This window comes from Nocardia seriolae NBRC 15557 (assembly GCF_007990715.1).
GTDB classification, from domain to species: domain Bacteria; phylum Actinomycetota; class Actinomycetes; order Mycobacteriales; family Mycobacteriaceae; genus Nocardia; species Nocardia seriolae.
Genome location: NZ_BJWY01000039.1, coordinates 1 through 52,268 on the forward strand (window position 1 = coordinate 1; position 52,268 = coordinate 52,268).

Genomic DNA, 52,268 nt, shown 5'->3' on the forward strand with positions numbered 1-52,268 from the left:
GTATTAGGCTGGATTCGTGGGCGTCATAGGTGAACTGTTCCCCGGCAAGAAGCTGGAAGACGACGGTAGCGAGGCGGGCGACGGCCAGCAGCACCGGCCGCGGCTGGCCGTCGATCTGGACGCCGGAGTGATCAAACTCTCCCCGCCCGCCGCCGACGCGGACCCGGAATCACCCGCCGCGCAGGGCTAGTGCGCACCCGCTAGGGTGGGCCGCGACAGGCCGAGGGCACTCGGCGCGGGCGGAAACAGGGGCGGAATCGCGTGACCGACAACCATGATCACTGGTCGAACCCCCACGGACCCGCGAATCCCGGTGCGGCGGGCGGCTATCCGCCCCAGGAGCCGACCCAGCACCAACCGGCCCAGCCGGATCCGGGACAACCGGCATGGGGTAGCCCGGATCCCGGACAGCAGGGGTGGGGTAACCCGAATGCCGGACAGCAGACGTGGGGACAGCCGGATCCGGGACAGCAGGGCTGGGGCAATCCGGTCACCGGTGCCGAGCCGACCGTGCACGCCTACAACCCGCAGGGGTGGGGCAATCCGGACGCGGCACAACAGGGTTGGGGCACTCCGGTCACCGGTGCGGAACCGACGGTGCACGCCTACAACCCGCAGGCGTACCAGCCCAATCCGCAGGGTTACGAGCCGACGCAGCAGTTCTATCCCGGGGCGCAGTCCGATCCGAATTTCCCCGGGCAGCAACCAGTTCCGGGCTACGGCCAGCCGGGCTACGGTCAGCCGACGCCGCCGGGCGGACCCAATCGCACCTGGCTGATCCTGGCGGCCGTGCTGGGGGTGATCGTGCTGGTCGGCGGCGGTATCGCGGCCTATGCGCTGACCCGCGGCGATTCCGGCGGCAGCAGCGCCGCGCCGAGCACCACCGCGGGCGCGGCCCCGACCAGCAAGGCGGGCAGCCCGTCGTCGGGACCGTCCACCTCGGGCGCACCGAAGTCGGGTTCGCGGACCGTGGTCGCCCCGTCCCTGGGCATCAGCTACGACGTGCCCGCCGGGTGGACCATTGCCGCGCCGACCCAGACCACCCTCCAGTCCGGGGCCGACGGCAATCTCACCGGCTACGCCAAATCCAGTGAGGGCGCGGACTATTGCGCCGGTTCGGCCTACCGGTCACTGGTGTTCGTCGCCCAGGTCGACGGCACCGATCTCGCGGCGGCGGCCACCAAGGTCGCAAAGGTCTCGGTGGAGAGCGGTTACGACGATCCGACCGGTGGCAAGCCCGGCGCGCCCGCGCCGGTGACCACCAAGAGCGGCCTCGCGGGCCGGCAGGTCGAGGCGTCGGGCCCGTGGAAGCCGACCCTGCCCGGCTGCACCACCAACGCGTACGCCGTCTACGCCTTCGCCTTCCCCGGCCCGCGCAACTCGACCCTGGTGCTGGCCGTCCTCGCCGACCGCGGCACCACCGGCGAAATGACCCCCGACCAGGCCAAACAGCTGATCGCCAGCGTCCGGACCAGCTGAGGGACCGGCGATCGCCCCGCCCGGCCAATAGACTGGTCCGATGCCGCTCGTCGAGGTGACATACAACCCGGAACTGCCCGACACCGTGCTGCGCGAGCTGGGCGAATGGCTGCCGCACTTGGTGTCCACGGCGGTCGAGTGTCCCGAGGAACCCTACGACGGGGACCTGCAACCCGGCGATGTCGAGATCCGGTTCCGGCCGCTCGGGAAGTTCGATCGCAGCGGGATGGATCTGGTGATCGAGGTGCGGTCGAAGTACTTCGAGAGCCGGGCCGCGAATCGGCAGCAGCGCTGTGATCGGCTGCTCGCCGATATCGAGAAGTTCGTGGACGCGAATATCGGTGTGTACCTGACGCTTCCGGTCGCGGGCTGGGCGCAGAGCGAATAGCGGATCAGTCCTGCCCGGCATTGCGGTGCCGGTGCCACTTCCAATAGATCAGGGCGAGCACGGCGATGATCGGGACGACGATCAGCAGGTCGGTGTTCACGCGCTTCAGGATGACCGTGAAGGACTGCCCGAGCAGGTAACCCGCCAGCACCAGCACCGAGCCCCAGATGATCGCGCCCGCCGCGCTCGCCACCACGAACCGGCGAAACGACATGGGAGACATGCCGACCAGCTCGGGCAGCATGGTGCGGAAGAAGGTGCTGAACCGTCCGAGCAGGATGGCCCACGCGCCGTGGCGTTGCAGGAATTCCCCGGCGCGCGCGAGGTTGTCGCGGTGACGGTTGAAGATCGACCACTCCAGCAGGCGGGTGCCGTAGCGGCGGCCGATCCAGTAGCCGATGCTGGCCCCGACGATCGCGGACACGATGACCAGGGCCAGCGTGGTGACGATGCCCAGGTGGCCGCGGCTGGCGGCGACGCCCGCGAGGATGGCGGCGGTATCGCCGGGGACCAGCAGGCCGAACACCATCGCCTCCTCGGCGATGACCAGCAGCGCCACCACGACGTAGGTCCAGATCGTGGGGATGCTCAGTATTCGCTGCACGACCGAGTCCATGGCGCTGACGCTAGCCCACCGTCGCATCCCATTGATTCAATCATTGATTGAAATGTCGATTGAAACGTGTTTCACTGCTTGGCATGGTCGAGAAGGTGTCGGCGGGAACCCGCGAACGACTGCTGGCCGCCGCGGAGCAACTGCTGCTCATGGAGTCCTACGACGAGGTGTCGGTGCGGGCGGTGTGTTCGGCGGCCGGGGCCAATCCCGCCGCGGTGCACTACCACTTCGGCTCCAAGGAGGCGCTGGTCGGCGCGCTCATCGAGGCCCGGCTCGGGCCGCTGTGGGCCGAGGGGCTCGCCCGCGCGAGCGCCGGGCGGGATTCGGTGCCCGCGGTGGTGGACACCATCCTCGCCCCGTTCCTGGAGCTGGCGGCGGATCCATTGGGGCGCTTGCATCTTCGGCTGCTGGCCCGCTTCGTGCTGGGGCGGCATCTCATGTCGTGGCAGGGCGCGTGGTTCCGGATGGACTCGTGGGCGGCACTGCTGCCCGAGCTGCCGCCCAGCGTCGCCAAGCGGCGCTGGATGCTGACCTTCGACCTGATCATCATGCGATTCGGCAGCCCCGAGGTCCGGGAGCACGGGATGTCCGAATCGGCGCTGTCGGCACTGCGGGACTTCGTGGTGGCCGGACTCACCGCACCGGGAGAACACTGATGAACGAAATCTTCGCACCGGCTCAGCTCGGCCCGACCACCTTGCGCAACAGGGTGATCAAGGCCGCCACCTTCGAGGGACGCACGCCCGAAGCGCTGGTCACCCCCGAACTGATCGACTTCCACCGGGAGGTCGCCGCGGGCGGGGTGGGCATGACCACCGTCGCCTACTGCGCGGTCGCGCCGGGCGGGCGCACCGACCGGCGCCAGATCTGGATGCGGCCGGAAGCCGTTGCGGGACTGCGGGAATTGACCGATGCCGTGCACGCCGAGGGCGCGGCGGCCAGCGCGCAGATCGGGCACGCCGGGCCGGTGGCAAACGCGGCCTCCAATCGCGCGCCCGCGCTCGCGCCCAGCGCCATGTTCAGCCCGTTGAGCATGCGGGCCATGCGGGTTCCCGAGGAGACCGAGATCCGCGAGCTCATCGCCTCGCACGTGAACGCGGTCCGGCTGGCCGAGCAGGCCGGATTCGACGCGGTCGAACTCCATTTCGGGCACAACTATCTGGTGAGCTCGTTCCTGAGCCCGCTGCTCAACCGCCGCCACGATCATTGGGGTGGGTCGCTGCCCAACCGGGCCCGGCTGGCCCGCGAAATCGCCTGTGCGGTACGGGAAGCCGTGGGCGACCGGATCGCGGTGACGGCCAAGCTGAATATGGAGGACGGCCGCCGCGGCGGGCTCACGGTGCCCGAGAGCGTGCAGGTGGCCGCCTGGCTGGAGGCCGACGGGGCGCTCGACGCGCTCGAATTGACCGCGGGCAGTTCGCTGCTCAACCCCATGCTGCTCTTCCACGGGGACGCGCCGCGCAGCGAGTTCGCCAAGGTGCTGCCCGGCCCGGCGCGGCTGGGCTTCCGCGCGGTCGGGCGCGCCTTCTTGAAGGAGTACCCGTATCAGGAGGCGTACCTGCTCGAACGCGCCCGCCAGTTCCGCCGCGAGCTGTCCATGCCGCTGATCCTGCTGGGCGGCATCACCAATCTCGACACCATGAATCTCGCCATGACCGAGGGCTTCGACTTCGTCGCCATGGGCCGCGCCCTGCTGCGCGAGCCGAACCTGTTGCGGCGCATCGAATCCGATGCGAGCACCCGCTCGGCCTGCGTGCACTGCAACAAGTGCATGCCCACCATCTACACCCGGACCCGCTGCGTGTTCCGGCCCGATCCGACAATCATCGACCTGGACGGAAAGCAACGAGCATGAGCGGATTACTCGCCGGGCGGGTAGACCTGATCAGCGGTGCGGCATCGGGCATGGGCGCCTCGCACGCCAGAACCTTTGTCGCCGAAGGGGCTTCGGTACTCGTCGGCGATATCGCCGACGAGGCGGGTGCGAAACTGGCTGCCGAGCTGGGTGATTCGGCGGCGTTCGCGCACCTGGATGTCACCAGCGCCGCGGACTGGCGGGCCGCCGTGGACACCGCGGTCGCGCGGTTCGGCAAGCTCGATGTGCTGGTCAACAATGCGGGCGTTCTCGACTTCGGGCCGCTGGGAACCTATTCCGAGGAGCAGTGGCAGCGCACCCTCGCAATCAACCTCACCGGGCCGTTCCTGGGGTTGACCGCGGCCCGCGACGCCCTGGTGGCGGCTCGTCCGGCGACCGTGGTGAACATCTCCTCCGCCGCCGGCATCCAGGGCGTGCCGGGTGCGCACGCCTACACCGCGTCGAAGTTCGGGGTGCGCGGGCTCACCAAGTCCGCCGCGCTCGAGCTCGCCCCGCACGGGGTGCGCGTGAATTCCGTTCACCCGGGCGGGATTCTGACGCCCATGATCGGCGTGCCCGAGGGTTCGACCGCGAATCGCGAAGCGAACACCCTCGCCAGGCTCGGCGGGCCCGAGGAGGTGACGGCGCTGGTCGTGTTCCTCGCCAGCCACGAATCCAGCTACTGCAATGGCGCGGAATTCGTGGTCGACGGGGGCATGACGGCGGGCCGTCCGGTCTGAGGACCTACTGCTTGTAGGTCGCCAGGAACCGGCCGATGCGTTCGATGATGGCCTCGAGCTCATCGGCGTGCGGCAGCGTCACGATGCGGAAGTGGTCGGGATGGGGCCAGTTGAAGCCGGTGCCCTGGACGATGTGGATCTTCTCGCGCAGCAGCAGATCCAGGACGAACTGCTCGTCACTGTGGATCTTGTACATGCCGAGGTCGATGCGAGGGAAGGCGTACAGCGCGCCCTTGGGCTTCACACACGAGATGCCCGGGACGGCGTTGAGCGCTTCGAACGCCCGGTCACGCTGCTCGCGCAGGCGGCCGCCGGGCAGGGTCAGGTCGTAGATGCTCTGGTGGCCGCCGAGGGCGGCTTGAATCGCCTGCTGCGCGGGGACATTCGCGCACAGGCGCAGCCCGGCCAGCATGGTCAGGCCCTCGAGGTAGTTCTCGGCGTGCTCGACGGGGCCGGAGACCACCAGCCAGCCGCCGCGGAAGCCGGCGGCGCGGTAGGACTTGGACAGGCCGGAGAAGGTGAGGCACAACAGATCCGGGGCCAGCGACGCGGTGGCGGTGTGGGTCAGGCCGTCGTAGAGGATCTTGTCGTAGATCTCGTCGGAGAACACCACCAGGTTGTGGCGGCGGGCCAGCTCGAGCATCTGGCGCACCACCTCGGGCGAATACACCGCGCCGGTCGGGTTGTTCGGGTTGATGATGACCAGCGCGCGGGTGCGGTCGGTGATCTTGGACTCGATATCGGCCAGGTCCGGCATCCAGTCCGAGCCCTCGTCGCAGATGTAGTGCACCGGGCGGCCGCCGTTGAGCGCGGTGGCGGCGGTCCAGAGCGGGAAATCCGGTGCGGGGACCAGGACTTCGTCGCCGTTCTCCAGCAGCGCGGTCATGGCCATCATGATGAGCTCGGAGACGCCGTTGCCCAGGAAGACCTGTTCGACATCGAGTTCGGCGAGGCCGAGGGTCTCGTAGTACTGCACCACCGCGCGCCGCGCCGAGAGCAGGCCCTTGGAGGAGGAGTAGCCGCTGGACTGCGGCAGGTTGCGGACCATGTCCTGGAGCAGCTCGGGGGGCGCTTCGAAGCCGAAGGTGAGCGGGTTGCCGGTGTTGAGCTTCACGATGTGATGCCCCTCCACCTCCAGCCGGGCGGCGTGCTCGGCGACCGGCCCGCGGATCTCATAGGACACGCCCGCCAGCTTGCTCGACTGCTTCACCTGCATGAACGACCCCTTCTCGGTGTGGTTGCCGCACACTCTACTTGGAAATTCCAAGTTTGCACTTTGTTTTTCCAAGTTCTTGGTTACAGTGGGATCGTGCCACGCCGAAGCTATGACCACTACTGCACCGTGAGCCGCGCCCTCGACCTCGTCGGCGACCGGTGGAACCTGCTGGTGGTCCGCGAATTGTGTCCGGGCCCGCGCCGATACAGCGACCTGTTCGCCGACCTGCCCGGCATCAGCACCGATGTGCTGGCCGCCCGGCTCAAGGACCTCGAGCGTGACGGGATTCTCACCAAGCGCCGCACCGGGCCGCGGGCCGGGACCGCGCTCTACGAGCTCACCGAGGCCGGGGCCGCGCTGCGGCCGGTGCTGGACTCGCTGTCCGCGTGGGGCGCTGCGCAACTCGGGGAGCAGCGCGCCACCGATGCCGTGCGCGCGCACTGGTTCGCGCTGCCGCTGGGCCGGGCGGTGGCCGAACTCGTCCCCTCCGGCACGGTGACGGTCCACGTCGGCGACACCGCCTTCCACTATCTGATCACCGAGTCCGGGCTGACCCACCACGACGGCCCGGCCCCGGCAGCGGACCTCGACATCCGGCTGGACCTGTCCACGGCGAGCGAGATCGCCACCGGCGCACGCGCACTCGCGACCGTCCTCGACGAGGCCACCGGCAGCGGGCGCGGGGAGGCCACCGGCAGCGGGCGAACGGTCGCCTGAAGCGGTCACCCCGCCGGGCCGCACGCCCCGGCCTGTGTGGTACCGGCGGGTGGTCACCGCGCGTCGGTAGCATCGGCTGGGTTCGGCCCATGCGATCGAGGAGGAAACCCGTGACCAGCGAGAACGCCATCGGCACGATCACGATGGTCGGATCCGGAAGTGCCAGTGCCACACCCGACATCATGCGGGTGAACATCTCGGTCGAGACGCGCGCGCAGACCGTGGCGGACGCCTATACGCGGGCGGGAGATCGGGCCGCGGCGGTGATCGGGTCGCTGCGGGCGGACGGGGTGGCCGGGCGCGACATCAATACCAGCGGGCTGACCGTGCGCGCGGAAACCGTGTGGACGGAAGGTAATCGGGAGCAGCTGGTCGGGTATATCGCGGGGACCTCGCTGACGGTCACCCTGCGCGAGATCGCCGGGGCCGACGGCGCGGCCAAGCCGTCCGCGGACGGCGGGCCCGCGGCGATCATCGCGCACGCGGTCGAGGCCGGGGGCGACGATGTGCGCCTCGGCGGGCTCACCCTGACCGTGGCCGACGAGGAAGCGCTGATGGTGCGCGCCCGGGACGCGGCGTGGGATCACGCGGTAGGTAAGGCCGAACAGTATGTGTTCCGGGCGGGCCGCGCGCTGGGGCCGGTGGTGGAGATCACCGAGGACGTCTCCGGTCCGGTGCCGCAGCCGCGCATCGCGTTCGCCGCCGCCAAGATGGGCGGCGGAGCCGAGGCGATGCCGGTGGAACTCGGCGAGGAGCGAGCTGTCCACGAGCATCCGCGTCACCTGGCGGCTGAGCTGAGCCCAGGGCTCGACCGGGCCAGCCACTCCAGGGCTCGACCGCGCAACCGGGACGAAGGCTCAGAGCTCGACGCGGGCGAGTAGCCAGGTGGCGCGGACCTCGGTGAGCTGGATGCGGAAGCGGGTGGCGCCGGGGTGGGTTCGATGCGGGAACGGGTCGGAGACCAGCATGGCGCGCAGGTCGTGGAGCAGCCGGGTGCCGGCGGTGACGGTGACGCGGCCGGTGTCCACCAGGTGGCGCACATTGGCGGCGGGGTCGGGGTCGCCGGTGCCCGCCGCGTAGGCGGTGACCTGTTGCAGGGCCGAGCGCAGCCGCTTCTCGCACGCCGGGAACCGGCCGCGCTCATAGTGTTTGACCGCCTGCTTCAGGTGATCGAGCGCGGTCTGCTGCCCGCGCACCTCCAGCTCGGTGGCCAGCAGCGACACCTTCTCCTCGAGCCGGATCGGCAGCCACGCTGTGGGTTTCAACCGGCAGCGCACCGCGCCGTCACCCATCCGGTCGAGCTTCATCCGGTATCCGTCGGTCAGCAGCGCCTCCCGCAATCCCGGCAGCCAGGCCGGAAGATGCTTGCGCTCCAACGATTCCCCCTGCAGGAATCGCGCCACCGTCACCTCCACCAGGTCCAGCAGCGCCCGATCGGCCTCCGCATTACCCTCCAGTGCCGCCATCCGCGCCCCGTACACCGGCGTCACCAGCCGACCCCAATAGCTGTCCGCATTCACCCACAGCTCGCCCCGATACTCCGGTCGCTTGAGAGCGACTCCCAGCAGCAGCGCCTCGAGCGAGTGAAACCGCGACTGATCCCCACAGATCAGCTCGACCACCGACGCCACCGTCGGATCCGACAACGTAGTCACAAGCCACCATCTTGACCCACCCCCCAATCCCCCCCATCCCACAACCCATCCCCCTGTCACCATCGCGCCAAGGTCCTCGACAAGATCAGGGAGCTCACACCGTGGGGAATCGGGCAAAATTCCACGGTGCGAACTCCCTGATCTTGAAAGCTCGGTCAGCGCTCCAGCAGGGCTATGCATTCGACGTGGTAAGTCCCGGGGAAGGCGTCGAAGACGCGCAGGCCCGCGGGCTCGTAGCCCGCACCGCGATAGAGTCCGATATCGCGGGCGAAAGCGGCGGGGTCGCAACCGATGTGGATGATGCGGCGCGGTGAACGCTCGGTCAGCGCGTTGATCACCTCCTTGCCCGCACCCGCGCGCGGTGGATCCAGCACCACCACATCCGGTGCGGCACCGGGCTGCTCGTGAATCCAGCGCTCCACCCGCGCGACGGTCAGGTCCACCCACGGCATATCCCGCAGTGCCGCAAGCCCTTCGGTGACCGCGCCGCGCGCGAACTCGACGCCGTGCACGACTCCCCGCTCGCCCACCTGCTCCGCGAGCCGCGCCGCGAACACGCCGACACCGCAATACAGATCCCACACCAGCGCACCCGGCGCGGCATCGGCCCACTCGGCCACCACATCCGAATAGCACTGCGCCGCACCGTAATGCGGCTGCCAGAACCCGGTCGCCGACAGCTCCCACCGCCGCTCGGCCACATACTGCACGGCCGTCCCGGTCCCGTCGATCACCCGCTCCTCGCGAGCACCGTGCGCCGCCGCCCGCCGCGCGGCGGTGCTGCTGCGGTCTCCCCCGCCCCGCCGCCCGGCAGCCCCCACGCCCCGGCCACGCCGATCGCCGCCCCGCCCACGGTGATCGTCCCGATCCCCCGCCGCGGGAGCCACCTCCACCACGTGCCGCATCCCCTCGCCGTCCACGGCCACCACCAGATCGGCCCCCGGCGTCCACTTGCGCTCGCCGATCCCGTCCATGGCCCCCGCCATCGGCTGCGGGCACCGCAGATCCGCGATCACCTCGGTACTCCGATACCGATGCACCCCCGCCCGCCCGGCCGCGTCCACGGTCAGCCGCACCCGACTGCGCCACCCGCCGGAATACGCATCCACCGACAGCACACCGAAACTCGGGTCATCGGCCCCCACCTCCCGGAGGACGACCCGCGCCCCACCGGACGGCCGCACCGCAGCACCGGAGGACGAATCCACCGATGACGAATCCGCCACGGGCGCAACGCTTGTGCCGGTCCGATCGGCCGGTGCCGGACGCGCGCCCGCCGCGATGCCGGGAGCCGAGTCCGCCCCCTCGGACGCCCCACCCTCCTCGGAATGCGCGACCAGGGTGCGCGCGAAATGGGTTGCCACACCGCCGATCCGGCCCGGGGCGGGGGCAGCGCCGGGAAACTCCTCCGCCGTGGAGGCGGCGGCGGTCTCGACATCGGGCGGCGGTCCACCGCGCTCCGCACCCGCCGAAGCGGATCCGGCCAGCAGCGCGGACGCCAAACCCGTCGGTACCCCGCCGATGCGACCCAGACCGGTGAGCCGCGGGCTCGGCATCGAGTAGTGGCCGCGGGCATCGGCCGGATCGGTGATCCGGCCCGCGCCGCCGCCACGGCTGTCACTGTGCGGGCCCGGGGCGGATGCGGTGTCCAGTTGGGCGACAACGCCGCTCGGCAGACCGGACGGGGCCGGGATGGTTTCGACGGTGAAGTCGGGTTCCCAGTCGGCCAGGCGGCGGAGTTGTTCGGCGACGACCTGATGCTTCAGGTCGCGCTGGGCGGCGGGGGTGGCGAAGGTGAAGTCGCAGCAGCCCGCGCCGCCGGGACCGGAAACCGGGCAGGTGGCCGGGACGCGGTCGGGGGACGGGTCGAGGATTTCGACGGCTTCGGCGCGGCAGAAGGAGCCGCCGCGGTCCTCGGTGATCTGGGCGCGGACGAGTTCGCCCGGCAGGCCGTGGCGGACGAACAGGACGCGGCCCTCGTGGCGGGCGACGCAGAAGCCGCCGTGGCCGGGCGGGCCGAGACGGACCTCGAGGATGCGGCCGTACCAGTCGGCGCTCATGCCTCGTCCCCGAAACCGCGGCGGACCGAGCCGGGCGCGTTGACCACGCGGCCGGGAGCGCGCCCGGTCGAGGAGGACAGCTGCCAGGGGACGCTGGTCACCATGACGCCGGGCTCGAACAGCAGGCGGCCCTTCAACCGCAGGGCACTCTGGTTGTGCAGCAACTGTTCCCACCAGTGGCCGACCACGTATTCGGGGATGAACACGGTGACCACGTCGCGCGGGGCGTCGCGGCGCACCCGCTTCACGTAATCCACCACGGGCTTGGTGATCTCGCGATACGGCGACTCGATCACCTTGAGCGGCACCGCGATATCGCTGGACTCCCACTGCCGCACCAGCGCGCGGGTATCGGGTTCGTCGACGTTCACCGTGATCGCCTCCAGGGTGTCGGGGCGGGTGGCGCGGGCGTAGGCCAGGGCGCGCTTGGTGGGCATGTGCAGCTTCGACACCAGCACGATGGAGGGGGTGCGGCTGGGCAGCACGCCGTCCCAATCGGTCTCGTCCAGCTCGCGCGACACCGTGTCGTAGTGGCGGCGAATGAGTTTCATCAACCCGAAGATGGCCGCCATGGTGACGATCGCGATCCACGCGCCGGCCAGGAACTTGGTGACCAGCACGATGCACAGCACGGTCGCGGTCATGGTCAGGCCGATGGCGTTGATCACCCGCGAGCGCTTCATGCGCGCCCGCTGCGCCGGATCGGTCTCGGTGCGCAGCAGCCGCGTCCAGTGCCGCAGCATGCCGGTCTGGCTCAGCACGAACGACACGAACACGCCGACGATGTAGAGCTGGATCAGCCGCGTCACCTCCGCGCCGAACAGCACCACGAACGCGATGGCCGCGCCCGCCAGGAACAGGATGCCGTTGCTGAACGCCAGCCGATCGCCGCGGGTGTGCAGCTGCCGCGGCAGGAAACGGTCCTGCGCCAGAATCGAACCCAGCACCGGGAAGCCGTTGAACGCGGTATTGGCCGCCAGCACCAGGATCAGCGCGGTGACGATGGTGATGAAGTAGAAGCCCGCCGGGAACCCGTCGAACACCGCCCCGGCCAGCTGCGCGACGAGGGTCTTCTGCTCGTATCCGGCGGGCGCGCCGATCAGGTCGGAGGTGTTGTGCGCGTAGACGATGCCGACCTTCTGGGTGAGCACGATCATGCCCATGAACAGGGTGATGGCGATGCCGCCGAGCAGCAGCAGGGTGGTCGCGGCATTGCGGGACTTGGGTTTGCGGAACGCGGGCACGCCATTGCTGATGGCCTCCACGCCGGTGAGCGCGGCACAGCCGGAGGAGAAGGCGCGCGCGAGCAGGAACACGAACGCGAGCCCGAACAGATGCTCGTCCTCGGCCTCGAGCCCGAAACCGTAGGACTCGGCGTGCACGCTCTGGCCGAGCACCCCGATCCGGGTGAAGCCCCAGATCAGCATGATGAACATGCCGATCATGAAGGCGTAGGTGGGAATCGCGAAGGCCGTGCCGGATTCGCGCACGCCGCGCAGATTGATCGCGGTGAGGATCACAATCGCGCACACCGCGAACAACACCTTGTGTGTTGCGACGAACGGCACGGCCGAGCCGATGTTCGACGCCGCCGAGGAGATCGAGACCGCGACCGTGAGCACGTAATCGACCAGTAGCGCACTGCCGACGGTCAATCCCGCGGTGGGCCCGAGGTTCTTGGTGGCTACCTCGTAGTCACCGCCGCCGGAGGGATAGGCGTGCACGTTCTGCCGATAGCTGGCCACCACCACCGCCATCACGAGCGCGACCACCAGGCCGATCCACGGCGCGTAGGCGTACGCCGACAGCCCCGACACCGACAGCACCAGGAAGATCTCCTCCGGCGCGTACGCCACCGAGGACAGGGCGTCAGAGGCGAAGACCGGGAGCGCGATCCGCTTGGGTAGCAACGTATGCCCGAGAGAGTCACTGCGGAATGGGCGGCCGACCAGCATGCGCTTGGCGGCCGTCGTCAACTTCGACACTCCAGGCAGCATAAGGCAGTGCGCCGCAGGCAGAGGCATGGCATTGCCGACCGCGGCGAAGCATCGCCCGCCGAAGCGGGCACTGTCGGCGGAGCGAGAGCGTGCCCACACCGAGGGGGCGGTGGTCTCCGCCGGGGCGATGCGCCGTGGAGAGGCGATGGGTTCGTCGGGCAGCGATGCGTTGCCGGACGCGGTATTGCGTGGCGTGCCGCCCGTGTTCGGCGCGCGACCGGTAGCCCGCGTGGTCGTAGGGTGGCGGGACGAGGGTTGTGAGGTTTTCCCGGTTCCGGTTTGAACACCTTCCGGAGGGGGAAAGTGCCCGCAGTGAAACTCGAGCGGTACGGTTGCGACCCGACCAAGGCAACCAGACCGCACACCACGGTTTTCGGGAATGGGGTTTGTACCGTGTACGTCGTGATCATGGGTTGTGGGCGGGTCGGTTCCTCGCTCGCCCGCGCCCTCGTCCGCATCGGCCACGAGGTCGCGGTGATCGATCAGAACTCGAGTGCCGTCCTGCGCCTGGGCCGCGACTTCCCGGGCCTGTGCATCACCGGCGTCGGCTTCGATCGAGATGTCTTGACCCGCGCCGGAATCGAGCGTGCCGGGGCCTTCGCCGCGGTGTCCTCCGGCGACAACTCCAACATCATCTCCGCGCGGGTGGCCCGCGAGACCTTCGGCATCGAGCGCGTGGTCGCGCGCATCTACGACGCCAAGCGCGCCGCGGTCTACGAGCGCCTGGGCATCCCCACCATCGCCACCGTGCCGTGGACCACCGACCGCTTCCTGCGCACCCTGGTCTCCGATCAGTCCACCACCACCTGGCGCGACCCCACCGGCACCGTCGCGGTCACCGAGGTCCCGCTGCACGAGGAGTGGTACGGGCGCTCGGTGCACGCGCTCGAGGACGCCATCGGCGCACGGGTGGCGTTCATCATCCGGTTCGGGCAGGGCGTGCTGCCCAATGGCAAGTCCATGCTGCAAGCCGACGACCAGGTGTACATCGCCGCCACCTCGGGCACCGTCGGCGAGGCCGTCGCCCTGGCCGCCAATCCCCCCGCGAGCGAGGTCTGATCGTGAAAGTAGCCATCGCCGGAGCCGGAGCGGTCGGCCGCTCCATCGCCCAGGAACTATTGCGCGGCGGCCACCAGGTCATGCTGCTGGAACGCCGCCTCGACCACATCGACCCCACCAGCGCGCCCACCGCGGTCTGGACCCACGCCGACGCCTGCGAGCTGGAGACGCTCGAAGAGGCCGGGCTCGAGACCTACGACGTGGTCATCGCCGCCACCGGCGACGACAAGGTGAACCTGGTGTTCAGCCTGCTGGCCAAGACGGAATTCGGGGTGCGCAGGGTGGTGGCCCGGGTCAACGATCCCCGCAACGAGTGGCTGTTCGACTCGTCCTGGGGTGTGGACGTGGCGGTCTCGACGCCGCGGCTGCTGGCCTCGCTGGTGGAGGAGGCCGTCTCGGTGGGCGATCTGGTGCGGCTCATGACGCTGCGGCAGGGGCAGGCCAACCTGGTCGAGATCACCCTGCCGACGAATACCCCGCTGGCGGGCAAGGCCGTTCGCACCCTCGCCCTGCCCCGCGACGCCGCCCTGGTGACCATCCTGCGCGGCGGGCGGGTCATCGTCCCGCAGGCCGACGATCCCCTCGAAGGCGAGGACGAGCTGCTGTTCGTCGCCTCGGTCGAGGCCGAGGACGATCTGCGGAAGGCGCTCGGCGTCAACGGCTTCGGCAAGCACGAGGACGCGCCCGCCTGATCCGGAGACTGCCGCGAGGTCCGGGCACGGCCCCGAGGTCAGAACAGTGAGGTCCGGACACGACTGTGGGCCGGGCGCACTCCCCAGTGCCCGGCCCACGTTGTGTCGTGCTCACCGTTGAGCTACCCCCGAATCAGGACGCCGCCCGCAATTCGGCCCGCAGCCGGTTGAGCGCGCGGTGCTGCATGACCCGCACCACGCCCGGGCTGGTGCCGATGGCCTCGGCGGTCTGCGCCGCGGTCCAGCCCAGCACGATCCGCATGACCAGCACCTCGCGGTGCGTCGAGGACAGCACCTGCATGAGATCGCGTGCCGCCCGGCGGGTCTCCATCGCCAGCGCCCGCTCCTCCGGCCCGGGCTCGTTCATGGGCGCGTCCGGGAACTCCGCCACCGGGTAGGCCGGGTGCAGCTGCGCCCGCCGGAAGGCATCGGCGACCTTGTTGGCCGAGATGCCGTAGACGAAGGCCAGGAACGACTTGCCCTGGTCCCGGTAGCGCGGAATCGCCTGCACCGTCGCCAGGCAGATCTCCTGCGCCACGTCGTCCGCGGTCACGTGCAGGTGCCCGGCCCCGCTCATGCGGGCCGCGCAGTAGCGGCGCACCAGCGGGTAGACGATCTTGAGGATCTCCGAGACCGCCGCCTTGTCGCCGCTCGCGGCCGGGCCGATCAATTTCTCCAATTCCGCCGCGGCGCGCCGGGATTCCGACGTCGCCACGCTGCTCGTGCTCTTGCTCCCACGCCCCGCCGGGTGCCGGCGCGAGGCGACTGTCTGCACCGCTGTGGTCCCGGGCCCCTCGCCCCGGTCCTGCGCTGCCACTGCCTTGCCGTCGGTAACCAACTCCACGATCCTTTCTCCGTAGCTTCTGAGAAAGATCGTGCTCGCTGGGGGGACTCCGAAATAGGTACCCCAGGGGTGGGTTGGTCACCCCCTTTCACCCCCGAATCGCCCCGAAGGTGTTGCGCCCTGGCGTTTTACCGCGATAAAGGGCCGAACGGGCGGATGTCCAGCCCGCAGAAGTCGGGGGTCAGGCCGCGGAGTCGCGTGCCTTCGCCGACTGCGAAGGCAGATGACCTGCCTTACGGACCGCCCAAAAGGTCACCAAGGCCGCCACCGCGGTCAGCGGCCAGCCCATGGCGATGCGCGCCACCGCCAGCAGACCGGTGCTGTTGGAGTCGTAGAGGTGGTTCTGCACCAGGTAGCGCGCCACGAACACCACCGCCCACACCGCGGTCGCGATGTCGTAGAGCCGCATGGCGCGCTTGTCCGAACGCCAGCCGGTGCCGTGCCCGTTGAGCGCGCCCCAGATGACACCCGCCAGCGGCCACCGCACCACCAGCGACATCAGGAACGCGCCGCCGTAGATCAGGCTGGCGTAGATGCCGAACAGGAAGAAGCCCTTGGCCTCACCCATCCGGTAGGCGATGAACGCGCACACGCCCACCCCCAGGAAGCCGGAGATGGCGGGCTGGATCGGATCGCGACGCACCAAGCGCCACACCAGGATCGCCGCCGCCACACCCAGCGACGCCCAGATGGCGGCGGTCAGCCCGCGCAGCGAATTCACGGGCACGAACACCAGCACCGGCAGCGAGGAGTAGATCAGGCCGCTGATGCCGCCCATCTGCTCGAGCAGGGTGGGCTCGGGTCCGGCGTCCGCCTCGGGGTCGCCGTCGCCGGTCGCCTCGCGTTCGAGGGCGGCCAGCTCGGCGCCCATCAGGGCCTGCATGTCCTCGTCCAGCAGCGCATTGTCCATCCGCAGGGGCGGTTCGTCGCCGGTCACGGCATTGAGCTGGAACGTGGGCGGATCGAACGCGGGCTGCGCGCCTGACGCCTCGGTCCGGTTGCCTCTGTCGTCACTGCTGCTGGAGTTCGGCATGAGTGTCAGGGATTCCCTCGGAGTTCGTAGTAGGGGTTGTAGATGACCTTGCCGCCGTCGCGTTCACCGATGCGACCGCGGACCAAGATACGGCGTCCCGGTTCGATTCCCGGAATGCGACGCCTGCCGATGAACACCAGTTCCACGCTGTCGGTGCCGTCGAAGAACTCGGCCGCCACCTCCGCGCCCCCGGCCTTCGGACAGGCCTCCACGCTGCGGAGTCTGCCGATCATCGTGACCTCTTCACCGCGTCGGCACTCCGATGCCCGGCACGCGCCCGACGCCTCGGACGTCTCGGCGAGTTCCTCGGCATCCAAACGATCCAGGTCCTCGGTCAGGCGACGGCTGAGCCGCCGGAAATAGCCTGACGGGGTGTCCTTCCCACCCGCGGATGGCATCTCGCACGCTCTCCTGTAGAGCTCGACGGCGTGGGTCTCACGTCGTTCGTTTCCTTCCACGACGCCCGGTGGTTTGCCACCCGGCCGCCTGTGGCCGTACATCGCCACTGTAGATGCACCGGCCTGCACCCGCCACGCGTGCCCGCCAGCACCGGACGCGGCACTTTCACACCCCCAGCCATACCCGCTACTCCCCGGTATCCAAACCCCGAGCGCCTCCGAGGCCGGTCGGCTCATCGCCGCCGCGCCCGCCCCGGCTAGGCTCGGCCGGTGCTCGATCTACCACGTCCGGCGGTCGCCGTCGCCCTGCCCGGAACCGGCTCCGACGCCCACTTCGCCCGCCGCGCCTTCGGATCCGCCTGCGCCGCCAGGGATCTGCCGTTCCTCGCGGTCGAACCCGACCCGCGCCGGGTGATCGACAGCTACCGCGCCGCCCTCGACGCCGCCGCCCGCTCCGGACCGGTCCTGATCGCGGGCATCTCCCTCGGCGCGGCCGTGGCCCTGGACTGGGCCGCCCGCCACCCGGATTCGGTCTACGGCGTGGTCGCCGCCCTCCCCGCCTGGACCGGCGCGGACACCACCGGCTGCCCCGCCGCCGCGAGCGCCGCCGCCACCGCCGCCCAACTCCGTGCCGACGGCCTGGACGCGGTCCTGTCCCGCATGCGGTCCTCGAGTCCCGCCTGGCTGGCCGAGGCACTCACCCACTCCTGGACCGCCCAATGGCCCGACCTCCCCGCCGCCCTGGAGGAAGCCGCCGCCTACGCCTGGCCCGAACCGGAACTCCTGGCCGAGGTCATCGCCCCGGTCGAAATCATCGGCGCGACAGACGATCCCGTCCACCCCTTCGCCGTGGCCGAACACTGGACCGGCCTCATCCCCCACGCCACCCTGCACGCCATCACCCTCGACGAGCTCGGTGCGGACCCGTCCATCCTCGGCACCCGGGGTATCAACGCTCTGCTCCCCCGCCCCGTTTCCGCCCCGTAGTCGAGTCCCCACGCGTCCGCGCATATCGCCCGAGCGCCGCTCGCGGCCGTCGGATCGCGCCTTCCGTGGCCGACGGTGGCGGCGAGCCGCACCCGCGATCAATTCCGCCGACAGCGAAACGGGGCACCGCCGGTCCGGCGGTGCCCCGTTTCGAGTTGTTCCGCAATCGAATCCGGGGCTGATGTGGACCCGGACCGGTCGGTCAGTTCAGGCCGAGCTGCTGCATGGCCGAGCCTTCCGCGCCGCGGCGGGGTTCGGTGGGGGGCTGCTCCGGTTGGAAGGCGGGGCCGCCCTGCATGGCTGCCATCTGGGCTTGCATGGCCTGTTGCTGGGCGGCGAGTTGTTGCTGGTGGGCGGCGGCGAGCTGGTCGGCCAGCTCCTGGGGTAGGACCACCGGGAGGGGTTCGCGGACCGGGAGGGGCTCGTCGCCGCGGCGGACGACGGTCTCGCCCAGGACCGCCCGGGCGGCGGCGACCAGCGGGGAGTTGTCGTCGGCCGCGCCGGTCGGCCCGGCGGCGACCAGGCGGACCATCCAGCGGTAGCCGTCCACGCCGATGAAGCGCAGGTCCGCGCCCTGGGTGACGGCGTGCAGCTCGCGGCCCCAGGGGCCCTGCACGACCGAGACCGTGGCGCCGTCCTTGCGCAGGGTCTCGGCGAGATCGGCTGCCACCGAACGCCATTGGCCCGAGGTCTTGGGGGCGGCATAGGCCGCCACCGTGATCCGGCCGTGCTGGGTGGCCAGGTGGACCGCCTGCGGGGTGCCGTCGGGAGTCATCTCGACCTGGAGCTGGCCGCCCGGCGGGACGGGGACGATGACCGAGCCGAGGTCCAGGCGCTGCTCGGCGATGGCCTCGAGGCGGTCGGCGACGTCCTCGTAGTCGAAGGGGCCGGTCTGCTCGCCGCGGGCGGGCACCGGCTCGTCGTCGAACTCCGGCTCGTCGTATTCGTCCGCCTCGTACGCGGATTCGTCGTACTCCTCGTACTCGTCGTACTCGCCCTCGTACTGCGGCGCGTCGGCTCTGTCGTCCTTGTTCTTCTTGCGTCCGAATGCCATCGTCATGCCTCCTTGCCGGTCGCCTGACCCGCCCCACCGGACTGCGCGGCGAGACTGGCGTGCCCACCGCTGGATCCGTATCCTCCTGCGCCACGCGCCGTCTCGTCGAGCGTCTCCACCTCGACGAAGTCCACCAATTCGACCTTCTGCACCAGCAACTGGGCGATCCGGTCACCCCGCCGGAGCTCGATGGCCGCGCGCGGATCGTGATTGATCAGGCACACCTTGATCTCACCGCGATAGCCCGCGTCGACCGTGCCGGGGGTATTGACGACCGAGAGACCCGCCTTGGCCGCCAGGCCCGAACGGGGATGGATCAGCCCGACCGTGCCGATCGGGAGCGCCACCGCGATGCCGGTGCCGACGAGCACCCGCTCCCCCGGTTCGATGATGACGTCCTCGGTGGTGCACAGGTCCACGCCCGCGTCGCCTTCGTGGGCGCGCACGGGTACGGGGATGCCGGGATCGAGCCGCAGCAGGGGAATAGGTGGAATACCGGTCACGTAGGCCGAGCCTACGCGTTCGACCCCGCAGTCATTGACCTAGTCTGATGTCGTGTCCGACCAGCCCCCTCAGGTGACCATGGAACCTCAGCAGCAGACCCGTCCCCTCTACACCGAGCGCCTCTGGGTGCCGCTGTGGTGGTGGCCCGCCGCGCTCGTCGTGACCGGGCTGCTGGCAGCCGAGATCCACATGGGCGCACCGGGAGTCCGCGCGTGGCTGCCCTACGCGCTGCTGTTCCCGGTGGCGGTGTGGGTGCTGCTGTGGTTCTCGCGCCATCGCGTGGAAGTGGCCCCGGACGCCGCGGGCGTGCCGGAACTGCGCACCGATCGCGCCCACCTGCCCGCGACCTTCGTCAAGCGCGCGGCGCCGGTGCCGGCCAGTGCCAAGAGTGCGGCGCTGGGCCGCCAGCTCGACCCCGCCGCCTTCGTTCAGCATCGGGCCTGGATCGGTCCGATGGTCCTGCTCGTGCTCGACGATCCGGATGATCCGACGCCGTACTGGCTGGTCAGCGCGCGCCATCCGGAAAAGCTCATCACGGCCCTGGGCCTGGAGAACGCGGCCGAACAGTCCTGAGGTCCCCGAGGACGCCGGTCGCACACACTCGACCGGTTCCTGACCGCGCTCGGCGAACCGAGCGCGGGCTGACGGAATCCTCTTCGATCCTCTACCCGGACAGCGCCTTTACGCTGCGCAGTCCATGCAGATCAGCTGACCGCCGGCTTCGCTGGCCAGTCGGCTGCGGTGGTGCACCAGGAAGCAGCTCGAACACGTGAACTCGTCGGCCTGCTTCGGGATCACCCGGACCGAGAGCACCTCCTCGGAAAGGTCCGCGCCGGGAAGCTCGAACGACTCCGCGGTATCGGATTCGTCGATATCCACGACGGCGGACGCGGCCTCGTTGCGGCGAGCCTTCAGCTCCTCCAGCGAGTCCTCCGAAACCTCGTCGGATTCACTGCGCCGCGGTGCGTCATAGTCGGTTGCCATGTCGTCTTCCCCTCGTCCTTACTCCGTATATCCCGGACCGGCACCCACCTGACCGGCGCCTTTCGGCACCGGACCGGGAGGGAATGCCGCCCCGCCCGTGGTGTACGTCACGCGTACACCGGTCACAGATCCGAGCCGGATAGTCGTTCATCCGCAGCGGATCGCGCTCGGTCAACGCAGGACATGCCCTTGTTGTTCCCGAAATCGATCCCCAGTTTCACCTGGGTTGTACGATCTGGGCCGCCAGACAATAGCGGACCCCGGGACAAAAGTCGCAATCAAAACCCTTGCGAGTTGAAACTGAGGGGTAATCGTCATCGATGAGGGAACGCATCGAGATCTTCGTCGCATGGTCCGAGACCTGACGGGGACCTGACGCGACCCGCCGGTCCCGTCCGACTTGCCCGCGCCGTCCGACTTGCCGATGCCCTGCACGCGTTACCCCCCGCGTTTTCGTAGAGTGTGGGCGTGGTTTCACTGATCACCCAAGGTAACTCGTCCGATCCGCAGGGACGGCCGTTCATCCGGCGTCGCTGGGAGCCGTGGGCGGCCATGGTGGGAGTCATCGCTCTGATCTGCGTCGGCGTGTGGTTCAAGGCGCTGACGACGACCGAGAGTGACCAGGGCGCCATGGCCTGCAACTCCCCCAGCCCCGCCTCGAGCACGTCGGCGGCCAAGCCCGCCCCACTCGGGGAGCGGGTGTCGAACTCGCGCTTACGCGATGTGGAGCCGGCCGCCCTGGCGTCGTCGAAGGTGCGCGTCTTCAATGCCAACAACCAGCGCGGTCAGGCCGCGCACGTGGCCTCGGAGCTGGGCGATCTCGGATTCGCCAGTGCGCCGGACGTGCAGATCGGCAACGACCCGGTCTATGTGAACGGTGATCTGGAGTGCACCGGGCAGATTCGCTTCGGCGTGAAGGGGCGACCCGCGGCGGCGTCGGTGCAGCTGGTCATGCCGTGCGCCGAGCTGATCGAGGATCAGCGCCAGGACGACACCGTGGATCTGGTGCTGGGCACGCTGTTCCGCGATATCCGGCCCGGAACGGATGCCGAGGAGGTGCTGAAGTCGCTGAAGAACCCGACGCCGGGCACCGCGCCCGCGATCGCCCCGAAGCTGCTGGAAGCCGCGCGACACGCGAAGTGTTGAGAATCTCTTTCGTGCGGGCCCGGCTCTGAGTCGGCGGGGCATCGCGAAACTCGTACCGGCACAACGGTATATACGACTCGGAATAACGGAATCGCCGCGAACCTTCGGTCGCGGCGATTCGTTTTGCTTGGTTTGTTCGGTTGGTCTCCTATGTCCGGAGCTGTTCAGTCCCCTGTCACGGAACCGGGATAGGGGCGGTGACATCCAGGCGCTTGAACAGACCGAACAGTTCGTCAGCGATGCCGGGCGCGGCGGCCGACACCAAATCGCCTGCCGCGCCCGGCGAGTCGGGCGCGGGCGGCAGAATCAGGCGCGCGCCCGCCTCGGCCGCGATGAGCGCGCCCGCGGCCCAGTCCCACAGATTCAGGCCGTGTTCGTAGTAGGCGTCGGTGCGGCCCTCGGCTACCGCGCACAGATCCAGGGCGGCCGAACCGAAGCGCCGGATGTCGCGAATGTGCGGAAGCACCTGCGCCACCAGTGCGCCCTGGCGGGTGCGGCGCTCGGTCGCGTAGGCGAAGCCGGTCGCCACCAGCGCCATCGACACCTCCTCGACCGGGTTGGCCCGCAAGGCGATCGGGGTGCCGCCGGGGGCCGCGCCGCCGGGGCTGGAGTCGGCGCGGTGCGCCCCCTGGCCCAGCCCGGCGCTGAAGGTGACCGCGTGCGCCACATCGGCGACCGCGCCCGCGACCGGACGGCCGCCGCGCAGCGCGGCCACCGACACCGAGTAGGACGGGATGCCGTAGAGGAAGTTGACGGTGCCGTCGATGGGATCGACGATCCAGTGCACCAGGTTCGGATCGTCGGCCAGGCTGCCGCCGTCCTCCTCGCCCACCACGGGCTCGCCGGGGCGCAGGTCGGCGACCAGTTTGCGGACCAGTTGCTCGGTCTCGGTGTCGACGATGGTGACCGGGTCGGTGGGTGTGCTCTTGGATTGCACGACGTCCGCGGCGCGCGCGTGCGGGCCGAAGACCTCGGGGCGGCGGGCGCGCACGTGGGCGGCGGCGGTCTCGGCGAGATAGACGGCGACTCTGCGCAGTTCCGCTATGTCGGAGCGGAGTTCGGCTATGTCGGAGTTGTCGGGGTTCGCGGTGGCGGGGACGGTGGGGGTGAAATTCGATTCCGGCACGAGCTCCATCGCAGCACAGATCCGGCATCGCTCGCATTAGGCTTGTCGTGCACGACACAGCTCATCGGCCGGGGAGCTGCGACTTTCCGGCAAATCATTCTGAGGAACGAGGAGTGGTCCATGTCCGATCCTGGGCACGCGTTCGGCATCGATATCGGTGGCAGCGGCGTGAAGGGGGCCGAAGTCGATCTCGCCACCGGTGAGCTGTGCTACGAGCGCATCAAGATCGAGACACCGCATCCGTCCACCCCGAACGCGGTCGCCGAGTCGGTGGCCAAGGTGGTCGCGCAGTCCGGCTGGTCGGGTCCGGTCGGCATCACCATGCCGAGCGTGGTGCTGCACGGGCAGATCCGCACGGCCGCCAATATCGACAAGACATGGATCGGGATCGACGCCCGGCATCTGTTCTCGGTGGCGCTGGGCGGGCGCGAGGTGACCGTCCTCAACGACGCCGACGCCGCGGGCATGGCCGAGGACCGCTACGGCGCGGCAAAGGATCTCGACGGCTTGGTAATGCTGCTCACCTTCGGCACCGGGATCGGATCGGCCGTGATGTACAACGGCGTGCTCATGCCCAACAGCGAGCTCGGGCACATCGAGGTCGACGGGCGCGAGGCCGAGCACCGGGCCGCGGCCTCGGTCAAGGATCGGGTCGGCATGACCTATCCGGAATGGGCGCGCGAGGTGTCCAAAGTGCTGGTCACCTTGGAGAATCTGTTCTGGCCGAACGTCTTCGTGGCCGGTGGCGGCATCAGCCGCGACTACCAGGAGTGGATTCCGTTGCTCAGCAACAGAACCCCCGTGGTGCCCGCCGTGCTCCGCAATACCGCGGGCATCGTCGGAGCGGCGATGGCGGTGTCGGGCGGTATCGCGCCATAAGTAAGCTGGTTCGATCGTTACAATGGAACACATGCCCGGCGGTAGGCCGGAAACCGACACCGGCACGAGAGCCGGTTTACCCCCCGACAGAACCGCTCCGCCGGAATTTCACTCTGGCGTGACGCCGCACGAGACCGTCACGAAAGGGCGTACGTGGTAGCCACGAATACCCGAGAGACCGCCGCTTCGGCCGAAGCCGCCGACTCAGCAGACACCACCGCAGCACGGCCGGTCAAGAAGGCTGCCGCCAAGAAGGCTCCGGCCAAGAAGGTCGCTGCCAAGAAGACCGCGGCGAAGAAGACCGCGGCCAAGAAGGCCACCAAGGCCACCGCCAAGAAGACGGCGGCCAAGAAGGCCTCGCCGAAGAAGGCCGCCGAGCCCGGCGCCGAGGGCGCAGAGGGCGACGAAGTCCTCGACGACGAGTCGTTGGAACTCGACGATCTCGATGATCTCGAAATCGACGAGGACGACCTCGGCGAGGACGAGGAGATCGTCGACGAGGACGAAGAGGAGGAGGCCGGGGAGGGCGCGGCCGTCGCCGCCGCCCCCGCCGCCGAGGGCGAGGAGGCCGAAGAGGCCGAAGAGCCGTCGGAGAAGGACAAGGCCTCCGGCGACTTCGTCTGGGACGAAGAGGAATCCGAGGCGCTGCGCCAGGCGCGCAAGGACGCCGAGCTCACCGCCTCCGCCGACTCGGTCCGCGCCTACCTCAAGCAGATCGGCAAGGTCGCGCTGCTCAACGCCGAGGAGGAGGTCGAACTCGCCAAACGCATCGAGGCCGGCCTCTACGCCACGGAGAAGCTGCGCGAATTCGCCGACAAGGGCGAGAAGCTGCCCGTGCAGTCGCGCCGCGACCTGCAGTGGATCATGCGCGACGGCAACCGCGCCAAGAACCACCTGCTGGAAGCCAACCTGCGACTGGTCGTCTCGCTCGCCAAGCGCTACACCGGCCGCGGCATGGCGTTCCTGGACCTCATCCAGGAAGGCAACCTCGGTCTGATCCGCGCCGTCGAGAAGTTCGACTACACCAAGGGCTACAAGTTCTCGACCTACGCGACATGGTGGATCCGCCAGGCCATCACCCGCGCCATGGCCGACCAGGCCCGCACCATCCGCATCCCCGTCCACATGGTCGAAGTCATCAACAAACTCGGCCGCATCCAACGCGAACTCCTCCAGGACCTGGGCCGCGAGCCCACCCCCGAAGAGCTCGCCAAGGAAATGGACATCACGCCGGAAAAGGTGCTGGAAATCCAGCAGTACGCCCGCGAGCCCATCTCCCTGGACCAAACCATCGGCGACGAAGGCGACTCCCAACTCGGCGACTTCATCGAAGACTCCGAAGCCGTCGTCGCAGTAGACGCAGTCTCCTTCACCCTCCTACAGGACCAACTCCAGTCGGTCCTGGAAACCCTGTCCGAGCGCGAGGCAGGCGTAGTCCGCCTCCGCTTCGGCCTCACCGACGGCCAACCCCGAACCCTGGACGAAATCGGCCAGGTCTACGGCGTAACCCGAGAACGAATCCGCCAAATCGAATCCAAGACCATGTCCAAACTGCGCCACCCCAGCCGCAGCCAGGTCTTGCGCGACTACCTGGATTAGCGATTCACGCATGATTGGGCCTCTGGGCTGCAGCTCAGAGGCCCAATCTCGTGTCTGAATCCAACGGTGTTCACAACATGCTGTTTCGTATCAGCTGTTGCCGGTGTCGGCGCTGTAGTTCGAACAGTTCGGCATCGGAGTGGCGGGTCCAGTCGCCTTTGGGGGTGAATTTGGGGCGGAGCGCGCGAATCTGGTCCGCACACCGGAGCACCTCCGCCTCGAGCGCACGTGAATCCGAGCAGCCGGGCCATAGTGGCGACACGGTGATCGAATGGATCGCCTGCCGGTTTCCGGACATGGATACGACCGCCTTGCCGTACTGGGTGGCGGCTCCGCGGACCAGGTAGTCGCCGTCTGATTGGAGGTCGTCGTGCACCCGGCAGTATTTGTTCCAGGTGGGGGTCTCCAGCAGCATGATCGCCTGCTCCCGGGCGGATAGGTACCAGCCGTCAGCGGAGCCGTTCGCGGCGGAGTGCCGACCGTGGTGTTCGTTCAGGGCCTGCGAGTACGCCTCGAACAGCTCGCGACCGACCTCTTTCGGCGGTACTCGATCCCGCCAGTCGGAACTGAGTTCCAGGCGGGTCGGCAACCTGCTGCCATCCAATATCATGGCGACGAACGGACCCGCGGACCCGGCCGAGAACGGAACGACAGACAGGGCCCGACTCGGTTCGGTAGACGGTGACGCCGATACCGCGAAACTCGATTCCTGTTGCAGCGGTAGCGAAGTCACGTTCACCGTGACCGAGACCGAGACGGCCACTGTCGATTTCCGGTCGTCGGCATAGTCGTCGACGTGTCTGATCACCATGACGAATCCAACCTCTGCACAGCCACTTATCGGCGCACCGTATCAGATCTCGAAGCGGCTCGGACGAAGCCGGTTCCGGACGACGCCAAGTCAACCGCGATGCGGATCGACGGAGGCGTCTTCAGTTGTCGGTCAAAGAATTTGGGCGAGTTCACGCTCGAGGCTCACCTCGACGACCTCGGGTCAGCACAGCATCCGACCGGCGCTGCGAATCACAGGTAGTGGCAACAGAACTCGGTGTCTTGCAGTCATCTACGGGCCTGGGATTCAGCAGGGTGGACATTGTGCTCGAATCCGCGCCGTATACGACCGAATGTATTCGGTGCCGATCCTCGGTTGAATCGGCTGTCACCGAGGTCCTCGGAGAGGACGCTCGGTGGTGGAATCTCGAAGGAACGTGCCCGGAATGCGGGAACATCTGGGAGGAGAGCGGTTACGAACTCCCGCCACCGGGTTTCCGTGAAGCAATCCTGGCTTCGAACGGATCAACCGTTATTCGGGTCGAGGCCGACAGCGTCTCGACAGCGGCGGTCATGCGCGTCCTTCGCCTTGTCGAATCCTTCTCGCTCGCGGAGGCACGGGCCAAGGCCGATGAGCTCCGAGCGACCGGGCTGCAGGGGACCCGGGTTCCTGGGTGATCCGAAACCCGGCGATGTGGTGGTTTTCGTGGGGCCGACGGAGGCCTGGAACCACGGCCGGGGCAAGAAGACCTTCGTCGCGCGGGTGGTCGCGGTGGGTGGACAAACCGTGCAGTGTTGTGACACTCAGGGACGCGTTCTGGTGGACGGCAAGCCGCTCGACGAACCCTATGTCGAGCCGCGGCGGAACAACCCCTTCGATCCCTCCCATCCTGACATCCGATTCAATCTCGGCGGTCGCGCCTTCGGCCCGGTGAAGATCCCGACGGCAACCTCTGGGTCATGGGTGACAACCGGCGAGAGGCAGCCGACTCGCGCTACCACAGCGAGGACGAGTTCCAGGGCACCATCCCGGTGGCCGACGTGCGCGGCAAGGTCATGAACGTCGGATAGCTGCCGGAGGTCCGGACTCGGCCCGGGTGCGGTGCACTGCTGGTTTCCCGGTGTGGAACGGTCCGGGCCCGAAGGGACCTGACAGCGGACCGGGAGATCTCAGTGGGGTCGGTTGAACCAGGCTCCGGCACTGCGCTGGGAGAGCAGGACGACGATGGCGATGCTGGCGGCCAAGCCGAGGAAGCCGGGAGGCTGTTTGCTCGCCATGCCGCCGAGGCCCCAGAGAATTCCGAAGCTCGCGAAGATGATTGCGGCAATCCGCAGGCCGTTGCCGTTCACGGTGTAGCCGAAGGCGAAGAGCGCCAGGAAGAACGCGGGGAGGAAGCCCGCGACGAGCGCTCCGCACAATTCGGGTTTGCCCAGGACCCCCGCGAGCACGGACAGGCCGATCCCCAGTCCGCCGAACAGCCAGGAGATGATCTGCGCCGCGCGCACCGGTCCCGGCATTGTCGTGGGATAGGGCGGAAGCTGCCCGTAGGGGTGGTAGCCGTATGGGCCGTGGCCGCCGGGCATCGGCCAGGTGGGCGGATAGTGTCCCGGCGGGCCGTACGGTGCGGCCGGATACGGCTCGTAGCCCTGGTGTGGCAGGCCCTGATCGTTCACCGCGTTTGCGTGATCATCCATTGGGATCCGTCCCCCTTTTCCCGTTCCGGCTGTTTCCTCGCCGGATCCTTCAGCGTCGAAGGGTACTGAATGCTGCGGCACGTTGTGGGCGAGGTCGTTTCGGTGGCGGCACCGACCGATCAACCGCACAGCGGCGCTGGGGCTGGGAGTGACCGGTTCGGCCGCCGCTGATCGCGGCCGGTCGGGGTGATTCGCGGGGCCGCCACGCACCGGGAGCCGCAGGTCCCAAGAGTTGCACGAACGTACTGTTATCTTGGCGCGCATGCGGCTACTTACCGTTCTGACCTGCATATTCGCCATTGCCGGGATGACTGCCGGTGGCAGCTCGGCGGAACCGGTGGATATCGCGGCAGCGACCCAGTCGATTCGGCTCGATGTCGGCACGGTCGGCGGGACGCCCCGGCTCACCTTGCCGGTCACCATCGGGTCCCGGACGCTGACGGTCATGGTCGATACCGGATCGACCGGGTTGCGGGTGATGGCCGACAAACTCGATCCCGCCGATGTGACCCTGGTGGATCCGGCGGAGGACTACGGATACGGCAGTGGCACCCGCCTGATCGGGGACATCGTGTCGGCTACGGTGTCGATCGGACGCTGGAAGACCGCCACTCCCATCGAATTCGAGCAGGTCACCAAGACGGTCTGCAGCAAGCAGAAGCCGAACTGCCCGGCGGCCAACGGGGGTAAGCCGACGATGTTCGGCGGTACCTATGACGGAATCATCGGGCTGGGTACGAATACCGACAGTGGGATCGGCAATCCGCTGTGGAATCTGCCGCGGGGAATCGGGCGGCGGTGCGCCGTTCATTACGATCCGGCGGGGACCAGCCGCCTGCTCCTCGATGTACCCGAGAAGGGCTTCTCGCGGGCCCTGATGCCCGCACCCGAGAGCCCGCCGGACGCGGGACAGCAGCCGTCGCGTCCGTCAACGGTGGAGGGGTGCTTCGAGATGACGGGACTGCCGAACGGAAAGTTCTGCGGCCCAACATTGTTCGACACCGGCGCGCCGGGCATCCGTATCCAGCTGCCGCCGGGCAATACCGCCTACGCCGGTCCCGTCGCCACCGGCACCGACATCACGCTGACCGCCGGGCAGCCGACCTGGTCGACCGATCTGCGGACCGGTCCGGACCTGCACGCCCGCATCGATTCCGGTCCCGGTGCCCGGTCGCTGGCCGGGCTCGTTGTCTTCGCCGAGAACGACATCCGCTTCGACTTGGATTGCGGCACGGTCGGATTCCGCAGTCACTGAGGCAGCCGACTATCCGGCGTTTATCCGGAGACACGTGGGGTGGGCGTAGGTTCGGCAGGCATTTCGAGCTACCACACTCTGGGGGCCGACGCGGCGGGGAACGAGAAGAACGCGCCCATCGCCGGGACCATCGCCATCACCGGCGGGATCATCTTCGCCTCCGCGGTCACCACGCTGGCGGTCGTGGGCCGCAGGAACGCCGAGGACGAGGAACCCGATCCGGACCTGCCGCCGATCGTCGACTACATTCCCGAATCGACTCCGCGATTCGGGACGTGATGAGCGCCGCCAGCTCGGCCGGGCGTTCCTCCGGGACCCAGTGGGTGGCGTCTAGGACCTCGTGGGCGAAGGGCGCCCGCACGTAGCGCGCGGTGAGTTCGGCATTCTTCGGGTGCATGAACGGGTCTCGCGTGCTCGAGACGTGTGTGGTCGGGACGGTCACCAGGCGTGAAGCCTGCCGCGGGCCGCTGATGAGCATGGCGCGATACCAGTTGATCGAATACTTCAGCGCTCCGGAATCGACGATGTCGTGGCGAATCCGGTCGAACTGCTCGGCGTCCATGCCGGACGCGGCCACGGCCCGGTCGAGGCGCTCGGGGTGGGCCGGGTCGGAGACGGCGCGAAAGACCCTGGAAATCAGCAGCTCCGGCAGCCACGGGACCTGGAACAGCACCATGTAGAAGGTGCGGAAGAACTGCGTCGTGGTCAGCATGGTGCGCATGAAGGCCATGGGGTGGGGCACCGAGACCGAGGTCAGCGTGCGCACCAGTTCCGGGTGGGCGGCGGCGGTGGACCAGACGACGGCGGATCCCCAGTCGTGGCCGACCAGGTGCACCGGGTCGCCGCCCAGCGCCTCGATCAGTGCCACGGCGTCCCCTACCAGCGCGCTCATGCGATAGGCGTACCGGCCCGGCGGGCGGGCTCGCGGCGAGTAGCCACGCTGATCCGGAGCGATTGTGCGGTAACCACTTTCGTGGAGGTACGGCGTGAGCCGCGACCATTCGGCGGCTGTCTGCGGCCAGCCGTGCAGCAGCACGATCGGGATGCAGTCGATGGGCCCCTCGTCGACCACGTCGAAGGTGAGGCCGTCGTTGGTGAAGGTGGTCAGCCGAGCAGTCATCTGTTCCCCGAGGTTTCTGTGCAGTGTAGGCGTGTCATCGAGTACGGCTTCGTGGTGGTGCACACCTCGCTGACCGCGGCCCGGCTGTCGGTGTCCGACAGCCGGTTTGCCCGGGGTGCGGGCGAACTCGTTTTCGCACCGCCGATGCGCTACCGGCCGTGAGGCGAAGGATGCTCGCCGAATTGGGTGCCGCGTGATAACCAGCACCATTGCGCCGCCGCCGCTCTGACCGGCGGAGCACCCGGCACCAGGGCGAAAAGCCCACGTGCACACGACATTCTGGCAAACCCGGGTTGCCGCTTCCAGCAAGAATCTCCCAGCCGGAAGTAATTTAGATAAAACATCCCCTTTCAATTTCCCAATCCGAACCTTGCCCGGTAGTGTGCCCCCGTCACGTCTGCGATGACGAAACCCCCTGTTCTGGCAATGGAGTTCGTGTGCTGGAAATTCACCACTTCAGCTATGGGTGGGTCACCCCCGTCCTGGCTTACATCATGTCCGTCACCGGATCGCTGCTCGGTCTGCGGTGTACGGCGCGCGCCCGGAGCGGGGACGGACGCAACGGCTGGCTCATCTCCGCTGCGGTCGCCATCGGCGGCACCGGCATCTGGGTCATGCATTTCGTCGCCATGCTGGGCTTCAGCATCCACGGCGCGGTGATCCGCTACAACGTGCCGCTCACCCTGCTCAGCGTGGTGATCTCGATAACCGTGGTCTGGGGCGGGCTGTTCATCGTGGCGCGCGAGCCCTTCGGCAAGCTGTCGCTCTTCGCGGGCGGCGCGGTCACCGGACTCGGTGTCGGGGCCATGCACTACTCGGGCATGTACGCCATGAGGTCCGACGCGATGATCGGATACGACGCCACCATCGTCACGCTGTCCATGGTGATCGCGGTGGTCGCGGCCACCGTGGCGCTGTGGTTCACACTGGTCATCACCGGTATCTGGGCCACCATCGGCGCGGCGCTGATCATGGGCGTGGCGGTGTGCGGAATGCACTACACCGGCATGGCCTCGATGAGCGCGCACCGCATGGACAACCCGGTCGCCCCGCACGGCGCCGGCGCCATGGAACTGCTGGCCCCGCTCATGATCTCGGTCAGCATGGTGACGCTGGTGCTGCTCATCCACGTGGGCCTCACCGAGGTGGACGAGCGCGCCATGGTGCCCGAACCGGCGCGGCCGCAACCGGAATCGGCCGCGGCCTGGTCGCTGCGATCCGCCGCGCCGACCCCGGAGGCGTACGACTACGGACACGACGAGCCCGGGCAGACCGACTACCGCACCGCCGGTTACTACCCGCCCGCCGCCGACTATCCGGTCCCGGGCCGGCACGCGGCGACGGCGCCCGAACATCCGCGGCCCGGCCAGTATCAGCCCGCCGCCGTCGGCCCGGCGGTGCGCCGTGATCGGAATCCGGGTCCGCGCCAGCGCACTCACCGCTAGTCATAGCGGACCGGGCTCGACTGTGGCCCGAATCCGAACCGAGCCGGGACAACTGAGAATTGCTGCCCCGGTTCGCTGAGAAACCCGGCCGGGTATTCGACATTCGGGCATCGCGGCAGCAAACTGTCTGCCGTGGAGCACCATCAGCTGGAGTTGATCTTCGCGGTCCTGTTCGCGACGATTCTGGCCCAGCCGCTCGGACGGCGGCTGGGCCAGGCTCCGGCTGTCCTCATGACCGGATTCGGCGTGGTGCTCGCCCTCATCCCGCAGGTTCCCGAGATCCACATCGATCCCAAACTGATCCTGCCGCTGGTGCTGCCGCCGCTGCTGTACGCGGCCGCACGGCGCACCTCCTGGCGGACCTTCGCCGAGAATTGGGGTGCGATCAGCCTGCGGGCGGTGGTGCTGGTCATCGTCACCACGGCGGCCGTGGCCTGGGCCTTCCACCTCTGGTATCCGGCCGTCCCGATCGGTGCGGCGGTCGCGCTCGGGGCGCTGGTCGCCCCGCCGGATCCGGTGGCGGTGTCGGCGCTGGCGGGCAGGCTGGGGCTGCCCCGGCGGCTGGTCGCGGTGCTCGAGGGCGAGGGGCTGTTCAATGACGTGACCGCGATCGTGCTGTACACCGCCGCGGTCACGGCGGTGGTCACCGGAAAGTTCTCGGCCTGGGGCGCTTTCTTGGATTTCCTGGTGTCGGCGCTGGTCGGGGTGCTGGTGGGCGTGGTGCTGGGGTGGGCGGGCAACAAGCTCATGGTGTGGGTGGAGTTCGCGCCGTGCCGTGTCGCGCTGGGGCTGCTGTTGCCGTTCGCGGCCTACGGGATCTCCGAGTCGTGGGGCGGGTCGGCGGTGCTGGCGGTGCTGGTGTGCTCGCTGTATCTCACCGAAGCCGCAACCGATTTCAGTGACAGCGACTATCGGCTGATCGGCGACTCCTTCTGGGAGATCACCGAAATGCTGGTCACCGGTTTCGCTTTCGGGCTCATCGGGCTGGAGCTGAGCACGGTGCTGCGTGACGTCGGGCCCGACTGGGGCCGGTTCCTGGGCGGGGCGGCGGTGGTCATCGCGGTGGTGGTCGGGCTGCGACTGGTCTGGCTGCTGTGCACCACCGCGATCTTCCAGCGCTGGTGGCGCACCCGCGAGATGGACGAGCCCTACACCTGGCGCGAGACCCTTGTGACCTGGTGGGCGGGGATGCGCGGGGTGGCCACCGTGGCGCTGGCACTGGCCATTCCGTTCACCACCGATGACGGCGAACCGTTCCCGGGCCGCACCGAGATCCTGTTCACCGCGTTCGCGGTGGTGCTGTTCACGCTGCTGTTGCAGGGCCCGACCCTGCCCGCGGTCGTCCGCGCGACGGGGGTGCACGCCGACACCGGCACCGAGCGCGCCATGGAACTCCAGCTGTGGACGCGGGTATTGCAGGCCGAACTGGCGCGGCTCAAGGAGATCGCGCAGTCCGAGCAGCTGCCCGACGAGATCTACGACCGGCTGCGCACCAGCTTCGAACGCCGTCTGGCCCAAGCGGACCCGGAGGCGGCCGACAGCACTGCCCGCTCGAGCACCGACCGCACCATCGCGTTCACCAAGAAGATGCGGGGCATCAGCAACGAGGTGCTCGAAGCCGGGCGGGCAGAAGCCCTCGCGGCACGGCGTGAGCCGGGAATCCCACCGGACGTGGTGGACCGGGTCATGCGCCGCCTGGATCTGCGCGGAACCGGCTGACCCGCACTACCCGGCGGCCCGGAGACGGCCGCTGACCGGCCCGGTCACCGGGCTCGCCAGGATCGCGACGAATTCGCGCAGGAAGGACTTGCGCAGCAGCAACCGCGCGGTCCGCGCACCGGTCACCTGAACGTTCAGTCCCAGCCGCCGCGCCAGCCGTGCGGTACGCAGCACGTGAAAGTCGCTGGTCAACACCGTCATTCGCACCGCCGTGGGATCGAACCCGCGACACCGCAATTCCCGCGCGGTGAACCGCAGATTCTCCTCGGTATTGCGAGACCGATCCTCCCGCACCATGACCTCACCCGAAATCCCCTGTGCCTCCAGGTAATCCACCATGGCCGCAGCCTCGGGCACAGTCTCCCCACCACCCTGCCCGCCGGAAACCACCATCAGCGGCGCCCCGCCCAGCCCCCGCTCCACCCCGAATACCTCAACCCCGCGGTCGAGCCTCCGCTTCAGCATCGGCCCAACCCGGTTGTGCCGCAGCCGACACCCCAATACGACGACCACCTCGCTCCCCGGCCGAGGCACCCGTCGCCCCACACTCACGGTGTACCCGGCAAACGCAACGAACCCCACCGCCACACCCGACCCGAGCACCCCCGCTGCCACGCCCCACCTCTTCATCCCGCTCCCCCACCGGTCAGCGGCGATCTGACAGCAACCAGCAATCGGCCCATGCGACCGACCCTAGCCAAACACCCCCATCGCCCGACGCCCACCCACTGCCCGCACTCGTCGAGTGACACATTCTGGAGGCGCACCGGGCTTCCACTCCAGAATGTGCCACTCGACGCATGGCGAGCGGAGGAACTGGGCGCTTCGGCGATGGGTCTTCGACAGCCGCGCGCGGCGGCACGGCGTCAGCTCGGATCCGAGGTGTCCAGCAGGAGTCGGGGCGGGATGTCGGCGGGGGCGGGGGTGGTGGGGGTCGCGTCGAGGATGAGCGGCTCCGCTTCCGGATGCCTACCGAGGGAAGGGGTTGCGGATGCCGACGGGGCGAGCGGCTGGTTGGTGGAGGTGTCCTTCAGCTCGACGCCGGAGCGACCCAGGCGGTGGGCGCCGTCGACGAGGCCGGTGGCGACCTGGGCGGCGCGCAGGTACGAGAGGCCCTCCGGGGGATGGATATTGGAGATGCAGTTGCGCTCGGAGTCGGCGCGGCCGGGGCGGGGGTGGTGGGTGAGGTAGATGCCGAGGCTGTCGGCTACCGAGAGTCCGGGGCGTTCGCCGATGAGGACGAGCACCGTCGTCACGCCGAGGGCCGCGGCGATGTGGTCGCCCAGGGCCACGCGCGCCTGGGTGGCGATGACGGGCGGGGCCAGGGTGTATCGGTCGCCGAGCGATTCCATCAGCGCGGCCAGCATGGGAATACCGTGGTTGGCAAGCGCGTATGGCGAAAGCCCGTCCGCCAGTACGAAACCCACGTCCGCCCCGCTGTACGGCAATGCCGACAGCACCTCCCCGGCCTCTTGCCCGGGACCGCTCCCCGCATCCGCCCCCGCATGCGCGGCTGACCCGGGTCCGGACCAGATTGTGCGCCCTGCAACGGAATTCGCCGCCGGATTGCGCGCGGGGTCGGCCGGTTCGACGCCTCCGGGCAGCCGCCCGAGATCAGGCCGACGCAGATACTCCGACCGATCCGCGGCCAGGCTGCGCACATGCACCGGCTCCCCCAGCCCGAGCCCGGCCACCTCCGCGGCCAATGCCGTGACGTCCAGGGGTTTGTGCACCGCGTCCCGCGCGGCAGCGTGCGCCGCCCGGAACTCCAGCACCTCCGCCGTCGGCAGCGCGTCCCCGGCCCGCCCGAGCCCGATCCGCGCCTGAGTACTGCGCCGCAGCCCATCCCAGAATGCCTGCACGGCAGCCCCTTCGGCCCGAAACGCGGGACGCAGCGGTTCACTCATACTCAAAGCTCCTCCTCGAATCTCCACACCGGCACAACGCAATCCATCGCCTGTCCGCGGGTTTGCGGCGGGGCGGGGGTCATGCGGCACCCTTGGCGGCGGTGAGGGCGTGGAGCGGGGAGGAAAGGGGTTCGACCTCGCGGATGCGGCCGTGGGGATCGAGCATGCCGAGGTGGTCGAGCCAGGCGGCGAACTCGGGGGCGGGGGTTAGGTTCAGGACTTTTCGGGCGTAGAGGGCATCGTGGTAGGCGAGGGATTGGTAGCCGAGCATGACGTCGTCGGCGCCGGGGACGGCGATGACGAAGGCGCAGCCCGCGGCGCCGAGGAGGGTCAGCAGGGTGTCCATGTCGTCCTGGTCGGCTTCGGCGTGGTTGGTGTAGCAGACGTCGACGCCCATGGGCAGGCCCAGGAGTTTGCCGCAGAAGTGGTCTTCGAGCCCGGCCCGGATGATTTGTTTTCCGTCGTAGAGGTATTCGGGGCCGATGAAGCCGACGACCGTGTTGATCAGCAGCGGGTCGAGGTCGCGGGCCACGGCGTAGGCGCGGGTCTCGAGGGTCTGCTGGTCGACGGGGCGGCCGCCGGTCCCCAGGTGCGCGCCCGCGGAAAGCGCTGAGCCCTGGCCGGTTTCGAGGTACATTACATTGTCGCCGACGGTGCCGCGCCGCAGCGACCGGCCCGCCTCGTTGGCCTCGCGCAGCAGCGAGATGTTCACGCCGAAACCGGAATTCGCGCCCTCGGTGCCGGCGATGGACTGGAACACCAGATCCACGGGGGCACCGGCCTCGATCAGGCCGAGGGTGGTGGTGACGTGGGAGAGCACGCACGACTGGGTCGGGATGTCGAAGCGCTGGCGGACCTCGTCGAGCAGGTACAGCAGATCCGCGGTGGCCTGCGGGGAGTCGGTGGCGGGATTGATGCCGATGACCGCGTCACCGCAACCCAGCAGCAGCCCGTCCAGCACCGCCGCGGCAATGCCGCGCGGGTCGTCGGTCGGGTGATTGGGTTGCAAGCGGGTGGCGAGGGTGCCGGGCAGCCCGACCGTGGTGCGGAAGCCGGCCCGCACCCGCACCGCGTGCGCCACCGCGATCAGATCCTGGTTCCGCATGAGTTTGCTGACGGCCGCGACCATTTCGGGCGTCAGCCCGGGCGCGACCGCCGCGAGGGTGGCCGCGGCGTCGGGGGTCGCGGCCACGGCCAGCAACCAGTCCCGCAGTCCGCCCACGGTGAGATGCGAAATCGCCTGGAACGCAACGCGGTCGTGACTGTCGATGATCAACCGCGTGACCTCGTCGGTCTCGTACGGCACCACCGCCTCGGTGAGGAACACGGTCAGCGGCACCTCGGCCAGCGCCCACTGCGCCGCCGCCCGCTCGGCGTCGGAATGCGCCGCGCACCCGGCCAGTTCGTCGCCGCTGCGCCGCGGGGTGGCCTTGGCCAGCAGGTCGACCAGACCGTCGAAGGTGTAGGTGGTGCCGCCCAGGCGCTGGTGGAAGATCACCTCTCCGATGGTCCGGGCCCATGTTGCTGCGGTGTAACCGCCGTTTTCCCCGGGGATTAATGCGCGTTACGCGTGCCGGAGCACGCGGCGGCCCGGTGCGGTCCGGGAGCGGCCCGTGACCTCGGGATACCATGGCGAAATGGCATTGGGCACCTATCAGCCGCCCTGGCTGCGCACCATCGATCTGGACGCGGAGGTGCGCGCCCTGCGCGTCTGGTGGCAACAGCCGCAGCGGCTGCGGCGCGCCATCGGGGCCTACCGCGATCTGCTGGCGGTCACCCCGGCGTGCATCGCGTATGCCTTCACCCTGTTCATCACCTGGTGGACGCTGCGCGGGGCCAGCGACATCGTCGGGCGACGGCTGATCTTCTCGGCGTCGACGAATCTGCGGAACATGCAGAAGGATCCGATCCAGGTGCTGGTTGCCTCGGCCTTCTGGACCGACGGCGGCTTCCCGTGGGGCGACATCCTCATCCTGATCACACTCATGGCGCTGGCCGAACGCTGGCTGGGTTCGCTGCGCTGGATTCTGGTGGTCGCCACCGGGCACGTGGGCGCCACCCTGATCACGGTGCTGGGCATCGCGCACAAGATCGACCGGCAGCTGATCCCGACCCGGGTGGCCTTCGCCTCGGATGTCGGCCCCAGCTACGGGATCTCGGCCATGCTGGCGGTGCTCACCTTCCGGTTGCGCGGCCCGGCCCGCTGGCTGTGGGCGCTGTGCATGCTGGTCTGGTACGGCTGGGGCGTCTACAACGGGCGCACCTTCACCGATTACAGGCACTTCTTCGCGCTGCTCATCGGATTCACGGTGGGCGCGATCGCGGTGGCGCTCTCGCACCGCCTGATCGCGGCGCGAGAGCGGAAGACGCTGCGGAATTCGGCCCCGTCCCAGCCGAATTCCGCCGGGGCAGTGCCGGATTCAGCCGGGGCAGTGCCGGATTCAGCCGGGGCAGTGCCCGATTCAGCTGGGGACCGGGTCGCTGCGCCCGCGGTCGCGCTGAACGAGGCGGATGACGGGCTCGACGACGCGCGCCGCGACCGGGCCGAGCACGGCCATCATTAGCACGTAGGCCGAGGCCAGCGCGGCCAGCCGCCCGTCCACCCCGCCCAGCGAAACCGCAAGCCCGGCAATGACGATGGAGAACTCGCCGCGCGCCACCAGCGCCGCGCCCGCGCGCGCCCGGCCCATCCGGCGAATGCCCTGCCGGGAGGCCGCGAACCAGCCGGTGGCGATCTTGGTCAGCGCGGTCACCACCGCCAGCAGCACCGCCCAGCCCAGCACCGGCGGTATCGCCCGGGGATCGGTATTGAGTCCGAAGGCCACGAAGAAGATGGCCGCGAACAGATCTCGCAGCGGTTCGAGGAGTTTGGCCGCCTCGTGCGCCGTCGATCCGGAGATGGCGATGCCGAGCAGGAACGCCCCCACCGCCGCCGACACATTGAGCGCCGAGGCCGCGCCCGCCACCAGCAGCGCCGCGCCCAGCAGCTTGAGCAGGAAGACCTCCCGGTCGTCGCTGTCCACCACCGCCGAGACGTAGCGCCCGTAGCGCAGCGCCACGATGAGCACCACGGTGATCGCCACCAGCGCGATGGCCAGCGATCGCAGCCCGCTGGCGAAGCTCAGCGCGGCCAGCATCATGGTGAGGATCGGCAGGTACACCGCCATGGCCAGATCCTCGAACACCAGGATGGACAGGATGACCGGCGTCTCGCGGTTACCCAGTCGCCCGAGATCGTTGAGCACCTTGGCGACGATGCCGGAGGACGAGATATAGGTGACCCCGCCCATGGTGACCGCGCCGACCGCACCCCACCCCAGGACCAGCGCCACCACCACGCCGGGCGTGGCATTGAGGACGATATCGAGCACACCGGCCAGCCAGGACCGGCGCAATCCCGTCACCAATTCGGCGGCGGTGTACTCCAATCCGAGCAGCAGGAGCAGCAGCACCACGCCGATCTCACCGGCCAGGTGCCCGAATTCGGTGGCGGCCTGCATCTTCACGATGCCGCCGTCACCGAAGGCCAGGCCGCCCAGGAGATAGAGGGGAATCGGCGACATACCGAACCGGGCGGCCAGCCGGCCCAGCATGCCGAGCGCGAACAAGATCGCGCCGAGTTCGAACAGGGCTAGACCGGTCGAATCCACAGCGTCAGCCGTCGGCCAGGATGCGGGCGGCCGCGTCGAGCCCTTGCGGGGTGCCGACCACGACGAGGATGTCCCCGGAATCGAGTACCTGATCCGGTCCCGGTGACGGTTGCACCTGCCCCGCCCGCATGATCGCGACGATGGAGGCCTTGGTGCGGGTGCGCATGCCGGTCTCGCCGAGCCGGCGTCCCCGGTACGGCGAGCTCCCGCTGACGCTCAGCTGCCTGGTGGTGATCCCGGGTAGGTCTGAGTGTTCTTCTCGCAGTTGCTGCACCAGTTGCGGCGCGCCCAGCAGATTGGCCATCACCGCGGCCTCGTCCGGGGTCAGCGGCACCTGCGCCAGGCAGGCGTCCGGATCGTCGCGCTGCGACACGATGAGATCGATTCCACCGTCGCGGTGCGCCACCACCCCGATTCGCCGCCCCGATCTGACCTCGAAGTCCTTGCGCACACCGATACCGGGCAGGGCTGTCACGTCGACGTTCACGACGTCCAGATTAGGACAACCCGCCCGGATCCCCGGGAGCTACGTCCGGGCCGTGCTCAGTTCGCCTCGAGCGGGGCGAAGGTGCCGTCGGGGCCGGGGCGGAAGTCGGTCACCTCGAGCACCGCCGCCAGTGGCAGCGGGCCGTAGAGATGGGGGAAGCGCATGGACTGCGGGTCGGTGGGCACGCCCGGCTCCCATTTCACGGGTGCGCCGAGCCGGGCCGGATCCAGGTGCAGCAGTACGAGATCGGTGCGGCCGGCGAAGATCCGGTTGGCCGGGAGGTGGGCCTGGTAGGGCGCGGAGAGGTGGATGAAGCCGGTCTCCGGCAGGTCGGGGGTGCGGTATTCGCCTGCGGCGCGGGCGTTTTCCCATTCGGCCCGCGAGCAGATGTGCAGCAGGGTCGGCGGCGTCGTGTCCTGGTCGGTTCCCATGTGAGGGAAAGTTACCGAAACTCTCACACACAGTAAGTGAAGCGCTTATATTTCACTTCGCATCGGCCCGAGCCGATGCGAGCTACATGCGAGAGGTACATCAGATGGGCAAGATACAGCGGGCCGGCCTCGGCGTCGGCACGATCGGCGCAATGGCGACCGTGGCGGTGCTGGCGGCGCCGTCGGTCGGCGTCAACCAGGCGACGATCAAGTGGTACCCGACGACCTCGGGCAAGCACACCATCACCGCGAGCCAGCCGCTGAGCAGCAAGTCCATCGATGTCACCGTCTCCCCCGCCAACCCGCTGTCGTCCGGATCCGGCGGCGCGGGCTGCGCGGCCACCGGCGGCTCGTTCGGCTAGACCGACAGCGCCCGCGATACCCCCGGCCGATGCCGGGGGTATCGCCGGTATCGACCCGAATCGGCCGCGCGGCCCGAGATTCCTACGCGGGCGGGTCAATACGGCAGGGGCCGGGCCACGTGCGGCGAGATGTCGTTCACGCCCACCCGGACGGGCGCGAAGCGGCCGACGGCCCGCGCCGCGGCGGCGGTGTCGGCGGTCCAGACGCTCAGGCACGGACCGGCCGGGGAGCGGCGGGCCAGGTCGAAGGCCTCCCCCGCGTCGGCCACCCGCACCACCGGCAGCACCGGGCCGAGGGTCTGCTGGGTGAGCACCGACATGGTCGGATCGACGTCGGCGAGCACGGTCGGCTCGAAGGCGTGGTCCGTGCCGGTGCCGCCGCAGCGCAGCGTGGCACCCTTGAGCAGCGCGTCGCGCACCTGATCGCGGACCAGCTCCACCTGGGCGGCCGAGGTCATCACCCCGGTGCCCGGCTCGTCGCCGAGGATCGGGCCGAAGGCGGCGGCCTCGGACACCAGTTTGTCGAGAAAGGCGTCGTAGGCGGGTGTCTCGACGTAGACGCGCTCGACGCAATTGCAGCTTTGCCCGTTGTTCGCCAGCCCGCCGAGGGCAATGCCGGCGGCCGCCCGATCCAGATCGGCATCGGACAAAACGACCGCCGCGGACTTGCCGCCCAGGTCCAGGCAGCACGGGATCAGCCGGGCCGCGGCCCGCAGCGCCACCACCTTCCCGGTCTCCGCGCTTCCGGTGAAACGGACATAATCCACGCAATCCAGGACAGCGGGCCCGGCCTCGTGCCCGGTCACGGACTCGAAAACCGCTGGGGCCCCGATACTTCGCCACCCCCGGGTGAGGGCCCGCAGGGTGAGCGGCGTCTCCGAGGACGGCTTCACCACCACCGCGGCCCCCGACACCAGCGCGGGCACGGCATCGAAGGCGGCCAGTGCCAGCGGATATGTCCACGGCCCGAGCACCCCGACCACCGCACACGCCGATTGCGCCACGGCCAGCTGCATGGCCGCTCCCGGGCGCAGGGCGACCTGCGGGTGCCGTCCGCCCAGGAATTCCGCACCGTGCGCGCGATAGTGGTCGAGGGCATCGAGGGCCAGGCCGAACTCGGCATCGGCCTCCGACCCGGTCTTGCCGGTCTCCGCGCCCAGCAGCGCCACCAGCGCATCCCGATTGTCCAGCAACCAGTTTCGGAACAAGGTCAGCCAATGGATCCGACCGACCACCCCGAGCGAGTGCCAGAGCGCGGCATTGTCACGCAGCCGGTACACGGTGGCATGCACCCCGTCGGGCGTGTCGGTGGCAATGGTGTCGACCACCCGGCCGTCGGCGGGCGCGATCACGGTGAGCATGGGCGGGCGGCCCTTTCCGGCATCCGGCACCTGATGGTGTGAGTCTTGCGCCGTGCGCATGGATCTCACCGTATGGGTGAGGGTTTCGGCCGACCAGCTTCCAATGGGCCAGGAATCGGCGAATATGGGCCGTACCCAGGCAACTTACCGACGGGGAACGGTCATGCGGAAGCCCAAAGTTTGCGAGACTGCCTGAGTGAGCGAAGAGTTGGCGCCGCTGCGATCCATCTTCAGCACCGCGCTGGTGGTCGATTTCGCGCTGGGCCGCGGCATTCCGACGGCCACGGTGCTGCGGCACGCCGGCATCCGCGAGGCCGACCTGCACGACCCCTCGGCCGAAATCACCATGTCCCAAGAGTTCTGCGTGCTGCGCAATGTCGTGGCGGCCACCGACGACGAACCCGGCATGGGCCTGCTGGCCGGATTGCTGTGCCACCCGCCGTCCATGGGCGTGCTCGGCTTCGCGCTCATGAGCAGCTCGAATCTGCGGCACGCCATGGATATCGCGCTGCGCTACGCGGACCTGTCCTTCAGCGCCGCCCGCCACTACACCGAGAACCACGGGTCCGAGGTGTGGGTCATGCGCGACGACAGCGCACTGCCGGAGGAGATTCGCCGCTTCACCCTGGAACGCGATCTCGCGGCCATCGCCACCATCCAGCAGGACCTCATCCCGACCCGGATTCCGGCCGTGCGCGTCGAACTCTATGTGGAAGCCCACCCCATCTACGAGATGTTCGGCGCGGTCTTCGGCGTCGAGGAGGTGACCTTCTCGGCTCCCCAGTCCCGCATGGCCTTTCAGACTCTCACCCTGGAAACCCCGCTACCCCAGGCAAATTTGTCGACCGCCTGGTTCTATGAGCAGCAGTGCACCGACCTCATGGAATCCCGCCGCAGCCGCTCGGGCCTGAGCGGTCGCGTTCGCCAGCTCCTCATCCGCCACGGCGGCTCCGCCGACCAGACCCGCATCGCCGCCGACCTCGACGTGAGCGTCCGTACCCTGCGCCGCCGCCTCGCCGAGGAAGGCACCACCTTCCGCGAACTGAGCCTGGAAACCGTGGGCATGCTCGCCGAGGAACTCCTGATCGCCGGTCTCACCGTCGAGCAGGCGGCCGACCGCCTGGGCTACGCCTCGGTCTCCGCCTTCGCCTCGGCCTTCCGCACCTGGAAGGGCCAATCCCCCGGCCACTTCGGCCGCCTGCACCGCGGCCGCGCTCCCGTCCGCACCCGCTGAGGGCCGCACCGGCGAGGAGATTTGCCCGATTCCCCCTCGCTGGTGTGCCACTCGGCGGGTCTGGTAGGGAGTAGGGATGAGCACCTCCCTCGTGATGTCCGGTGATGACCTCGAGTTCCTGCTGTACGACTGGCTGGATGTGGTGGGGCTGACCGGGCGGGAGCGGTTCGCCGATCACTCGCGCGAGACCTTCGATCAGGTGTTGCGGCTGTGTCAGGATCTGGCCACCACCTACTTCGCGCCGCACAATCGCGACAGCGATCTGCACGAGCCCACCTTCGACGGCGAGCGGGTGCGCATCATCCCCGCGGTCGGGAAGGCGTTGCAGGCCTTCGCCGATGCCGGGATGATCGGGGCGGCAATGGATTACGAGATCGGCGGGATGCAGCTGCCGCACTCGGTCTATACCGCGTGCATGTCCTGGTTCCACGCCGCCAATGTGGGCACGGCCGCCTACGTGCTGCTCACCACCGGCAATGCCAATCTGCTTGCCGCGCACGGCAGTCCGGAGCAGATCGACACCTACGTGCGACCCATGCTGGACGGGCGCAATTTCGGCACCATGGCGCTGTCGGAGCCGCAGGCCGGGTCCAGTCTGGCCGACATCACCACGCGGGCGGTGCCGGCGGCGGACGGCTCGTATCGGGTGTTCGGGCACAAGATGTGGATCTCCGGGGGTGATCACGACCTCGCGGAGAACATCGTGCACCTGGTGCTGGCCCGCATTCCGGGCGCACCCGAGGGCACCCGGGGCATCTCGCTGTTCATCGTTCCCAAGTTCCTGCCCGACGCGGACGGGAAGCCGACCGTGCGCAACGATGTCGCGCTGTCGGGCATCAATCACAAGATGGGCTGGCGGGGCACCGTCAATACCGCACCCGTGTTCGGGGACGGCAATTTCGCTCCGGGCGGTGAGCCGGGGGCGGTCGGGTATCTGGTGGGCACGGCGAATCACGGTCTGGCCCAGATGTTCACGATGATGAACGAGGCCCGCATCGGGGTCGGGCTGGCCTCGACGGCGCTGGGCTACACCGGATACCTGAAGTCCCTCGAATACGCGCGCAGCAGGCCGCAGGGGCGGCCGGTGACCGCGCGCGGCGGGGCGCAGGTGCCGATCGTCGAGCATCCCGACGTGCGGCGCATGCTGCTGGCGCAGAAGGCCTACGTCGAGGGCGCGCTGGCATTGCAGCTGTACTGCGGGCGGCTGGTCGACGAGCAGCGCACCGCGGCAACCGAATCCGAGCGGGGACGGGCGGGCACGCTGCTGCGCATCCTCACCCCGATCGCCAAGTCCTGGCCGAGCCAGTGGTGTCTGGCCGCCAACGATCTGGCCATCCAGATCCACGGCGGGGCGGGCTACACCCGCGACTACGACGTGGAGCAGCATTACCGCGACAATCGGCTCAATCCGATTCACGAAGGCACCCACGGCATTCAGAGCCTGGATCTGCTGGGGCGTCAGGTGACCCTGGACAATGGCGCGGCCCTGGCCGCGCTGCTCGAGACCATGGCCGCGACCATCGCCGCGGCCCGCGCCACCGGCGACGCGGAGCCGGCCGGGTTCGCCGATGCCCTGGAGGCCGCCACCGCGCGCCTGGCCGCCACCACGGCGGGGCTGTGGCGCGACGGCAATCCCGAGGCGGCGCTGGCCAATTCGGCGGTGTATCTGGAGGCGTTCGGGCACGTGGTGCTGGCCTGGATCTGGCTGGAGCAGGCGGTGACCGCGCACCGGCTGCCCTCCCACGACGGGCGGCACCGCGATCGCGCGGCCTTCCTGCGCGGTAAGCGGGTGGCCGCCCGGTATTTCTTCCGGTGGGAACTGCCCCGCACCACAGCGCAATTCGACCTGCTCGACTCCCGGGACCGCACCCTGCTCGAGCTCGACGAGTCCTGGTTCTGAGCGGTTCGGGCGGGCCCGCTGTTCGCGCTGCGCGAACAGCGGGCCCGCCCCCGCACCCATGAACATCGCGCGACCGGCACATGTCGCGAGGTCACGGCCATCGCGGCCGGGTCTCCGATCCAGCCGCCTTGATTACGGTTTGCTGGCGTCCCGGCCACAAGGACCAATCGTGGTGTGAGTGTCGGTGGCCGCGGGTAGTCTCCCGATAGACAACTCGATCAGCGTGTTCGAACGGGAGGTGTACCCGGTCTTTCCAAACACCAGGTGGTCTCCGTGCCGAGTTCCGGGGACCTGTTCGCTTTCAGCGAAATCCCAGGTCGTGTTACAGAAAACACACGGGAAACCCAACGGGAACAAAGACCACTCGCCGAACGTCTGACAGAGTAGTCATCAACCACTGCTGGGAAGTAGCGGTAGCGAGGTTCGCGGAATGGTCCGCGGGCCCCCACACCAGGCGAATGGTGTGCGAACACCAGGAGCCAGGACGGAGGAGTCATGCCAGGAACCCTGACAAGCACCCCACTGACCGCGGTCGACCGTTGCGACCGCTGCGGTGCAGCTGCGCGCGTGCGCGCAACGCTTCCCGCAGGTGGAGAGTTGCTCTTCTGCCAGCATCACGCCAACGAGCACATGGACCGTCTTCGTGAGCTCGAGGCCGTGATCGACACGGAGTCGGCACCGGCGCTTTAACAGCTCCTCCAGCTCGGAGGGACTCGATCGGGAGTCACGCTTCCCGGCAAGGGAATCAACCTTCGAGGGCCCGCTCGACAATTGAATCTTCCCAACAGAAAACCCGGCAGCGGGCGACCAGCAGGTCGCCCGCTGCTGCTGTATCCGGGGTCACCCGGCAAGCGTTATGCCGATCACCTATCGACAGTGGCCCGGGTCTCAACGTGGCCCGAGACACGCGAAACCCGCTGTGCGCAACGCGACAATCGTCATGTGCCCGCCGCGAGATCGGCCCGGTACAACGGATGGGTGCCGCAGACCTCGCAAGCCACTTACCTGCAGGATCGACATATGGTCGCGCTCTGGACGTGGAACGGCCACGCCGCGGGCCGCGCCCCGAAGGACCTCGGCGAGGTCGAGACCCTCGCACTCGCCGTCCCGGACCGGGACGGCATCGGCGTCACGGACGTGGAATGCGCTCTGGTGGAACCGGAGCGGTTATGCACTCTGCCTATCGAAAACCCCGGGGAATCGATACAGCTGTTACGCCGGGCCGTCGAGGCCGACGTCGAGGAGCGGCGCCTGCCCACGGCCGCGCACGCCGTCCCGAATGCCACCCGGACCGCCGTCGTGTCGGCCGGGCGCGCGCTGCGGGCACTGCGGGGCACCATCGCGCTGCACGCCGAGCTGCGCTCGCAGCTGAAGGCCGAGCTGCGGCCGTACCAGGCGCGCGGCATCACCTGGTTGCGGGAGGCCAGCGCCGCGCACGGGGGCGCGGTGCTCGCCGACGAGATGGGACTGGGCAAGACCGTGCAGGCCATCGGGTATCTGCTCGGGAAGGCCGGGGACGGACCGCAACTCGTGGTGTGCCCGACCTCGCTGGTGGGCAACTGGGCGCACGAGATCGAACGCTTCGCGCCCGGACTGCGGGCGCTGGCCTGGCGGGGCGGGCAGCCGCCGGCGGCGGAGGCCGGGACCATCGTGGTGACCGGGTATCCGACGCTGCGCGGGCACGGTGACGCGCTGGCCGGGCAACGGTGGGCCGCCGTGGTTTTCGACGAGGCGCAGGTGCTGAAGAATCCGCGTACCCAGGTGGCCAGGGCGGCGCGGGCCATCACCGCCGACGCGCGGATCGCGCTGACCGGGACGCCGGTCGAGAACCACCTCGACGAGCTGTGGGCGCTGCTGAATCTGGTGGTGCCGCAGGAGTTCACGCACAAGGCGCAGTTCCGGCGGCGATTCGGGCGGCCCATCTCGGAGGGGTCGGCCGACGCGGTGCTGCGGCTGCGCGACGCCCTGGAGCCGATTGTGCTGGGGCGGCGCAAATCCCAGGTGGCGGCGAGCCTGCCGGCCAAGATCCACACCGATCTGGTCTGCGATCTGACCGACGAGCAGGAGCGGCTCTACGACCAGCTGTTGGACCGGGCCGAGGCGGCCGGTTTCGGTGCCGGGGCCCAGCGGCACACCCGTGTGCTCGCGGTGCTGACCGAACTCAAGCAGGTGTGCAACCACCCGGGGCTGATCACCGGGGAACTGAACGAATTACCGCGCCGCTCCGGGAAATTCGACGTCTGCTCCGACATTCTGGCCAACAACCTCGACGCGGGCGCGCCCACCCTGATCTTCACCCAGTACCGCAGGACCGGTGAGCTGCTGGTCCGGCACTGCGCGGAGGCGTTCGGGGTGCGGGTGCCGTTCTTCCACGGCGGGTTGAATCCGGAAGAGCGCGGGGAGATCGTCGCCGACTTCCAATCCCCGCACGGCCCAGCCATTCTGGTGCTCAGCCTGCGCGCGGCGGGCACCGGTCTGACCCTGACCCGCGCCGCCGACGTCATCCATTTCGACCGCTGGTGGAATCCGGCGGTCGAGGCGCAGGCCTCCGATCGCGCCCACCGCATCGGCCAGACCCGCACCGTCACCGTCACCACCCTGACCTCGGGCACCACCATCGAGGAACACATCGCGGGCATGCACGAGCGCAAGTCGGCCCTCACCGACCTCACCGACGCCGCGGGCATCGCCGAACTCGCCCGCCTCGACGACGAACGGCTCATGGAACTGCTGCGCCGGAAGCGGGGAAACTGACATGGCGGACAACGAATTCGGCTACACCGCCTGGGCCCGGGACTGGCTCCGCCTCCCCGAACCCCTCAACCTCACCAAACCCGAGCCCCTGCTCCCCCGCGCCCGCAGCATCGCCCGCAACAACGGCGTCCGCACCGAGATCGAGGGCAGCGTGGTGCGCGCCCACATCCACCGCGGCTCGGAAGCCTCGGTGACACACCTGGAACTGACGACCCTGCCGCACACCACCATCGCCGCCATCGCCGCGGTGGTCCCGGCGGACTCCCTCACCCTGAACGACCAACTGCACGCCGCGGTCATCGCCGCGGGCCTCTCGGTGACCCCGATCCTCGCCGCCACCGACTGCTCCTGCCGAGCCCGCAACGCCCGCTGCCTCCACATGCTCGCCACCTGCTACGCGGTCATCCGCCTGATCGACGAAAACCCGTGGCTGGCACTGGATCTCCAGGGCTACCGCAGCACCGCCCCCGCGGCAGAAGCCGAAACTCCGACCTCGATCCCCCGCTGGACACCGATCGACGCCCTGGACCCGGCAGTCTACTTCGGCTGAGAACCGGCCGACCTCACGAATATCCCTGTGCCGCAGGCAAACAGCCGAAGACGCGCCCGAAAAGGGAGCATTCGGGCAGGTCGGAGGATTCCGGAACATGCGTTCGAACGGCGAGTTACCGTCACCGAGTGCCGTCCATCCGTCACGAGATCCCCTTGCAGTTGCTGCGCCATCGGGCCGAAGTCGCGGCCCGGATCGCCCGCATCGTCCTCGGGCTGCAGGTGCCCGACCTACCCTGCTGGCGACCAGGGCCGGAAACGGTCACTCTCCTGTCGCCCGGCGAACTGCATCTGGACGTGGTACTCATCGGCTCGGTCACCGACAAGCCGGAATATGCCATCATCCACGAAGTCCAGAACTCCGGTTGCACAGCCGAACTCGAACGCATCGCACTGAGTTGGCCGGCCTATGTCACGCACGTACGCCAGCGGTTGGGCTGCCCCGTGGTGCTGCTGGCGTTCTGCCCCGACGAGCGGACCGCCCGCAAGGTCGCCGCACCGATCGAGACCGGCCACCCCGACTTCGTCTTCCGGCCCCGGACCTACTGGCCCGGCATGCTGCCCGCGATCACCACGGTCGCGGAGGCCGATCAGTGGCCCGAGCTGGCCCTGCTATCCGCGCCGGGCCATCTCTCCGACGCCGAGCGCCGGACCGTGCTCACCATGGCACTCGAGGCGATGCAACATCTCGAGCCGGATTGGCGTGTCCACTACCATGACTACATCAGCAGATGCGTACCCGAACGGTACCGGAAGGAGTGGGAGGAGCTCGTGGCTATCGCAATCGAGAACTACCACTGGGAGAGCGACTTCGCGCACGAACACCAGGCTATCGGCCGGGCTGAAGGCCGGGCTGAAGCGTTGGCAGCGTTGGCGGGATCCGTGCTGCGGGTCTTGGAACGCCGTGGGTTGCAGGTCGACGATGCTGTACGAGCGCGCGCGACCTCCTGCTCGGATCTCGATCAACTGACGCGCTGGCTGGACCTCGCTTTGACCGTCGATTCCGCTGAGCAGATCTTCGACCGAGGCGCTGATCCGCTGGGCGATCCGGACTAGAACAGCAGTCGAGCGCTACCGCGTGGACACGCCCGAGGCTTCCTCACCGATACCGGAATCACGTTCGGACGGTGGCGAACCCAGCTGCGGTCGGCCGCCTCGCCGCCGCTGCTCGCCTCGGGGCTGCCGGTAGCGCGCAGCGCCGCCCGGGTCGGCTGTGCCACGCCGAGCGCCTACGTGGCCGCCTTCCACCGTGAAGTCGGCGTCTCGCCCACACGCTACTTCACGCGCTGACCCGATCACCGGCGCCGAAGCTGTCGGTGCCCACCGCTACGGTCGGCGTTATGGCGAACCCCGGGTACTCGTTCACGGCCGAACTCTGGGAGTGGGAGGCGCAGGCGTCCTGGTTTTTCGTGAGCCTGCCCGAAACCGTAGCCGACGATATCGACGAGCTGTACGGCCATACCGCGGCCGGATTCGGCTCGATCAAGGTGCAGGTCACCGTCGGCGACACTCGCTGGTCCACCTCGATCTTCCCCGACGGCAAGCGCGGGACCTTCGTGCTGCCGGTGAAGAAGGCGGTCCGGGTCGCCGAGGGGTTGGAGGTCGGCGACCCGGTCGAGGTCGAGCTGGAGATCGCCTGATCAGATCCGGCGCAGGGCGGCGATGCGTTCGGTGAGCTGGTCGCCGGTGGCCAGAGCGGTTGGGGGGCCGCCGCATTCGCGGCGCAGATCGCCGTGGATGACGCCGTGGGGTTTGCCGGTGCGGTGGTGATGCATGGCGACCAGGCTGTTGAGTTCGCGGCGCAGTTCGGAGAGGCGGTCGGAGGTGGCGGCGCGTTCGGCGGCGGCCTCGACGGCGGGACCGGCCGGGGCCGCGGCGGCGGCGCTGCGGTCGGCGAGCTGGCGGGACTGGCGTTCGCGCAACAGGGCACGCATCTGGTCGGCGTCGAGCAGGCCGGGGATGCCGAGGTAGTCGGCCTCCTCGTCGCTGCCGGAGAAGGTGGCGGTGCCGAAGGAGTCGCCGTCGTAGATGACCTGGTCGAGCTCGGCGTCGGCGGCCAGGGCGACGAACTTCTTCTCCTCCTCGCCCGCTTCGTCCTTCTGCTTGTTCGCGTCGATGAGCAGTTCGTCCTCGAGCGCGTTCGCCTCACGGTGCGGCTTGCCGATGACGTGATCGCGCTGCAACTCCAGCTGGGCGGCCAGATCCAGCAGCACCGGCACCGAGGGCAGGAAGACGCTGGCGGTCTCACCGGTCTTGCGGGCACGCACGAAACGGCCGATGGCCTGCGCGAAGTAGAGCGGGGTCGAGGCGGAGGTGGCGTACACGCCGACGGCCAGGCGCGGCACGTCGACGCCCTCGGACACCATGCGCACCGCGACCATCCACGGGTCGGTGTTCTCGCTGAAGGTGCCGATGCGGTCGGAGGAGTCCGGGTCGTCGGAGAGCACGATGGTCGGTTTGGTGCCCGAAATGTGTTCCAGCAGTTCGGCGTAGTCGCGCGCCTTCTCCTGATCGGTGGCGATCACCAGGCCGCCCGCGTCGGGCATGCCGGTGGCGCGCAGCTGGCGCAGGCGGGTGTCGGCGGCCTGCAGCACCTTCGACATCCAGTCACCGGCCGGGTCGAGGGCGGTGCGCCAGGCGCGGGCGGTCTGCTCCGCATTGAGGGGTTCGCCGAGGCGGGCCGAGTACTCCTCGCCCGCGCTGTCGCGCCAGTGCGCCTCGCCGGAGTAGGCGAGGAAGACCACGGGTCGCACGACGCCGTCGGCGAGCGCCTCGGAGTAGCCGTAGGTGTGGTCGGCACGCGACTTCTCGAATCCGGACTCATCGGCCTCGTAGGTGATGAAGGGGATCTTGGAGTCGTCGCTGCGGAACGGGGTGCCGGTGAGGTGCAGGCGGCGGGTGGCGTCGCCGAACGCCTCTTCGACTGCCTCACCCCAGCTCTTGGCGTCGCCGGCGTGGTGGATCTCGTCCATGATGACCAGCGTCTTGCGGTTCTCGGTGCGCACCCGGTGCTTGCACGGGTGCGACGCGATCTGCGCGTAGGTCACCACCACGCCGTGATAGTCCGAGGAGGTGGAGCCGGTCGAGTTGGAGAAGTTCGAGTCCAGCTGGATCCCGGTGCGCGCCGCCGAGGCCGCCCACTGGTGCTTGAGGTGCTCGGTGGGCGCGACCACCGTCACCTGATCGACCGTACGGTCGTTCAACAGCTCGGCAGCCACCCGCAACGCGAAGGTCGTCTTACCAGCGCCGGGAGTGGCGACGGCAAGGAAGTCGCGTGGCTTGGCTGTCAGATATTTGGTCAGAGCCCTGCGCTGCCATGCACGTAACGAACCGCCACCACCCGAAGTCACTCGGTAGAGAGTAGCGATCGATGCCGACAGCTTTCCAATCCGACACAGCCCCTTCGAGTGCGCCACGACACATTGCCTGTCTGGTCCCATTCGAACCGCTGGTAGGCAATGCTTAGGCCACGATGAACGCGCACGACGAATCTCCGCAACACGCCGACGCGCCCGCCCCGGGATCACCCGTCGTGCTCGCCGCCACTCGCTGGGGCCGCATCCGCCAACTCGTCGTGCACGTCGCTGTGAAGGCTTGGAACGACTCCATCTTCAACAAATCCGCCGCTGCCGCCTTCTGGCAGACGCTGTCGCTGGCTCCGCTGCTGCTGGGACTGCTGGGCAGCCTGGGCTACGTCGGGCACTGGTTCGGCCCGAACACGGTCAGCATCGTGCAGTCCAAGATCGTCAGCTTCGCCCGGAAGGCGTTCAGCCCCAGCGTGGTCGACAGCCTGGTCCAGCCGACGGTCAACGATGTGCTGCAGCGCGGCCACGGCGGTGTCGTCTCCGTCGGCTTCGTCCTGTCGCTGTGGGCCGGTTCCTCGGCCATGGCCACCTTCGTCGACGCCATCACCGCCGCCCACGGCCAGGCCGCCGCCCGCCACCCGGTCTGGCAGCGCATTTTCGCGCTGCTCCTCTATGTCGGATTCCTGCTGGTGGCCGTCCTGATCCTGCCTCTGATCGCCCTGGGCCCCACCCTCATCGGCCGCGTCCTGCCCCACGCCTGGCGCGAACCCGGCCTGCGTCTCATCGACACCTTCTACTACCCCGGCACCGGCCTGCTCCTGATCGTCGGCCTCACCTTCCTCTACAAGACCGCCCTGCACCGCACCCTCCCCTGGCACCGCCTGTTCGGCGGAGCTCTTGTCGCGGGTGTCTTCTTCATGGCTGCCAGCGAGGGCCTGCGCCGCTACCTCGCCTGGGTGACCAAGACCGGCATCTCCTACGGCGCCCTGGCCGCCCCCATCGCCTTTCTCCTGTTCACGTTCTTCCTGGCCTTCGCCATCATCCTGGGCGCCGAATTCAATGCCAGCGTCCAGGAATTCTGGCCCGCCCGAGCCACCCGCATGACCCAGATCCGCGTGTGGTGGCGGTCCCGCAAGCACCGTCGACGGCCGCCGCGCCCCGAGCCGAGCCGCCCCGCCTTGACGCGGGCGAGCACGCCGGGTACGCAGGAGGCGGTCAGCACCTCGCTAGGCGAGGCTCCTGTTCGAACACAGGCCACTGATCCGACGACGTCGAGAGACGCCCAGGGTTAGTAC

At 68.9% G+C, this 52,268-nt stretch carries 51 protein-coding genes, 4 pseudogenes and 1 riboswitch; of the genes and pseudogenes, 31 read left to right on the forward strand and 24 right to left on the reverse strand.

The genetic code is table 11. From position 1 onward, the window contains the following. Window positions 1-16 precede the first annotated feature (16 nt). The 3 genes from NS2_RS36015 to NS2_RS14435 all read left to right on the forward strand — a co-directional run bounded on the left by NS2_RS36015 (window position 17) and on the right by NS2_RS14435 (window position 1,867). Complete coding sequence (locus NS2_RS36015) at window positions 17-190, forward strand: hypothetical protein (RefSeq protein WP_155239736.1); 174 nt, start codon at window positions 17-19, stop codon at window positions 188-190. A gap of 71 nt (window positions 191-261) precedes the next feature. After that, complete coding sequence (locus NS2_RS14430; protein WP_033087967.1) at window positions 262-1,479, forward strand: DUF8017 domain-containing protein; 1,218 nt, start codon at window positions 262-264, stop codon at window positions 1,477-1,479. A 40-nt stretch (window positions 1,480-1,519) separates the two neighbouring features. After that, window positions 1,520-1,867 (forward strand): hypothetical protein, encoded by a 348-nt coding sequence (locus NS2_RS14435; RefSeq protein ID WP_033087966.1) that lies wholly within the window; start codon window positions 1,520-1,522, stop codon window positions 1,865-1,867. 4 nt (window positions 1,868-1,871) lie between these two features. Here the strand turns inward: NS2_RS14435 and NS2_RS14440 are convergent, their stop codons facing one another. Continuing rightward, complete coding sequence (locus NS2_RS14440; RefSeq protein ID WP_033087965.1) at window positions 1,872-2,483, reverse strand: DedA family protein; 612 nt, start codon at window positions 2,481-2,483, stop codon at window positions 1,872-1,874. A gap of 83 nt (window positions 2,484-2,566) precedes the next feature. On the opposite strand from NS2_RS14440, the gene NS2_RS14445 reads away from it, so the two are divergent. Genes NS2_RS14445 through NS2_RS14455 form a run of 3 tightly spaced genes read left to right on the forward strand, consistent with a single transcriptional unit; the run spans window position 2,567 to window position 5,078 of the window. Further along, window positions 2,567-3,139: a TetR/AcrR family transcriptional regulator gene (locus tag NS2_RS14445; protein ID WP_033087964.1), complete on the forward strand. Its 573-nt coding sequence runs from the start codon at window positions 2,567-2,569 to the stop codon at window positions 3,137-3,139. Next, window positions 3,139-4,338, forward strand: a complete 1,200-nt coding sequence (locus tag NS2_RS14450) for an NADH:flavin oxidoreductase (protein WP_033087963.1) — start codon at window positions 3,139-3,141, stop codon at window positions 4,336-4,338. The genes NS2_RS14445 and NS2_RS14450 overlap by 1 nt, the downstream gene beginning before the upstream one ends. Further along, entirely contained in the window at window positions 4,335-5,078 is a 744-nt protein-coding gene (locus tag NS2_RS14455) for an SDR family oxidoreductase (protein ID WP_036549843.1), read from the forward strand. The genes NS2_RS14450 and NS2_RS14455 overlap by 4 nt, the downstream gene beginning before the upstream one ends. A 4-nt stretch (window positions 5,079-5,082) precedes the next feature. On the opposite strand, the gene NS2_RS14460 is transcribed toward NS2_RS14455, so the two are convergent. Then, window positions 5,083-6,294, reverse strand: a complete 1,212-nt coding sequence (locus NS2_RS14460) for a pyridoxal phosphate-dependent aminotransferase (protein WP_033087984.1) — start codon at window positions 6,292-6,294, stop codon at window positions 5,083-5,085. 93 nt (window positions 6,295-6,387) lie between these two features. Here NS2_RS14460 and NS2_RS14465 point away from each other — a divergent pair, with 93 nt between their 5' ends. Together NS2_RS14465 and NS2_RS14470 are read left to right on the forward strand one after the other, a co-directional pair. Then, window positions 6,388-7,011 carry a winged helix-turn-helix transcriptional regulator gene (locus NS2_RS14465; RefSeq protein WP_096490629.1) on the forward strand — a complete coding sequence of 208 codons (624 nt, stop codon included), beginning with the start codon at window positions 6,388-6,390 and terminating at the stop codon, window positions 7,009-7,011. A 110-nt stretch (window positions 7,012-7,121) separates the two neighbouring features. Then, a complete protein-coding gene (locus tag NS2_RS14470; RefSeq protein WP_228102862.1) occupies window positions 7,122-7,892 on the forward strand; it encodes an SIMPL domain-containing protein in 771 nt (256 codons plus the stop codon). On the opposite strand, the gene NS2_RS14475 is transcribed toward NS2_RS14470, so the two are convergent. The 4 genes and pseudogenes from NS2_RS14475 to NS2_RS14490 form a co-directional block, all read right to left on the reverse strand. Beyond that, window positions 7,869-8,666, reverse strand: coding sequence for a hypothetical protein (locus NS2_RS14475; RefSeq protein WP_143161275.1), 798 nt, complete (start codon window positions 8,664-8,666; stop codon window positions 7,869-7,871). The two genes, NS2_RS14470 and NS2_RS14475, sit on opposite strands and share 24 nt — an antisense overlap. A 155-nt stretch (window positions 8,667-8,821) precedes the next feature. After that, window positions 8,822-10,222 carry a class I SAM-dependent RNA methyltransferase gene (locus NS2_RS38220; RefSeq protein WP_308640196.1) on the reverse strand — a complete coding sequence of 467 codons (1,401 nt, stop codon included), beginning with the start codon at window positions 10,220-10,222 and terminating at the stop codon, window positions 8,822-8,824. A 132-nt stretch (window positions 10,223-10,354) separates the two neighbouring features. Next, window positions 10,355-10,726 (reverse strand): annotated as a pseudogene (locus NS2_RS37465) (TRAM domain-containing protein); the annotation flags it as partial. After that, on the reverse strand, window positions 10,723-12,711 hold the full coding sequence (locus NS2_RS14490) for an APC family permease (RefSeq protein WP_033087980.1): 1,989 nt from the start codon (window positions 12,709-12,711) through the stop codon (window positions 10,723-10,725). The gene NS2_RS14490 and the pseudogene NS2_RS37465, both read right to left, overlap by 4 nt. 405 nt (window positions 12,712-13,116) lie before the next feature. Between NS2_RS14490 and NS2_RS14495 the strand changes: the two genes are divergently transcribed. Beyond that, window positions 13,117-13,782, forward strand: coding sequence for a potassium channel family protein (locus NS2_RS14495; protein WP_033087960.1), 666 nt, complete (start codon window positions 13,117-13,119; stop codon window positions 13,780-13,782). Between the two features lie 2 nt (window positions 13,783-13,784). Continuing rightward, a complete protein-coding gene (locus NS2_RS14500) occupies window positions 13,785-14,474 on the forward strand; it encodes a potassium channel family protein (RefSeq protein WP_033087959.1) in 690 nt (229 codons plus the stop codon). Between the two features lie 133 nt (window positions 14,475-14,607). On the opposite strand, the gene NS2_RS14505 is transcribed toward NS2_RS14500, so the two are convergent. The 3 genes from NS2_RS14505 to NS2_RS14515 all read right to left on the reverse strand — a co-directional run bounded on the left by NS2_RS14505 (window position 14,608) and on the right by NS2_RS14515 (window position 16,749). Next, window positions 14,608-15,189, reverse strand: coding sequence for a sigma-70 family RNA polymerase sigma factor (locus NS2_RS14505; protein ID WP_045437648.1), 582 nt, complete (start codon window positions 15,187-15,189; stop codon window positions 14,608-14,610). Between the two features lie 310 nt (window positions 15,190-15,499). Continuing rightward, a complete protein-coding gene (locus tag NS2_RS14510; RefSeq protein ID WP_033087978.1) occupies window positions 15,500-16,096 on the reverse strand; it encodes a DUF3159 domain-containing protein in 597 nt (198 codons plus the stop codon). Window positions 16,097-16,356: 260 nt separating this feature from the next. After that, the gene (locus NS2_RS14515) at window positions 16,357-16,749 is read right to left on the reverse strand and encodes an OB-fold nucleic acid binding domain-containing protein (protein WP_033087958.1); all 393 of its coding nucleotides are present in this window, start codon (window positions 16,747-16,749) and stop codon (window positions 16,357-16,359) included. Between the two features lie 270 nt (window positions 16,750-17,019). Between NS2_RS14515 and NS2_RS14520 the strand changes: the two genes are divergently transcribed. After that, complete coding sequence (locus NS2_RS14520; protein ID WP_033087957.1) at window positions 17,020-17,736, forward strand: alpha/beta fold hydrolase; 717 nt, start codon at window positions 17,020-17,022, stop codon at window positions 17,734-17,736. A 202-nt stretch (window positions 17,737-17,938) separates the two neighbouring features. On the opposite strand, the gene NS2_RS14525 is transcribed toward NS2_RS14520, so the two are convergent. Next, window positions 17,939-18,790, reverse strand: coding sequence for a DUF3710 domain-containing protein (locus NS2_RS14525; protein WP_033087956.1), 852 nt, complete (start codon window positions 18,788-18,790; stop codon window positions 17,939-17,941). 2 nt (window positions 18,791-18,792) lie between these two features. Then, on the reverse strand, window positions 18,793-19,293 hold the full coding sequence (gene dut, locus NS2_RS14530; RefSeq protein WP_033087955.1) for a dUTP diphosphatase: 501 nt from the start codon (window positions 19,291-19,293) through the stop codon (window positions 18,793-18,795). Window positions 19,294-19,372: 79 nt separating this feature from the next. On the opposite strand from dut, the gene NS2_RS14535 reads away from it, so the two are divergent. Then, a complete protein-coding gene (locus NS2_RS14535; RefSeq protein ID WP_033087977.1) occupies window positions 19,373-19,867 on the forward strand; it encodes a DUF3093 domain-containing protein in 495 nt (164 codons plus the stop codon). Between the two features lie 108 nt (window positions 19,868-19,975). Here the strand turns inward: NS2_RS14535 and NS2_RS14540 are convergent, their stop codons facing one another. Beyond that, window positions 19,976-20,278, reverse strand: a complete 303-nt coding sequence (locus tag NS2_RS14540; RefSeq protein WP_033087954.1) for a DUF4193 domain-containing protein — start codon at window positions 20,276-20,278, stop codon at window positions 19,976-19,978. Window positions 20,279-20,746: 468 nt separating this feature from the next. Between NS2_RS14540 and cei the strand changes: the two genes are divergently transcribed. Further along, complete coding sequence (gene cei, locus NS2_RS14545) at window positions 20,747-21,424, forward strand: envelope integrity protein Cei (protein ID WP_152615020.1); 678 nt, start codon at window positions 20,747-20,749, stop codon at window positions 21,422-21,424. A 175-nt stretch (window positions 21,425-21,599) separates the two neighbouring features. Here cei and NS2_RS14550 read toward each other — a convergent pair whose 3' ends face one another. After that, the gene (locus NS2_RS14550; RefSeq protein WP_036546975.1) at window positions 21,600-22,559 is read right to left on the reverse strand and encodes an inositol monophosphatase family protein; all 960 of its coding nucleotides are present in this window, start codon (window positions 22,557-22,559) and stop codon (window positions 21,600-21,602) included. Window positions 22,560-22,670: 111 nt separating this feature from the next. Between NS2_RS14550 and ppgK the strand changes: the two genes are divergently transcribed. Further along, a complete protein-coding gene (gene ppgK / locus NS2_RS14555; protein WP_033087951.1) occupies window positions 22,671-23,429 on the forward strand; it encodes a polyphosphate--glucose phosphotransferase in 759 nt (252 codons plus the stop codon). A 153-nt stretch (window positions 23,430-23,582) separates the two neighbouring features. Beyond that, window positions 23,583-25,028 carry an RNA polymerase sigma factor gene (locus NS2_RS14560; protein WP_373867320.1) on the forward strand — a complete coding sequence of 482 codons (1,446 nt, stop codon included), beginning with the start codon at window positions 23,583-23,585 and terminating at the stop codon, window positions 25,026-25,028. A gap of 70 nt (window positions 25,029-25,098) precedes the next feature. On the opposite strand, the gene NS2_RS14565 is transcribed toward NS2_RS14560, so the two are convergent. Continuing rightward, on the reverse strand, window positions 25,099-25,839 hold the full coding sequence (locus tag NS2_RS14565) for a hypothetical protein (RefSeq protein WP_033087949.1): 741 nt from the start codon (window positions 25,837-25,839) through the stop codon (window positions 25,099-25,101). Between the two features lie 633 nt (window positions 25,840-26,472). Between NS2_RS14565 and lepB the strand changes: the two are divergent. Beyond that, window positions 26,473-26,870, forward strand: a pseudogene (lepB, locus tag NS2_RS36795) (signal peptidase I); the annotation flags it as partial. Between the two features lie 99 nt (window positions 26,871-26,969). Here lepB and NS2_RS14570 read toward each other — a convergent pair. Next, on the reverse strand, window positions 26,970-27,494 hold the full coding sequence (locus NS2_RS14570; protein WP_033087948.1) for a hypothetical protein: 525 nt from the start codon (window positions 27,492-27,494) through the stop codon (window positions 26,970-26,972). A 262-nt stretch (window positions 27,495-27,756) separates the two neighbouring features. Between NS2_RS14570 and NS2_RS14575 the strand changes: the two genes are divergently transcribed. After that, window positions 27,757-28,749: a DUF3443 family protein gene (locus NS2_RS14575; RefSeq protein WP_147207186.1), complete on the forward strand. Its 993-nt coding sequence runs from the start codon at window positions 27,757-27,759 to the stop codon at window positions 28,747-28,749. A 166-nt stretch (window positions 28,750-28,915) separates the two neighbouring features. Here NS2_RS14575 and NS2_RS14580 read toward each other — a convergent pair whose 3' ends face one another. Further along, complete coding sequence (locus tag NS2_RS14580) at window positions 28,916-29,869, reverse strand: alpha/beta fold hydrolase (RefSeq protein ID WP_063864997.1); 954 nt, start codon at window positions 29,867-29,869, stop codon at window positions 28,916-28,918. Window positions 29,870-29,887: 18 nt separating this feature from the next. On the opposite strand from NS2_RS14580, the gene NS2_RS36025 reads away from it, so the two are divergent. The 3 genes from NS2_RS36025 to NS2_RS14590 all read left to right on the forward strand — a co-directional run bounded on the left by NS2_RS36025 (window position 29,888) and on the right by NS2_RS14590 (window position 33,033). Beyond that, window positions 29,888-30,031 (forward strand): hypothetical protein, encoded by a 144-nt coding sequence (locus NS2_RS36025; protein ID WP_155239739.1) that lies wholly within the window; start codon window positions 29,888-29,890, stop codon window positions 30,029-30,031. Window positions 30,032-30,306: 275 nt separating this feature from the next. Continuing rightward, window positions 30,307-31,314 (forward strand): MHYT domain-containing protein, encoded by a 1,008-nt coding sequence (locus NS2_RS14585; RefSeq protein ID WP_063864995.1) that lies wholly within the window; start codon window positions 30,307-30,309, stop codon window positions 31,312-31,314. 132 nt (window positions 31,315-31,446) lie between these two features. Next, on the forward strand, window positions 31,447-33,033 hold the full coding sequence (locus NS2_RS14590) for a Na+/H+ antiporter (protein WP_033087946.1): 1,587 nt from the start codon (window positions 31,447-31,449) through the stop codon (window positions 33,031-33,033). Window positions 33,034-33,039: 6 nt separating this feature from the next. Here the strand turns inward: NS2_RS14590 and NS2_RS14595 are convergent, their stop codons facing one another. The 3 genes from NS2_RS14595 to NS2_RS14605 all read right to left on the reverse strand — a co-directional run bounded on the left by NS2_RS14595 (window position 33,040) and on the right by NS2_RS14605 (window position 36,438). After that, window positions 33,040-33,663 carry a YdcF family protein gene (locus tag NS2_RS14595; RefSeq protein WP_071811752.1) on the reverse strand — a complete coding sequence of 208 codons (624 nt, stop codon included), beginning with the start codon at window positions 33,661-33,663 and terminating at the stop codon, window positions 33,040-33,042. A 236-nt stretch (window positions 33,664-33,899) separates the two neighbouring features. Further along, the gene (locus NS2_RS14600; RefSeq protein ID WP_228102864.1) at window positions 33,900-34,940 is read right to left on the reverse strand and encodes an ethanolamine ammonia-lyase subunit EutC; all 1,041 of its coding nucleotides are present in this window, start codon (window positions 34,938-34,940) and stop codon (window positions 33,900-33,902) included. A gap of 79 nt (window positions 34,941-35,019) precedes the next feature. After that, complete coding sequence (locus NS2_RS14605; protein WP_033087945.1) at window positions 35,020-36,438, reverse strand: ethanolamine ammonia-lyase subunit EutB; 1,419 nt, start codon at window positions 36,436-36,438, stop codon at window positions 35,020-35,022. A 139-nt stretch (window positions 36,439-36,577) separates the two neighbouring features. Here NS2_RS14605 and NS2_RS14610 point away from each other — a divergent pair, with 139 nt between their 5' ends. Beyond that, complete coding sequence (locus NS2_RS14610; RefSeq protein ID WP_063864994.1) at window positions 36,578-37,504, forward strand: rhomboid-like protein; 927 nt, start codon at window positions 36,578-36,580, stop codon at window positions 37,502-37,504. On the opposite strand, the gene NS2_RS14615 is transcribed toward NS2_RS14610, so the two are convergent. From NS2_RS14615 to NS2_RS14625, 3 genes are read right to left on the reverse strand one after another with little or no spacing between them, the layout of a single operon-like run. Continuing rightward, entirely contained in the window at window positions 37,403-38,590 is a 1,188-nt protein-coding gene (locus NS2_RS14615; protein WP_033087944.1) for a cation:proton antiporter, read from the reverse strand. The two genes, NS2_RS14610 and NS2_RS14615, sit on opposite strands and share 102 nt — an antisense overlap. A gap of 4 nt (window positions 38,591-38,594) precedes the next feature. Next, a complete protein-coding gene (locus NS2_RS14620) occupies window positions 38,595-39,077 on the reverse strand; it encodes a cation:proton antiporter regulatory subunit (RefSeq protein ID WP_033087943.1) in 483 nt (160 codons plus the stop codon). Between the two features lie 56 nt (window positions 39,078-39,133). Further along, a complete protein-coding gene (locus NS2_RS14625) occupies window positions 39,134-39,508 on the reverse strand; it encodes a DUF952 domain-containing protein (RefSeq protein ID WP_033087942.1) in 375 nt (124 codons plus the stop codon). Between the two features lie 104 nt (window positions 39,509-39,612). On the opposite strand from NS2_RS14625, the gene NS2_RS14630 reads away from it, so the two are divergent. Then, entirely contained in the window at window positions 39,613-39,870 is a 258-nt protein-coding gene (locus NS2_RS14630) for a hypothetical protein (RefSeq protein ID WP_033087941.1), read from the forward strand. Window positions 39,871-39,965: 95 nt separating this feature from the next. Here NS2_RS14630 and NS2_RS14635 read toward each other — a convergent pair whose 3' ends face one another. Beyond that, complete coding sequence (locus NS2_RS14635) at window positions 39,966-41,291, reverse strand: aldehyde dehydrogenase family protein (protein WP_071344350.1); 1,326 nt, start codon at window positions 41,289-41,291, stop codon at window positions 39,966-39,968. A 136-nt stretch (window positions 41,292-41,427) separates the two neighbouring features. Between NS2_RS14635 and NS2_RS14640 the strand changes: the two genes are divergently transcribed. The 8 genes and pseudogenes from NS2_RS14640 (at window position 41,428) to NS2_RS14675 (ending at window position 49,308) form a co-directional block, all read left to right on the forward strand. Continuing rightward, window positions 41,428-42,465: an AraC family transcriptional regulator gene (locus NS2_RS14640; RefSeq protein ID WP_052086420.1), complete on the forward strand. Its 1,038-nt coding sequence runs from the start codon at window positions 41,428-41,430 to the stop codon at window positions 42,463-42,465. 76 nt (window positions 42,466-42,541) lie between these two features. Then, entirely contained in the window at window positions 42,542-44,365 is a 1,824-nt protein-coding gene (locus NS2_RS14645; RefSeq protein WP_036546968.1) for an acyl-CoA dehydrogenase, read from the forward strand. A 495-nt stretch (window positions 44,366-44,860) separates the two neighbouring features. Beyond that, window positions 44,861-45,055 (forward strand): DUF7455 domain-containing protein, encoded by a 195-nt coding sequence (locus NS2_RS37470; protein WP_033087939.1) that lies wholly within the window; start codon window positions 44,861-44,863, stop codon window positions 45,053-45,055. A gap of 330 nt (window positions 45,056-45,385) precedes the next feature. Continuing rightward, the gene (locus NS2_RS14655) at window positions 45,386-47,119 is read left to right on the forward strand and encodes a DEAD/DEAH box helicase (protein ID WP_033087938.1); all 1,734 of its coding nucleotides are present in this window, start codon (window positions 45,386-45,388) and stop codon (window positions 47,117-47,119) included. A gap of 1 nt (window position 47,120) precedes the next feature. Then, entirely contained in the window at window positions 47,121-47,669 is a 549-nt protein-coding gene (locus tag NS2_RS14660; protein ID WP_033087937.1) for an SWIM zinc finger-containing protein, read from the forward strand. Between the two features lie 128 nt (window positions 47,670-47,797). After that, the gene (locus tag NS2_RS14665) at window positions 47,798-48,724 is read left to right on the forward strand and encodes a hypothetical protein (RefSeq protein WP_033087936.1); all 927 of its coding nucleotides are present in this window, start codon (window positions 47,798-47,800) and stop codon (window positions 48,722-48,724) included. Window positions 48,725-48,763: 39 nt separating this feature from the next. Beyond that, window positions 48,764-48,958, forward strand: a pseudogene (locus tag NS2_RS14670) (helix-turn-helix domain-containing protein); the annotation flags it as partial. A 50-nt stretch (window positions 48,959-49,008) separates the two neighbouring features. After that, the gene (locus NS2_RS14675; RefSeq protein ID WP_071344352.1) at window positions 49,009-49,308 is read left to right on the forward strand and encodes a DUF1905 domain-containing protein; all 300 of its coding nucleotides are present in this window, start codon (window positions 49,009-49,011) and stop codon (window positions 49,306-49,308) included. On the opposite strand, the gene NS2_RS14680 is transcribed toward NS2_RS14675, so the two are convergent. After that, window positions 49,309-51,018: a DEAD/DEAH box helicase gene (locus tag NS2_RS14680; RefSeq protein WP_033087934.1), complete on the reverse strand. Its 1,710-nt coding sequence runs from the start codon at window positions 51,016-51,018 to the stop codon at window positions 49,309-49,311. It lies immediately after the preceding gene. 122 nt (window positions 51,019-51,140) lie between these two features. On the opposite strand from NS2_RS14680, the pseudogene NS2_RS14685 reads away from it, so the two are divergent. Next, a pseudogene (locus tag NS2_RS14685) lies at window positions 51,141-52,094 on the forward strand (YihY/virulence factor BrkB family protein); the annotation flags it as partial. A 94-nt stretch (window positions 52,095-52,188) separates the two neighbouring features. Further along, a riboswitch (M-box (ykoK) riboswitch) is annotated at window positions 52,189-52,268 on the forward strand. This riboswitch is flagged as partial in the annotation.

Bases quoted from the DNA above. Each gene is read 5' to 3' on its own strand.
- NS2_RS14515 (WP_033087958.1), bottom strand. From the start codon at position 16,749: ATGCCATCCGCGGGTGGGAAGGACACCCCGTCAGGCTATTTCCGGCGG.
- NS2_RS14440 (WP_033087965.1), bottom strand. From the start codon at position 2,483: ATGGACTCGGTCGTGCAGCGAATACTGAGCATCCCCACGATCTGGACC.
- NS2_RS14630 (WP_033087941.1), top strand. From the start codon at position 39,613: ATGGGCAAGATACAGCGGGCCGGCCTCGGCGTCGGCACGATCGGCGCA.
- NS2_RS14540 (WP_033087954.1), bottom strand. From the start codon at position 20,278: ATGGCAACCGACTATGACGCACCGCGGCGCAGTGAATCCGACGAGGTT.
- NS2_RS14570 (WP_033087948.1), bottom strand. From the start codon at position 27,494: ATGGATGATCACGCAAACGCGGTGAACGATCAGGGCCTGCCACACCAG.
- NS2_RS14580 (WP_063864997.1), bottom strand. From the start codon at position 29,869: ATGACTGCTCGGCTGACCACCTTCACCAACGACGGCCTCACCTTCGAC.
- NS2_RS14575 (WP_147207186.1), top strand. From the start codon at position 27,757: ATGCGGCTACTTACCGTTCTGACCTGCATATTCGCCATTGCCGGGATG.
- NS2_RS14625 (WP_033087942.1), bottom strand. From the start codon at position 39,508: ATGGGAACCGACCAGGACACGACGCCGCCGACCCTGCTGCACATCTGC.
- NS2_RS14675 (WP_071344352.1), top strand. From the start codon at position 49,009: ATGGCGAACCCCGGGTACTCGTTCACGGCCGAACTCTGGGAGTGGGAG.
- NS2_RS14645 (WP_036546968.1), top strand. From the start codon at position 42,542: ATGAGCACCTCCCTCGTGATGTCCGGTGATGACCTCGAGTTCCTGCTG.
- NS2_RS14450 (WP_033087963.1), top strand. From the start codon at position 3,139: ATGAACGAAATCTTCGCACCGGCTCAGCTCGGCCCGACCACCTTGCGC.
- NS2_RS14565 (WP_033087949.1), bottom strand. From the start codon at position 25,839: ATGGTGATCAGACACGTCGACGACTATGCCGACGACCGGAAATCGACA.
- NS2_RS14610 (WP_063864994.1), top strand. From the start codon at position 36,578: ATGGCATTGGGCACCTATCAGCCGCCCTGGCTGCGCACCATCGATCTG.
- NS2_RS14535 (WP_033087977.1), top strand. From the start codon at position 19,373: ATGGAACCTCAGCAGCAGACCCGTCCCCTCTACACCGAGCGCCTCTGG.
- NS2_RS14510 (WP_033087978.1), bottom strand. From the start codon at position 16,096: ATGGGCGGCATCAGCGGCCTGATCTACTCCTCGCTGCCGGTGCTGGTG.
- NS2_RS14595 (WP_071811752.1), bottom strand. From the start codon at position 33,663: ATGAAGAGGTGGGGCGTGGCAGCGGGGGTGCTCGGGTCGGGTGTGGCG.
- NS2_RS14600 (WP_228102864.1), bottom strand. From the start codon at position 34,940: ATGAGTGAACCGCTGCGTCCCGCGTTTCGGGCCGAAGGGGCTGCCGTG.
- NS2_RS14445 (WP_033087964.1), top strand. From the start codon at position 2,567: ATGGTCGAGAAGGTGTCGGCGGGAACCCGCGAACGACTGCTGGCCGCC.
- NS2_RS14460 (WP_033087984.1), bottom strand. From the start codon at position 6,294: ATGCAGGTGAAGCAGTCGAGCAAGCTGGCGGGCGTGTCCTATGAGATC.
- NS2_RS14455 (WP_036549843.1), top strand. From the start codon at position 4,335: ATGAGCGGATTACTCGCCGGGCGGGTAGACCTGATCAGCGGTGCGGCA.
- NS2_RS14525 (WP_033087956.1), bottom strand. From the start codon at position 18,790: ATGGCATTCGGACGCAAGAAGAACAAGGACGACAGAGCCGACGCGCCG.
- NS2_RS38220 (WP_308640196.1), bottom strand. From the start codon at position 10,222: ATGCCGAGCCCGCGGCTCACCGGTCTGGGTCGCATCGGCGGGGTACCG.
- NS2_RS14550 (WP_036546975.1), bottom strand. From the start codon at position 22,559: ATGGAGCTCGTGCCGGAATCGAATTTCACCCCCACCGTCCCCGCCACC.
- NS2_RS37470 (WP_033087939.1), top strand. From the start codon at position 44,861: ATGCCAGGAACCCTGACAAGCACCCCACTGACCGCGGTCGACCGTTGC.
- NS2_RS14435 (WP_033087966.1), top strand. From the start codon at position 1,520: ATGCCGCTCGTCGAGGTGACATACAACCCGGAACTGCCCGACACCGTG.
- ppgK (WP_033087951.1), top strand. From the start codon at position 22,671: ATGTCCGATCCTGGGCACGCGTTCGGCATCGATATCGGTGGCAGCGGC.
- NS2_RS14655 (WP_033087938.1), top strand. From the start codon at position 45,386: ATGGTCGCGCTCTGGACGTGGAACGGCCACGCCGCGGGCCGCGCCCCG.
- NS2_RS14635 (WP_071344350.1), bottom strand. From the start codon at position 41,291: ATGCGCACGGCGCAAGACTCACACCATCAGGTGCCGGATGCCGGAAAG.
- NS2_RS14660 (WP_033087937.1), top strand. From the start codon at position 47,121: ATGGCGGACAACGAATTCGGCTACACCGCCTGGGCCCGGGACTGGCTC.